Here is a 56,909-nt window from a genome sequence, read left to right as displayed (position 1 = left end):
CCGCGATGGCGCGCATGCCTATAATCAGGACGGCGGGCTGTGCGTGCTCTACGGCAATCTGGCCGAAGACGGCGCGATTGTTAAAACCGCAGGTGTTGCCGCAGGGCTGGAAACATTCTCCGGCCCGGCCCGGATTTTTGAAAGTCAGGATGACGCGGTTGCCGCCATTCTGGGCAACAAAATCAACCCCGGTGATGTGGTGCTGATCCGCTACGAAGGCCCCAAGGGCGGCCCCGGCATGCAGGAAATGCTGTACCCGACCAGCTACCTTAAATCCAAGGGGCTGGCCGAAAAATGCGCGCTCATTACCGATGGTCGCTTTTCGGGCGGGAGTTCGGGCCTGTCCATTGGCCATATCTCCCCCGAAGCGGGTGAAGGCGGCGTTATCGGGCTGGTGGAGGAAGGCGATACGATCGAGATCGACATTCCCAACCGCCGCCTGTCCGTAGCTGTGGCGGACAGCGTTCTGTCCGACCGCCGCGCACGCATGGACGATCTGGGCGATCAGGCCTGGCAGCCCAAGCGTGAGCGCGTGGTCTCCAACGCGCTCAAGGCTTATGCAGCCCTGACCACCAGTGCGGCCCGTGGCGCGGTGCGTGACGTAAGCCAGCTGACCCGCCGCACCCCGCGCTAACACGCGGCCCGGCAGCACTACGCAAAAACCCCCGCAGGGCAGCGCCTTGCGGGGGTTTTTTGTGCCCCCTCCCCCAAAAGCCACAAACGGCACAACCAAGCAGGGTAACCTCCGGTTTTGCTTGACGGCACGCGCCTGAGCCGCCAGCGATAAGGGCCATGCACACCCTTGATCTTCTTGCCCTGCTGCTGTGCCTTTCTGCCGGGTTCAGTATTCTCAACCACCACACGCTGCGCATGCCTGTCACCATTGGTGTTCTGGTGTTTTCGCTGCTGGCATCCCTGCTGGTCATGGTGCTTAACCCGCTGTTTCCCGCCTATGACCTTCAGGCATTTCCGCGCAGGGTGCTCGGTGCGGTCAACCTGCCTGATACCTTGCTCAATGGCGCGCTCTCGTTCCTCCTTTTTGCCGGAGCCATGCAGGTTGACCTTGGGCAACTGCAAAAGCACCTGCTCTCGGTCACGGCCCTGTCCGTTGCCGGGACTATTCTGGCGGTAGGGTTCATGGCGGGGGCAACATGGGGCGGGCTTAGTCTGGCAGGCCACCCCGTGCCCTTTATCTGGTGTGTTGTGCTGGGTGCCATTCTGGCCCCCACGGACCCGGTTTCCGTTGTGGGGATGCTGAAAAGGCTGGGTCTGCCTGCCCCCCTACAGGCCATTTTTGCGGGGGAAAGCCTGTTTAATGATGGCGTGGGTGTCGTGATTTCTGGCGTGGCCATCGGGCTGGCAACAGGGCAGAGCCCCACCATTACCCTGCCCGACCTGCTTGTGCGGTTCTGCCACGAGGCCATAGGGGGTGGGCTGCTGGGGCTGGCCACAGGCTGGGCCGCGCTGTTTGTGCTCCGGGGGCAAAGAGACCCGCATATTGACCTGCTGACATCTCTGGCGCTGGCCACAGGCACCTTTAGCCTTGCCAGCCAGTTTGGCATGTCTGGCGCCATTGCGGTTGTGGTGGCCGGACTATGCCTTGGCACACGCTACAGCCGCGCCATCCTCCACACGGAGGCCCGCACGAACCTTGATACAACATGGACAGTGATTGACGAGGTTCTGAACGTGTTCCTGTTCCTGCTGATCGGGCTTGAACTGCTGGACATAACCCCGCGCCTGTTCACGTTTGTGCTCACTCTGGCGGTTATCCCGCTCTCCATTGCCGTGCGCGCCGCGAGTGTGCTGGTCAGCACATTGCCAGTGCATCTGCGGCAATGGGACAGGGGGCGTGTTCCGGCCCTGCTCACATGGGGTGGGCTGCGGGGCGGTATTTCGGTCTCGCTGGCACTCGGCCTGCCTGCGGGGGACATGCGCGACCTGCTCTTGCCCGTCTGTTACGGCGTGGTGGTTTTTACCATTATCGTGCAGGGGCTGACCATGGAGCGGGTTGCCCGCGCACTCTACCCCAACGCTCCGGGCTAACGCGCAAAGCCTGTGCGGGAAGCCCCCGCACACTCTGCACCATACCGGCCATGCGTATGCCCGGCGGGGGAACAAAAAACCCCGTGCAGGGGTTAAAACCCGGCACGGGGGAAAGCACCTTTTAAAAAAACGTACCTGTCTGCTACGCAGCGTTTACTGCGCGGGAGCAGGTGCAACCACATCCCCCGCCGGAGCGGCAAGCTGGGGGGCTGCGGGCGCAGGCTGCGGCACGGTCTTGTTGGTCACGATATAGGTAATGGATTCGGCGCGGGTAATATCCACCACGTCACCAATCTTGAGTGTTTTCAGGAAGTCCTGCATCGCCTTGGTGCGCAGCACTGCCACGTGCAGGGAATCATCCCCCTCCGTGGTGAAGGAGATGGTGCTGGAGGGCAGATCGATGGTCTTGATCAGGGCGCGCTCGCGGTTAAAGGCCGCAATAATGCCACGCGGGTGACCATGCACAAAGCCCCGTGCCGTGGTGAGCGTGGATTCGGGCAGGGGGCTGCCCGGAGGGGCAAGCTGCGCGCCCAGTGTTTCCACGAACTGGATTTTCAGTTCATCACCTTCATGCAGGTGCGGCACGTCTTTTACGGCAGCGCCGTATTCAATGGTCAGCAGGTGGCCATTGCCTTCACGCAGCAGCAGTTCACGCGCTTCGCGGTCAACACTTTCCACAATAGCGGTCGCCTGCTGGCTCTTGAGCAGAACAGAGGCCTGCGCATGGGCCGCCGTTGGCAGGGCCATTGTGGCCAGCCCCGCAAAACCGAGTGCACAGGCCGCAACAGATGCCGCAGCCTTGGAGGAAAAGCGGGAAACAAGAGGATGCAACACTCTCAATCCTTTCCGTCAGAAGCCTGAAGCAAACAGCGCCAGGCCAGATATGTTACTGGCAGTGATACAACGCCTACACCATAACACAAGCCAAAGCGTTGCGTTGCGCGTTTGCACCTGTGGCAGAACCCGCCACCGCAAAAGAAAAAACCCGTCTGGGCGGACCAGACGGGTTTTTGCCGTGTGTCGGGCGTTCAGGAACAGGCCCGACGCGGGCTTAGCCGCAGCACTTCTTTTTACGGATGAAATAAACAACCGCTGCAATCAGGCCCAGAGCCAGAATACCACGTGCACAGGGGGATTTGGGGCATTTTGCCATGTCTTGAGCTTCCTCAATATGGGTTTCCACCCAACACGGGTCGGGCGTTCCGGTTCTGTTGTAGCGTAATTGGTGGGCCACGTCATGCCATCTGGCGTGCATAATCACCGCCAGACCTCATGCCTGCCGCGCAAAATACTTATGGAAGCAGAATAGTGCTGCCAAGGGTTGTTCCCGCCTCCAGCGCCTCATGCGCCTTGTGGGCCTCGGCCAGGGCAAAACGCTGGCCAATGGTGGGGCGGAGCGCACCCTGCTCAAGCATGGCAAACAGCTCCTGCGCTGCGGCCTCCAGTGCCGGGCGGGTAGCAATGTAGGTGGAAAGCGTAGGCCGGGTCAGGTACAGGCTGCCCCGTGCCGCAAGCACACCCACATCCACCCCCGTAACCGGGCCGGAGGCATTGCCGTAGCTGACCATAAGCCCACGGGGGGCAAGGCAGGCCAGACTGGTCTCAAACGTGGCGCGGCCTATGCTGTCATACACAACAGGCACCATAGCTCCGTTGGTTAATGCGCGCACACGGTCGGGCAGGTTGTCCATGCCCACCAGCACATCGGCCGCCCCGCAGGCACGGGCAATTTCCGCCTTCTGCTCCGATGAGGTTACGCCAATAACCCGTGCGCCAAGGTAGCTCCCCCACTGGCACAACAGCTGGCCCACCCCTCCGGCGGGAGCATAGACCAGAATATTTTCCCCCTGCCGCACCCTGTGGACCTGCCAGACCAGCATATGGGCAGACAACCCCCGCAGCATGACCGCAGCCGCCTGCTCGGTAGAAATCCCATCGGGCAGAACCACAAGCCGGTCTGCCGCAACCACACGGTACTGGGCATACCCCCCAAGCACCCCGGCATAGGCCACACGCGCGCCAACGCTCAGCCCCACAACATCGGCCCCCACGGCCTCCACCACCCCGGCCCCTTCCATGCCGGGAATGGCAGGCAGGTGGGGGAACTTGTACAGCCCGCTCCGAAAATACGTATCGATGAAGTTGACGCCAATTGCCTCCTGCCGCACCAGCACCTCCCCCCTGTGGGGCAGAGGTACGGATACGAACTCGGGCAGAAGAACGTCCGGCCCGCCGGTATGGTGGACCCGAACAACCTGATTATGCTGCGCCGTCATGCTGTTGGCCCCTCTGGTTCCTAAAGGTGGCGGCTACGGGCATGGGCGTGGCCAACGGGCCACGGTGGCGCGTACCGGCTGGCCGCCACAATGTGGTTTATGGGGCTGCACGGTCCTTGTCATCCTCACCCAGAAGCTGGATGAGCTGGCGCAGGTCCGTGAGCAGAATACCCACCACAAAACGTATGATCGGGTCTGCCGTTTCATTTTCCGTTGGCAGGGCGGCCATCACTTCTGCGGCAATGCGGTATTCATCCCCCGTGCGGGCCACGGCCTCGCTCTCGCAACGCTGGATGATCCACTGGAATCCACGCAGCATGCCAGCGCGTACGCTGGCCGCGCGCTCCAGCTCCTCCGCCGTGGCACTCTGGGGCAGCACCAGTATGGCGCGAGCCACCACCAGCGCATCCATTTGCAACTGCCGTATCCGTGCAGGCAGGCGGGCCAGCATGGGGTCGCGCTCATCCAGCGGGCGCCAGTGTTCGCGCCGGGCCTCTTCCAGCGCAGCCTGCACCTTGCGCAGGGAGGCCGCACATTCGTCATTCATGTCCTGAATGACCGACCATTCCACATGCCCCGTGCGGGCCTTTTGCAACATGGCCACAATCTGGCGCACCGTAAGGGCGGCGTTGCGGAACGCATCGCGCCGGGCCTGTTCGTGCAGCACCACATACGTGACCAGCGTGCCCGCCCCGACCCCGATCAGAATAGCCAGCACACGCTCGATCGGGCGCAGGTAGGGGTCGTTATCGGAGGGGAACAGTATGGCCACCATAAGCGTGACCACGCCCATGCGGGCCTCCGGCTTCCAGGATACCAGAACGGCCAGCGGCACAAACGCAATGGTAAACGCCCCCCACAGCGGCCAGTGCGCAAACATGAGCAGCGTAATGGGCACAATACTGACCGTAGCCCCGATAAGCGTGCCCACAAGCTGGTCACGCCCCTTGGAGATTGTATCCGTAATGCTGTTCTGGGTCACAATGACCGAGGTAATCAGTGCCCAGCCCGGTTCCTGCAGGTTGGTCAGCCAGGCCACAAACCCGGCCACACCAACAGCACTGAGCAGGCGCACGGTCTGGCAGACGGTGGCGTTGCTCAGCCACCGTGCCAGCCATGGGCAATACCGGCCTATATCCAGCACGGGCGCGCGCCTGCCCGTTAAAAGTGCAATCAGGGCGCGTCCTCCGCGCTCAGGGGGAAGGGAATCCAGCGCAGGCCATCCGCATCATGCACCAAAAGCAGGACCGAGCGCTTTTTGGCTTTGCGCGCGGCCTCGATCCGCTGTTTGAGGGCTGCTGGCGTTCCCACCTCGGCCTGCTGGACCTCGGTAATCACATCCCCTTCCTTCAGGCCCCGGTCCGCCGCCGTGCCATCGGGTTTGACACTGCTGACCAGCACACCTTTAAGGCTGGCAGGCAGGTTATACTTCTGCCGCCCGGCCGCATCCAGCGGGCCAACGGTAAAGCCAAAATCCGCAAAGCTGACAGAGGCCGCGGATTTGGGAGCGGCTACGGGCTTGGCCGGGGCTTCCTCCGGGGTTTCGGGCAGGGCGCCTATGGTTACGGGCACATCCATCACCTTGCCATGCCGCCACAGGCCCAGCTTGGCCTGCGTGCCCACCGGCAACTGGGCGGACAGGCGCGGCAGGGCCTTGCCCTCAATCGGCTGGCCGTTCAGGCTCTGGATCACATCGCCCGTTTTAAGCCCCGCCTTGTCGGCCGGGCCACCTTTTTCCACCCCGGCCACCAGCGCGCCAGTGGGTGTGCTCAGGCCCAGCCCGTCAGCTATGTCCTGCGTGACATTCTGGATACGCACACCAAGCCACCCGCGCGAGACCCTGCCGGTCTTGCGCAGCTGCTCCACCACGCCGCGTGCCTCGTTGGAGGGAATGGAAAAGCCAATCCCGACCGACCCGCCGGAGGGGGAATAAATGGCGGTGTTCACCCCAATGACGTTGCCATCCATATCAAACAGCGGGCCACCGGAATTGCCTTTGTTGATGGGCGCATCGGTCTGGATGAAGTCATCATACGGGCCTTGGTCAATATTACGCCCGCGTGAGGAGATAATGCCCGCCGTAACCGTGCCGGACAGGCCAAACGGGTTGCCAATGGCCAGAACCCAGTCCCCCACCCGGCGGTGTTCGCTATCCCCGAAGCTGACAAACGGCAGCGGCTTTTTGCTGTCCACCTTAAGCAGGGCAAGGTCCGTGCGGTCATCATGCCCAACGGCATGGGCGCTGAGCACCGTGTTGTCCTGCAAGGTTACCGTTATGCGGTCTGCTTTGCGGATCACGTGGTTATTGGTCACGATGTAGCCGGTCGGGTCGATGATAAAGCCCGAACCCAGCGCCTGCATCCGCCTTGGCGGGGCGTTGGGGTCTGTCTGGCGGTTCATGAAGTCATGGAAAAACTTCTCGAACGGGGAGCCCTGCGGGAAGTTGGGCATCTGGGGGAGCTGGTCGTCCTCATCATCCTCCTCCGCATCCGCTTCACGCACGGTCTGGGTGGTGGACACATTGACCACGGCAGGCAGCAGCCGGGCTGCAAGGTCGGCAAAACTGTCTGGCGCGCGGCCACCGGCGGCCACAACCGCAGGCACCGGAGCCTCCGCCGCATGCAGCGGGGCACACACCCCAAGGCCCGCCACCAGCAGGGTGGAGAGGGAAACAGAGCAGAACAGACGGACGGACACGCGCATGGACAACACAACTTTCTGCCGGGACAGGACAATTCTCGAAGACTGGGGGGTAAGGTTATTCATGGCGTGCCAAAACGGCAAGCATAGCCTACCCCTGTGTCGCGCCGGGGGCCGCAACGGGTGCCGCCGGAGCTACCGGCCGGCCGGCCCGCGCCCGTGTGCGCCGCCGGTCCAGCCATGAGGCAAGGCTGATCAGAATAGCCAGCCCCACAACGTTTACCGCAACCTGCAGGGCCCAGCCCTCCCCAAAGGTGCTGAAGATAAGCCGCGCATACAGGTCCAGTATGGTGCCGACCACAAATACCTCCAGCGAACTGCGGCCAACACGGGCCAGTTCCTGCCCTACCCACGATTCGGCCGCCCACCGGCGCGCAGGCTCGGAGGACTGGACAAGGTAGAAAATGGCCATCACATCCAGCAGCCGCAAAGGCGAGAGCCAGCTTTTGGCCGGGGCCAGCGTATCGCCAAACGGGCGCAGGTCCGGCAGACCCCACAGGGCCCACGGAAATGCCTGAATGGCCGAAAACAGCAGGTACACCCAGCATAGCGCCACAAGGGCTGGCACACGTTTGAAGTCTCGGCCGCGCTGCTGGGTCTGGGCGGAGGCCGTCAACCCGAGTGCAAACAGGAACTGCCACGCCAGCGGGTTGAAGTACCAGCCATCAGGGTCCAGCCAGTTGGGAAAGTTCAGCCCCGGGTCCATGTTCACCAGCATCCACAAGGCCCCCGAAAGCAGCAGGGCCAGCGAACGGTGGATCCGCATCAGCAGGTAAAAAATGGGGAACCCGCCCAGCAGCACAAGGTAGAGCGGCATGATGTTGAGGTTGCTGGGCAGGGCGTCAAACATCATCACCCGCCAGACCCAGCCCAGACCGTGGGCCAGCTCCGGCTCCAGATAATCGACCGAAACAGGGGTAAAGTGCCGCCAGCCCCGAACCGTAAACACATAGGCCATGACCATAATGGTCTGGCCGATGTAGAGCTGCACACAGCGTTTGAACAGGCGTTGCAGGGTGGGCAGCACACCGTATTTGGTAAAGCCCCGCCCATAGGCCAGCCACGACGCATAACCCGCCAGCAGCACAAACACCTCCGCCGCATCGGCAAAGCCTACGTTGCGCATGGTAAAGCGGTTAAGCAGGTTCTGGGGAATATGGTCTATAAACATCATCAGCAGGGCGGCACCCCGCAGGGCGTCAATCCTGTGGTCGCGGCGGCTGCGCGTGGGGGTTGCCACTGGTACCGTGGGGGCGGCTGCGCCACCCGGCTCCTGCGCAGGCGCACCCGTGGCGGGTGTTGCCTGTACCGTGCCTGCCTTGTCCGTGTGTGCCTGCATCTTACCCTTTCGGCACGGCCCTGCCTCGCCCGTTGGTTATTCCCCGGCTGTTCCTCTACCCATACCACCCTGTATGTGCCAGAAAAAAGGCGTTATAACCCATGGCCGCCCCCAATGGCGCGCCCCTCTTTGCCGTATCTTCCCCCAAGTACGGTGTTATAACCCCCACGGCACAGGACAAGACCCTTGGCGCAGACTGCTCCTTTTTCTTCTGACACACTGATGGACCTTCTCAGGACCATCAGAACGCCACAGACCGGGCTTTCCCTTGCCAGCGCCGGGCGACTGGAAAGCTGCATGGTGGATGATACCGGCCGCCTGACCCTGACGCTGGCCGTCCCGCGCGAGCAGGCCCCCGAGCTGTCCGGCCTGTGTGATGAAGCCGCCCAAAAGCTGCAAACCCTGCCCAACATCACCAGCGCCACCCTTATCCTGACCGCGCACCGCCCCGCAGGTGCGCCGGAGCCAAACACCCGCCCACAGCGCAGCGCACCCGCCGCGGCCCAACCGGCTGCCGGCGGGCACCGCCCGCTTGGGGGCACACCCGCAGCGCCCGATGCCCCCGTGCTGCCCGGTGTTAAAACCATTATTGCCGTGGCCTCGGGCAAGGGTGGGGTGGGCAAGTCCACCACCGCAGTCAACCTTGCCGTAGGGCTGGGCATGGAAGGGCTGAAAACCGGCCTGCTGGATGCCGATATTCATGGCCCCTCCCTGCACCGCATGCTGGGCACAACGGGCAAGCCAGAGGTTGTGGAAGGCCGCCTGCAACCCGTTCAGGCATGGGGTATCCGTGCCGTCTCCCTTGGCATGCTGGTGGACGAAAAAGCCGCCATGATCTGGCGTGGCCCCATGGTTATGGGCGCGATCAACCAGCTGCTGACCGATGTGGACTGGGGCAATCTGGATGTCATGGTGGTGGACCTGCCGCCGGGCACGGGGGACGCCCATCTCTCGCTCACCCAGAAGGTGCCGCTGAGCGGGGCTGTTATTGTCTCCACCCCGCAGGACATCGCCCTGATCGACGCCCGCCGGGGCGTGACCATGTTTGAAAAGGTCAAGGTGCCGGTGCTGGGGCTGGTGGAGAACATGTCCTACTTCTGCTGCCCCAACTGCGGGCATAATACAGAGCTGTTTGGCCATGGCGGCGCACGGCGCGAGGCCGAAGCCATGGGGGTTCCCTTTCTGGGGGAAGTGCCGCTGCTGGCAGACATCCGCTCCAGCGCGGATAGTGGCGTACCGCTGGTTATTGGCGCACCCCAGAGCGAAGGCGGCAAGGCATGGCGCGCCATTGCCCACACCGTGGCCACGGCCATACAGACCATGCAGGCCTAAAACCACCCCCTGCACCTTGCGGGCCGGACGCTCCCTGCCCGCAAGGCATCAGGCCCGCGCAGACCGCCGCAAAAGCCCCAGCACGGGCCATGGGCAGACCTTATGCCAAAGGGTCACCCGGCAGGCATCCTGCCCACTCAACAGCCCCTCACACGCAGCCGCTCCATAGCAGCCCAGATATGGGGCCAAATGTCAGGCCCAATACCGGAACCGGTATAGCCTAGCGCTTGGGCTGGGGCGTTTTAGCCTTGGCCTGCGGGGCTGGTGTGTCCTTGAAATACGCACGGCAGGCGGGGCTGAGCTTGTCTTTTTTGCGCTCCATGCAGGCTGTAATTCTTTTTTCATTGGGAATGGCAAAGGCGCACAGGCGCAGGGCATCGCCCTTGCAGGCTTTGGTCTGCTGTTCGCGCGCCGTATCGGCCCGGGCTGGCAGGCCCGCTGCCATCAATGTGAACGCACAGGCAAAGGCGGACAGGGCAAGGCGGGCAGAACGCCGGTTGGGACAAGACATGAATGCTCCTTATAATTCCCCAGAAATCCTACGGTCTTGCCGTCCCCCGGAACCGGGCTTGCGGGTAGGGCGAGCATGGCAGGCAAACATGGCGCACGGCAATACAAACCCGAGCGCTGCCCTGTTTATGGCCTGCTGCTGCGGCGTTTGACAGGACAGGCGTCAAGTCCGTCCAGATTTAATGCAGATGTCTTGATAAAAAATGAGCGCCGGAGGGGCAGGCCCCACGGCGCTCGCATAAAAACAGGTTGGGCTGCAATGCGCCCCGCGCCAGCTCAGGGGGTGGGGGTTTGCAGGGTGGCCATCATTTCATCCCACTCACGGCGGCTCAGGCCCGAGCCAGCCTGCTCCACAACCTCGCCCGCCAGCATGCGGCGGACAACCGCCATCATGGAGGCCGAGAATGTCACCGCCCCGCGCCGGTACTCCTCAAACGCGGCGGCGGTGGTGGGCACCCATGCATGCAGGATTTTCAGCATGGCTTCGGCATACACACGAATTTCGTACTGTGCGTGGGGGTCAATGCGCAGGGCGAGGAAGTGCATGAGGTTATGCAGGTCGATCTTCCAGTACCACTGCGTGTAGGTGTTCAGCGTCAGGTTGATGCGCCCCAGCTCACGCGCAAGGCCGTAGCCGTTTTCCCCGTCCAGCATGCGCTCGTAGTCGCGGTAAGTGCGCATGGCGTCTTCACGCAGGATGTCCAGCACCTCGGCGGCGGCTTCTGGGGCCAGAATCTCGCCCCGGCCCTGACGGTTGACCTCGCTCTGGGCAGCCATGTGGGCGGGGTCGGGCAGATAGAACTCGCTATCCAGAATGGAGTAGCGGGCCGAATACTCGTTCACGCTCGCCATACGGTGGCGAATCCACTGCCGCGCTACAAAAATGGGCAGTTTGACGTGGAACTTGATCTCGCACATTTCAAACGGGGAGGAATGGCGGTGCCGCATCAGGTAGCGGATCAGCCCGGCATCTTCCGATACCTTGCGCGTGCCCCGGCCGTAGGAAACACGGGCCGCCTGCACAATGGCCGCATCATCGCCCATATAGTCGATCACGCGCAAAAAGCCGTGGTCGAGCACTTCCTGCGGGGCGTACAGCATGGCTTCAAGTGCTGCCACGGTCGGGCGGCGGGTGGAGAATGTTTCCTGCCCGTGGGCCGCAATTTCGGCGCGTTGTGCTTCGGTCAGTGACATGCGCAGGATCTCCACCATGCTAGAAAAAAACAGACAGCGCACACGGTAGGCCCGCGTGTATGCGCGCGGTTGTAGCAGGCATACCCCCACACGGGGAAGGCAGAAAGACCTGCAGGCGCTTGCATTTTGGAAGCCAAGTTCCTATGTGTGGGGTGCCGGAAGATTTCTTGCGGCTATGGCAATAAACGGGATGTGGCATAGGCGTAGTGGACCCGGGGGCGGTACCCGGCGTCTCCACCATAAATCCGGATCGCAAGACCCGGACAGATGGGGACGAAACAGGCTCGACACGCGCAGTAAAGACATCTTTTTTGCCCGGTATTGTACCACCGTTATCGGGCTAATTTTACAAGTGCCAATGATAACACTGAGGTGCTCGCTGTTGCTGCATAAGCAATAAGCGCGGTTCGGGAGGGCACCGGGCAACAGAAGCCCTCCCACTTCATGCCATTTTTCCCCTATTATATTCCGCCACGCCCTGAGGCATGGCCCGTATGTGCTGTGGCGGCCCACCCGGCCCCTGCCCTGCGGCATGGCCGCAGGCAGGCCTTGGCGCTTGCACTGGCCGAACCTTTCGCGCATGGCTGACGCTAGAGTGATACGTATGGCCAGCCGCCCCCAGACGGCTGAAGCAAGGAGACCAAGCATGGCTGATGACCACAACAATACCCCGGGAAATGACGGTACCCTCCCCCCCAGCCTGCTGCCCTACGACCAGTGGTTGGAGGAAGCCTACAGGGACGTCATGCTCAAAGCACTCGAACATGTGAGCCGCGAAGGGCTTGCAGGCGAGCACCATTTCTATCTGAGTTTCCGCACGGACCTGTCTGGCGTGCAAATTCCCGACCGGCTCCGTGCCCAGTACCCGCACGAGATGACCATTGTGCTCCAACACCAGTTCTGGGACCTCAACGTGGACCGCGATGCCGGTATTGTGTCCGTTGGTCTGTCCTTTGGGGGTGTTGGGTCCATTCTGGTCATTCCCGTCCGGGCGATTACCGGGTTTGCAGACCCCTCCATCCACTTCAACCTGCATTTTGAGCCGGTGGAGGATGAGGAGCCCGCACCCACAGACCACACGCCGGCCGATGCCGGAGAGAGTGCGGAAGCACAGGGCGACTCCTCTTCCCAGGTTGTCAGCCTTGACGCCTTCCGCCGCAAGGGACCATCACCAGCCTGAGCCCCCGGTGCGCGGGGGTCAGGCCGACGGAGAGAGTAGAGACACGACCATGACCAGCCAGCCCCCCCGCCCCCCACTGCCAGAGTTTGCCTATTCCCCCCTGTTCCCTCTGGGGGAGGACACAACAGAATACCGCAAGGTGGATATTGCAGGTGGTGTCAGCACATCGCATTGCGGTGGCAAAACCGTTCTGCACGTTACCCCCGAGGCGCTGACCGAACTGACAGCCCGCGCCTTCCATGAGGTTGCGCATTTCCTGCGCCCTTCGCACCTGCAGAAACTGGCCAATATCCTCAAAGACCCCGAAGCCTCGGACAATGACCGCTTTGTAGCGCTTGACCTGCTCAAGAACGCCTGCATTGCCGCAGGGGGCATCCTGCCCATGTGCCAGGACACCGGGACCGCCATTGTATTTGGTAAAAAAGGCCAGCGCGTCTGGGTGGAAGGGAACGAGGAAATCGCCTTTTCCCGCGGTGTGTACGAAACCTATACCCGCACCAACCTGCGCTATTCGCAGATGGCCCCGCTCACCATGTTCGAGGAAAAGAACACCGGCACCAACCTGCCCGTGCAATGCGACATCTTCGCCAGCCCCGCTGGTGTGCATGACGAGCAGATGGACCTGATGTTTGTGGCCAAGGGTGGCGGCTCGGCCAACAAGACCTTCCTGTTCCAGGAAACACGCGCCCTGCTGGGGTCCGAGCAGCAGTTGCTGGACTGGCTGGACACAAAGGTGCGCACGCTGGGCACCTCCGCCTGCCCGCCTTACCACCTTGCCATTGTTATTGGCGGCATGTCCGCCGAGCAGACGCTCAAGACCGTAAAACTGGCCTCCACCCACTGGTATGACGCCCTGCCCACCAAAGGCGACATGACCGGCCACGCCTTCCGTGATCTGGAGATGGAGCAGAAGGTGCTTGAGCTTACCCGCAAGCTGGGCATTGGCGCGCAATTTGGCGGCAAGTATTTCTGCCACGACGTGCGCGTGGTGCGCCTGCCCCGGCATGGGGCTTCCCTCCCCGTGGGGATTGGTGTTTCCTGCTCCGCCGACCGGCAGATCAAGGCGCGGGTCACGGCGGAAGGGTTCTTTCTGGAACATCTTGAACACGACCCCGCGCGCTTCCTGCCCGAAACCACGGACGAACACCTTGAGGGCGAAGCCGTGCGCATTGACCTCAACCGCCCGATGGATGAAATCCGCAAGACCCTCTCGCAATACCCGGTCAAGACCCGGCTGGCCCTGACCGGCACCGTGGTTGTTGCGCGTGATATTGCGCATGCCAAGTTCCGTGAGCGGCTCCAGCGCGGCGAGGGCCTGCCCCAGTACCTGAAAGACCACCCCGTTTACTACGCAGGCCCGGCCAAAACGCCCGCTGGCATGCCCACAGGCTCCTTTGGCCCCACAACGGCCGGGCGCATGGATTCGTACGTGGCCGAATTGCAGGCCAATGGCGGTTCCTACGTTATGCTTGCCAAGGGCAACCGCTCCAAGGCCGTGCGGGATGCATGCCAGCAATACGGCGGCTTCTACCTCGGCTCCGTTGGTGGCCCCGCCGCCCGGCTGGCCAAGGACTGCATCCGCAAGGTGGAGGTGCTGGAATACCCCGAACTGGGCATGGAAGCAGTGTGGAAGATCGAGGTAGAGGATTTTCCCGCCTTTATTGTTATTGATGATAAAGGCAACGACTTCTACGCTGAACTGTAACCCCCACCGGGGCTGCCCCGCCGCCACACCATGGCGGGGCAGACAGAAGAGGAGCTGTGTGGTTTTCATGCGCTTTACAGTCGATCGTCTGGATCATGTTGTCCTGACCGTGCGCGATGTCGAAATTTCCGCATCATGGTACCAGCGTGTACTTGGCATGGAGCGGGAAGAATACGGGCGCAACAACCGCACCGCCCTGCGCTTTGGCGGGCAGAAACTTAACCTCCGCCCGCACGATGCCACCGGCTGGGACACGGCAACCCATGCCCTGCCCGGTGGTAATGACCTGTGCTTTATTACCGCCATTACCAGTGATGACGTGGTAGAGCACCTGAAGAACTGCGGCATTACCATTGTGGATGGCCCCGTCGCCCGCCTTGGCGCCATTGGCCCCATTACCTCGGTTTACTGCCACGATCCGGATGAAAACCTGATCGAAATTGCATCTTACCAAGGATAAAACACAACAGATTCCCCCAAAGCAGAGAATGAACAGCAGGACTCAGGACAGAGTATGCTGTTCATCTATGCTGGGGCGCGCTATAGTCCGGTAACAAATTATTTTGTATTGATTTTGAAAATAATTTCTAGGTTCCGGAATATGCAAAAATCTCAGCAGAAACTCTTTTTACTGGGTCTGATGGCATTATCAGGCTGTGCAACAATTCTGGAACCTCCCAAGCAGACCATCTCCATCAACTCTGACCCTCCGGGGGCTGTCTGCGACGTAACCAGAGCGGGCAAACCGATCAGCACATTCCATACGCCGGGCGAATTTACGGTTGCCAAGAGCCACAACAACCTGATCATTCGGTGCCAGAAGCCCGGTTATGCCCCCGTTACCGGTGTGGATGAAAGCCACAACGCAGGCTGGATTTTCGGCAATATGGTGGCCGGTGGTCTGGTCGGCACGATTGTGGATCTCTCCACCTCCGCAGATGATGTGTACGGCGAGAGCATCCGGATCAAAATGCACAAACTCGATAAGGATGACCCCGACGTGTACAGGCTATACCGCCTGAGCCATGACACGGATGACGAAAAAAATCATCGCGAGCCCCTTAGCGCGCCCATACAGGCCGAAAAATACTAACCGATAGGCCGGGAAAGAAGTCTGTTTTTACTTTCCCGGCCGCGGGCCTTGCCCTGACCTAACCTGCCTTGGTCTGTGTCTGCTGCTGCTTGAGCCGCACGGCATCATCATGGTCCACAATCCCGTGGCGGGTGGTCAGCCAGCCCCCTCTAAAGCCCGCGCGCAGCAGGCCACGGCAGATAATGGGGTTATCCTTCATGGTGTTCCACACCATGCCATCCCGCCAGTTTTCCACCATGAGCAGAATGGGCCCCTGGTCGATGCCAATATAGGTATCATCCGCCCAGTAGGCCTGTTTGCCATCATGGTAGCTGGGGTTGAAGGCATCTACAAAGCCGTAAGTGCTGTAGATGCGGTCCCCGTATTTGTCGCGCATGGTGCGCAGGGCGGGAATGGCCAGTTCTGGCGCAAACGCTACGGAGCCACCCGCCGCTGTTGGGGCCAGTGTGCCATCATCAAGCGTGTAGTCACGCCCGACGCCACGGGCGGTATAGGCCATGAACTTGCGCTGCTGGCCGTTTTCCACCTTTGTGGTTTCTGCCGGGCCGTCACTTGCTGTCAGGCCCCAGATATTTGGCCCGTAATCCTGCCATTTGCCGGGGTTTTGGGTCGCGTAGCCCTGCTGGGCGTACACGGCGCGGCGGCTGTTTTCAAAATAATCAATCCCGGCCGAACGGCTCCAATCATCCTTGATACCCCGGAAGTCGATCCATGCATGGGTGTACTGGTGGCCGAACAGGGGGGCGAAGTTGAGGAAGGTCTGGCCATAGGATTCGCCCCAACGGCTCTTGTTGGTGGAAATCCATGCCTGCCATGATGTCGGGTCGAGCGGATGCGTGGTGGAGCCAAGGCCCATCACATACAGCATCATGCCCTCATTATACCCTTCCCAGTAATTGGATAAAAAGCCACGCTCGGGCGACCAGCCCATGCTCAGCCGGTTATCCGGGCGCAGCATCCAGCGCCAGTCCACGCGGTTGAACAGCTTGGCGGCCAGGTCGCGTATTTCGGCCTCGGCGGCGGAATCATGCGTGTAGTAACTGGTCGTAAACAGCACCCCCTGCATGAGCAGGGCCGTGTCTATGCTCGACAGTTCAATATCCGGGTTAAGGCGCAGCCCGTTCTCACGCTTGAGGAAGTGGTAGAAAAAGCCATGGAAGCCCGCAGCTTTGTCCGCGCTGTCGTTCTGGGGGAGCTTCCACAGGTAGCGCAGGGTTGTCAGGGTCCGGTCCACGGCCTGCTGGCGGTTAATGTAGCCCCGGTCCGCACCAATGCCGTAGGCGGTCAGCGCAAAGCCAATGGACGCAACGCTGGACTGGGTCTGGTCCGATGGGTAGCGGTCGGGCACCAGCCCGGTTGCGGGGTCTGCCGAATCCCAGAACCACAGGAAGGTCCGGTGCTCCAGATCCGCCAGAAAAGCCCTGTCTGTCTGGTCAGGATGGAAGGGGCTGGGGACTCGCGCCACAACAGAGGATGTTGCCGCCGCCTGTGCGCCCCCCCCTGCTGCAAGGCCGGTCAATGCGCTACCGAGCATGAGCAAGGACAGACAAACCCGACCGTTCCTCTGGCGTTGCCCCTGTGCGGGCAGGCTGGTTTTTGTCTTGCCATGTGCAAAAAAGCGCCTCAGTACCATAAGCCTTGCATTCCTCATCTGTTCACACCAGCGCCACTGCCGCAGCGGGCTGTTTTCTGTCCGGCCCGGTTGCCGCGCTGCACCGGAACGGGCGTTGAATATAGGGGCCATGTCCCGCACCCCGCCAGAGCGGAGCGGGGGCCTGCGCCACGGAATCTGCCGAATTTCAGAAAATATTCACGTTTTATGTGTGCCTCAAAGGCTATGTGGGCGGCCACCACCCATACAACATGCCTGCCCAGCCCTGACCGCCCCACAAGCATGCAAAACAACACCGTGCGCAGCTCCTCCTGTTAGGGATATAAGGAGTGCCTGATCATTCCAGCCCCGAATATGATTCCGCCATGACATACCGCTACAACATTTTCCGATTTGTTTATGAGCTTGTGGATATTCTGGTATCCCGGCTGGAATATGGCCTGCGTGGCCTTGCCACCAGCCATGTGCTGGTTCCCCCACCAGCAAAAAGCCACTCATTTCTGGTCATGACCGCGGAAGAAAAAGGGGGCAGAACCTTTTACAAGCCCGCCTATTACCTGTTTTCCAAAACCCGCGAACGCCTGAGCGGATATTTTGCGCAAGGGAAAGACCACCTGTTCTTGCAAAACACCCAGCACTGCCTGCTGATTGCCTTTGCGGATTCCACTCTGGTTGTCGGGCGTGAAGACACAATAGCCGAGTACCACCCCCACTCGTTTGAAACCCTGCTGGCCCTTAAGGCCCATATGCGCGCCATCAAACTGGGCCGTTACCCGCATGAGTATCTGGTTATTTCCAAAAAAACCGCCATACCCCCGCGCCCGCCAACATTCCGCCTGCGCGCACAGGCCCATTAGGCCGGGCCTTTTAAGCCCCCGGCCGCGGCATAACGCCCTGCAAAACAGCGTGACGGATTCTGGCGGCTCATGTATTGCAACGCCTTGACGCACCGGGACAATACGCCCCGATCACGCAGGGTGTGGGGGAAAGAACACCATGAAAATTGCAGTTGTCGGTCTTGGGTATGTTGGCCTGTCCAACGCCATTCTGCTGGCCCAGCACCATGACGTAATGGCCGTGGATGTGGATGCCGGGCGGGTCCACAAGGTGAATAACCGGGTCTCCCCCATTATTGATACCGAGATCGAGGACTACCTGCACAACAGGCCACTCAGCCTGAATGCCACAACAGACCTGACCGCAGCCAGCCAAGATGCCAGCTTTGTCATCATTGCCACCCCGACCAATTATGATGCGCAGGAAAACTACTTTGACACATCCTCCGTAACGGATGTGATTGCCCGTGTCAGCGCGCTCAACCCCGAGGCGACCATTGTTATCAAATCCACCATTCCGGTCGGGTTTGTGGACCAGATCCGCGCGGAGCTGAACACCGAGCAGGTCATTTTTTCCCCCGAGTTCCTGCGCGAAGGCCGCGCACTGTATGACAACCTCCACCCGTCGCGCATTATTGTGGGGGAACGCAGCGCCCGGGCCGAACGCTTTGCCGCCCTTATGCTTGAAGGGGCGATCAAAAAAGACGTGCCCCTGCTGTTTACCGAAGCCACAGAGGCCGAGGCCATAAAGCTGTTTGCCAACACCTACCTTGCCATGCGCGTGGCCTTTTTTAACGAACTGGACAGCTACGCACTGGCCCGTGGGCTGGACACCCGCCAGATTATAGAGGGTGTCTGCCTCGACCCGCGCATAGGCCAGCATTACAACAACCCCTCCTTTGGCTATGGCGGCTACTGCCTGCCCAAAGACACCAAACAGCTTCTGGCCAACTACATGCAGGTCCCCCAGAACCTGATCCGCGCCATTGTGGACGCCAACCGCACCCGCAAGGATTTTCTGGCCGACCAGATTCTGGCCATGCAGCCCAAGGTGGTCGGCATTTACCGGCTGGCCATGAAAACGGCATCCGATAACTTCCGGCAAAGCTCCATTCAGGGGATCATGAAGCGGCTCAAGGCCAAGGGGATCGAGATTGTGGTCTATGAGCCTGCCATGGCGGAAGAACAGTTCTTTGGCTCGCGCGTGCTGCGCAATCTGGATGAGTTCAAGGCTGTGTCGTCCATTATTGTCAGCAACCGCCACCACCCCGAACTGGCTGATGTAAAGGACCGCGTGTTCACCCGCGACCTGTTCGGCAGCGACTGAGCACACCCAAGCACACTCCGGCGCACCCGCCGCGGGTGGGGGCGGGGTTGTATTTGCCTGTTCATGCCTGTGCAATTAGTATCGGTTCAGGCTGGAAGCACCATGGGCGCGTCCGCTGTTTTGAACCACCGTGCAAAGACACAGAACACAGAGCTGGCGCCTATGACCGTAACCGTTCCTCCCCCCGAGCACATGGTGCCGTGCTGATATGGCCAGACGTCTTATTGTCACCGGGGGTGCCGGGTTTATTGGCAGCAACATCATCCATGCCCTTAACCAGCGCGGGCTGACCGACATTATTGCCGTGGACAACCTGACCAACGGCGACAAGGCGCTTAATCTGGCCGACCTTGCGATCAGCGACTACGTGGACAAGGACACGTTCTACGATGCCCTGAGTGCTGGCCATTACGGGCCAATAGATACGATTTTTCATGAAGGGGCCTGCTCCTCCACCACCGAGCGCAATGGCCGCTACGTGATGGCCAGCAATTATGAGCCCAGCAAAAAACTGCTGGCCTACTGCCAGAACACGGGCACCCGCCTGCTCTACGCCTCCAGTGCGGCCACCTATGGCGCGTCCACCACCTTTACCGAAGCCCCCGCCAACGAAAAGCCGCTCAACGTCTATGGCTATTCCAAACTGCTGTTTGATCAGGTGGTCAGGCGCGCCCTGCCCGGGCTGAGCACGCAGGTTGCGGGTTTCCGTTACTTTAACGTGTATGGCCCGCGCGAGCAGCACAAGGGCGGCATGGCCTCCGTGGCGTTCCACAACTTCAACCAGTTCATGGCCGAAGGGCGCGTCCGCCTGTTTGGGGAATACGGGCCGTACCAGCCGGGCGAGCAGATGCGCGATTTTATTGCGGTCAAGGATCTGGTGGCCACCAAGCTCTGGTTCTTTGACAACCCCGGGCATAGCGGCGTGTTCAACCTGGGCACAGGCAAGGCACAGCCGTTTAATGATGTTGCCACAACAGTCGTGAACACCGTGCGCGCCGCGCGCAGCCTGCCGCCGCTGGACCGGGCCGAAATGGTGCGCACCGGCCTACTGGAGTATGTTCCCTTCCCCGACACGCTGCGTGGCCGCTACCAGTGCTACACACAGGCGGACATGCGCGCCCTGCGCGCCACCGGGTGCACCGTAGCACTGGACAATGTGGCCGATGGTGTGGCCGACTATGTGCACCACCTGCTGCGCACCCAGCCAGACCACACACCATGACCGCCATACCCCCCGCCCCCCCGCGAGCATGAGCATCCATGATTGAAAATTTTGAATTCGGACGGCTTGTTGTTATCGGCGACCTGCTGCTGGACCAGTATGTTTTTGGCGCGGTGGAGCGGATCTCGCCCGAGGCCCCCGTGCCGGTGCTGCGCAAGGCCCGCCAGAGTGCCGTACCCGGCGGGGCCGCCAATGTGGCCGTCAATGCCGCGGCACTGGGCTGTACAGTCAGCCTGATTGGCGTTGTCGGGCAGGATGAAAACGCCCAGACCCTGCGCAACGCCCTTGCCGCATGGCCCGGCATAGACGTGCACGGCCTTGTGGCTGAACCGGGCTGGGCGACCATTTCCAAAATGCGGGTTGTCAGCGGGCACCAGCAGATCGTGCGCATTGATGATGAAACCATTATCGACTTTTCCCCCGCCACCCGGAACAGCCTGATCGCGCACTGCATTGCCGCACTGGATACGGCAGACGTGCTGATCTGCTCCGATTACGCCAAGGGAGTTCTGTCCGAGCCGGTGCTACAGGCCGTTATCGGGCATGCACGGGCCAAAAATATTCCCGTTATTGTGGACCCCAAGCGCAAGACCTTTGCCGCATACCGTGGCGCCAGCCTGATAACCCCCAACCGGGCGGAAATGGCCGTGGCCACCGGCCTGCCCCTGCACACGAACGCAGAGGTGGAACACGCGGCTCAGGCGGCCTCCGCCCAGTTCGGGGGCGATGTGCTGATCACCCGCTCCGAAGAGGGCATGACCCTGTGGCAGCGCAACGGGCATATCCGCCATCAGGTCGCCCGCAAATCCGAGGTGTATGATGTCTCGGGGGCCGGGGATGCGGTGGTCGCCACCATTGGCAGCGTGCTCTCCGCCGGGCAGGACCTGGATACCGCCATTGTCATTGCCACGGTGGCGGCCTCCATTGCCGTCAGCAAGCTGGGCACCGCCGCCGTTACCCGCGCCGAGCTGGCCGAGGAGCTCAAGGAAGACAACCCCGATACGGGGCTGATCGCCACATGGCCACAGGCCTGCGCGGTCATGCGCCGGTGGCACCAGCACGGGGCCAGCGTTGTGTTCACCAATGGCTGTTTTGACCTGCTGCATCCGGGGCATGTCTCCCTCCTTCATGCTGCGGCACAACTGGGGGACAAGCTGGTGGTGGCCATTAACAGCGATGCCTCCGTCCGCAGGCTCAAGGGCCCAACCCGCCCCGTGCAGGACGAAATGGCGCGCGCCACGGTCATCCGCGCCCTGCGCGACGTGGATATGGTGGTCATTTTTGAAGAAGATACCCCACTGGAGCTGATTACCGCCCTCCAGCCCGATGTGCTGGTTAAAGGGGCGGATTACACAGAGGATACCGTGGTCGGGGCCGATGTGGTCAAGGCCGCCGGGGGGCGGGTGGAACTGGTCTCGCTGGTCGCGGGCTGTTCAACCAGCAATCTGGTCCGGAAAATGAACGCGCCGCACGCCAAGCCTTCCAATGTCTGAGCATACGGCGCAGCCCGGCACACCGCCATGGGCCGCGTGGCTGGCCCATCAGGCGCTCCCCTTATGGAGCAGCGCGGGCTACGACCCCACCCGCCACCTGTACCACGAGCGGCTGGCGTTTGATGCCACCCCACTGCCCCTGCCGCATCTGCGCCTTATGGTGCAGGCCCGCCAGATTGCCACCTTCTGCCAGGCCCGGCTGGATGGTGTTTTTAACGCGGCAGACAACGCCCTGCACGCTCTGGCCACAGTGCAGGCCCGCTACTGGCAGGCCGATGACCAGCCGGGCTGGGTTTTTGCCATCGGGCCAGATGGCCGCCCTTCCAGCACCGTGCGCGACCTGTATGCCCACGCCTTCATCCTGTTTGCCTACGCATGGGCCTACCGCCTGAGCGGGGAGCCCGCACTGCTTGCGGTTGCGCAAAAAACCGTGCTGGAGGTGGAAAGCATTTTCCATGCCCCCCACGGCGGTTTTGCCGATGCCGTGCCCGCACCAGATGCCACCCGCCGCCAGAACCCGCACATGCACCTGCTGGAAGCGTATCTTGCGCTTTTTGAGGCCACGGCGGACCAGTTTTACCTTGACCGCGCGCAATCTCTGGTTGCTCTGGCGCACGAGCGCTTTATCAGCCCGCGTTCGGGCCTGCTGCTGGAGTTTTTTGGCTCCGACTGGACACCCTGCCACGCATATGGCCAGAACCCGGTGGAACCGGGGCACCTGTTTGAGTGGGCATGGCTGCTTGGCACCTATACGCGCCTCAACCCCACCGATAAGGCCAGAACAGCACTGCGCCATGTAGCCGAACATCTTTACCAGTCCGGCAGGCGGCATGGCGTGACCCACCAGCTTGTGCGGGACGGCATGATGGATGATGGCACACTCACCCAGACCGGTACCCGCATCTGGCCCCAGACGGAGCTGCTTCGCCTGCTGGCATGCAGACAGGCAGAAGGAGGCAGCGCTGCGGAAGACAGCCGGCTGCAAACCGACCTGACCCGCTTATTTTTTGCAGATTTTGCCCCCGCACACCTGCACGGCGGCTGGATCGACCGCAGGGGGCCAGACGGCACACCAGCGGTGGACCACATGCCAGCAAGTTCGCTCTACCATATTTATGGTGCGGCAAAAGTTCACCTGCCCCCACCAGAACACGCCTGAACACGCAAGCGGGGCATGGGAAAGGGGCAAAAACACCCGGCCCTTAAGCCTGTGCCGCAAGGGCCACTACAGGCTCAGGCTCAGGCTCAGGCTCAGGCTCAGGGCCGGTAGCGGAACAGGTTCAGGTCCTCATAGGCAATATCTGGCTGGCGGTTGGACATAATATCCGCCAGCACGCGGGCAGACCCGCAGGCCATGGTCCAGCCCAGCGTGCCATGGCCTGTATTGGTGTACAGGTTATCCAGCCCCGTGCGGCCGATAATGGGGGTGCCATCCGGTGTCATGGGGCGCAGGCCGGTCCAGAACTGGGCTGCGGGCACGTTGCAGCAGTTGGGGAACAGGTCTGTTACCGAATGTTCCAGCGTGGCCCGCCGTGGCGCACGCAGGCGGGTGCTAAAGCCAGCCAGTTCCGCGGTGCCGCCAATGCGCACACGGTCGCCCAGACGGGTAATGCCGATCTTGAAGGTTTCATCCATAATGGTGGAAACCGGGGCACGCGCCGCATCGGTAATATCCGCCGTAAGGGAATAGCCCTTGACCGGGTAAATCGGCAGGTCCAGCCCCAGAGGCCGCACAAGAGCAGGGGAAAAACTGCCAAGTGCCAGCACATAGCTCTCAGCATTCAGCACCCCGCGTGATGTTTCCACCCCGCTAACCCGCCCGCTCTCGCTCCGGATTGCGCGAATATCGGTGTTGTACAGGAAGGTCACACCTGCGGCTGCAGCCATTTCCGCCAGACGCTGGGAGAACTTGAAGGCATCGCCCGTCTCATCCCCCGGCAGGCGCAGGCCACCCACAATTTTGCCAGCCGAAGGCGCAAGACCCGGCTCGGCCTGTACGCACTGGGCGGTATTCAGTTCCTCAAACGGTACGTTGTACTGCCGGAGCACGGCAATATCCTGCGCCACGCCGTCCATCTGCTTTTGGGTGCGGAAGACCTGCAAGGTGCCCTGCTGGCGGTCATCATAGGTAATGCCGGTTTCACGCCGCAGGTCACACATGACATCGCGGCTGTATTCAGCCAGACGCACCATGCGGCCCTTGTTGCGGTCATAGGCGGGGGTGTTGCAGTTTTCGAGCATCTGCACCAGCCACTTCCACAGATGCGGGTCGGGCATGGGCCAGAACACAAAGGGGCTGTACTTCATGAACAGCCATTTGGCCGCCTTGAGCGGAATACCCGGCCCCGCCCAGGGGGAAGAATAACCGGGGGACACCTGCCCCGCATTGGCAAAGCTGGTTTCCAGCCCGGCACCGGGCTGGCGGTCCACAACCGTGACCTCATGCCCTGCCTGCGCCAGATACCAGGCGGTTGTTACACCCACAACACCACTACCCAGAACAAGAACCTTCATGATCTCACTCTTTCCCTGCTGCTCTGCCCTCAGGCAGTTCGTGTATAATTGCGATGATAGCGATGCCCGAGCGATGTCAGGACTTCGTAGCCGATCGTTCCTTCAGCGCGGGCCACGTCGTCCACGCCGTATGTTTCGTTCAGCAGTTCCACCATGCCATCGGCCTCAAGCTGGCCCGGCGGAATGGCGGAAATATCCACAGTCATGGAATCCATGGAAATACGGCCCAATATGGGCAGGGGCTGCCCCCCGAACCACACAAGGCCGTTGGCACGGGCGCGCACAAAACCATCCGCATAGCCTACGGCAATGGTCGCCACACGGCATGGCCCTTCGGCCCGCCATGTCAGCCCGTAACCGACCCGGTCCCCTTTGCTGAGGGTACGGGTCTGCAATACATGGGCCTTCAGCCCCACAACCGGGCGTAGGGGGTTTGGCTCGCCCGGCTGGGGCGCCACGCCATAGAGTGCGGCACCGGGGCGCACGAGGCCAAAATGATAATCCGGTCCCAGAAACACCCCGGAGGATGCGGCAAGGCTGAGCGGGGCAGAAACCGGCAGTTGAGCAGCATAAGCCACCAGACGGGCCGCCTGCTCCGCGTTGGCAGGGTTTGCCCGCTCATCCGCACAGGCCAGATGGCTCATGACCAGTTGCACGTCCAGCCCATCCAGCACGGCGGGGTTGGCGGCAATATCCGCCACATCCTGCGCGGACAGGCCAAAGCGGGACATGCCCGTATCCAGTTGCAGCACAACCCCCACGCGCCGCTGCTGCGCCTGCGCCACCGCACGGACCCAGCCAATCTGCTCCACACTGTTCAGCACCGGGCGCAACCCATGAGCCAGACAGGCCTCCACCGCATCGGGCCGGGGGCCGTGCAGCACGGTAATGCCCACCTGCTCCCCAACATGCGGGCGCAGGGCCAGCCCCTCGTCCACATGGGCAACAAAAAACTGTGCGGCCCCGGCCTGCACCAGCGCGGGGGCAACCTGTGCCGCTCCCAGCCCATAGGCATCGGCCTTGACCACAGCCGCACACACCGCGTTGGGCACACGGGCCCGAAGCAGGCGGTAATTATGGGCTACCGCATCCAGATTAACGCTCAGCACCGCTCCGGCGCGTTGTGCGGGCCAGCCAGCGTGCATGGGGGTGGGAGCTTGGGTCACGACATCTATCCGTTCTGTTACGGTATCAGAATTTTACCCCACTCTTTATGGCATATCCTGCCATTGTGGTGCATGATTGGGGCGTTTGCTTTTTATTTTTGCATAATATTGCGCCAAAAGGCCACAAAAGACAGATCATGCCAGACCGCATTAACGAGGCCATTCTCCGCCACCTACGCCATGATGGCCGCCTGAGCAACGCCGAACTGGCCGAGCGTATAGGGCTTTCCCCCTCGGCCTGCCTGCGGCGTGTAAAAATTCTGGAAAAAGAAGGGGTTATACGCGGTTATCAGGCCATTATCGCCCGCCGCAACGCACCCCCTGTAGCTACGGTCATTGTGCAGATCACACTCGAACGCCAGACAGAGGAATGCCTCCGCCGCTTTGAAAGCCGTATCCGCGAATGCCCCGATGTAAAGGAGTGCTACCTGATGACGGGAGACGCCGACTACCTGCTCCGGGTGGAAGCGCGCGACATGCAGGATTACGAACGCATCCATAAGGAGGAATTATCCCGCATGCCCGGTGTTGTGCGCATTCAGAGCAATTTTGCCATCCGCCCTGTTGTTCAGCAGGAAAAAGCACAGACGGGCGGGTAAGGTTACAGGGTCAGGGTCAGGGTCAGGGTCAGGGTCAAAAAAAACCTGCCAGGGTGCTCCCCGGCAGGTTTTTAAAAAGCTGTTTGCCATGACTGGCTACCGGCCAGACCTTAGTCTTCATCCGGCTGGTCGTTGCCTGCTTTGCCAAGGTCACGCTGGACTTCTGGCAGGCGCAGGAGCGAATCCACATGCATGGCTGTATCCAGCGCCGTATCGGGCTGGAAGTGTAGTTCGGGCACTGTGCGTATGCTCAGCTTGTGGGCAAGCTGGGTACGCAGCCACGGGGCCACCCGCTTAAGTCCGGGCAGAAGGGCCGCAACGTCGCTACGCCCCAGCCGTGTGACAAAAACAGTGGCGTGTTTGAAGTCTGGCGCAAGCCGGACTTCGGTCACGGTAATGGCAACATCGGACAGGTCCGGGTCACGGAAGGTGGTGCGCGCAAACAGCTCAGCCAGAACGCGCCGCACTTCTTCGCCTACCCGCAACTGCCGCTGCGATGGGCCAGATGAGGAAAGACCGGCAAGATAGTCTGCCGGTCCCCCTGTTTTACTGCCTGATCCGTGGCGACGACTCATGCTGGAATTAACTCGCTTTCAAAGCATTCCACCACATCGCCTTCGCGCAGATCGTTGTAGCCTGCAAAGGAAAGACCACATTCGTAACCCTTGGTCACTTCCTTCTGGTCGTCCTTGAAGCGCTTGAGCTGGCTCAGATCACCTTCATGGATCACCACACCATCACGCAGCAGACGCACGCCACAGCCACGTTTGACAACGCCATCGGTCACGAAGCAACCGGCCACCTTGCCAACCTTGCTGATTTCGAAAACCTTGCGGATTTCGGCGTAGCCAAGGAACTTTTCACGATGCTTGGGCGCCATCTTGCCACGTACGAGCAGTTCCACGTCGTCCGCCACCTGATAGATGATGGAGTAGTAGTGGATGTCCACCCCTTCACGCTGGGCCAGCAGCCGCGCCTGAGAGGTTGCACGCACGTTAAAGGCAACAATGACCGCATCCGATGCCTTGGCAAGCTGCACATCACTTTCCGTGATCTGGCCAACCGAGGCATTGAGAACGCGCACGCCCACTTCTTCGTTAGCCAGCTTGAGCACCGTGGTTTGCAGTGCTTCGGCCGAACCCTGCACGTCCGCCTTGATCAGGACGGAGACTTCCTTCTGCACACCGGCCTGAATACGGGCCAGCATCTGGTCAAGCGTGCCGCGGGCCGCAGCCTGCCCGGCAACCTGATGTTCCTTCAGCTTACGCTGGCGGAACTCGGAAATCTCACGGGCACGGTTTTCGTTTTCCACGACCACAAACGGTGCACCAGCAGCGGGAACCCCGGACAGTCCGAGAATTTCCACCGGCATGGACGGGCCAGCCACTTCCACCTGACGACCACGGTCATCAACCAGAGCGCGCACACGGCCCCATTCTGCACCGGCAACCACAATGTCACCCTTGCGCAGCGTACCCTTCTGCACCAGCACGGACGCCACGGAACCGCGACCACGGTCCAGACGGCTTTCGATCACGGCACCTTCGGCTGCACGGTCGGGGTTGGCCTGGAGTTCCAGAATTTCTGCCTGAAGCAGAATGCCTTCTTCCAGCTTGTCCAGCCCCATGCGCTGGCGTGCGGACACTTCAATGTCCATCACGTCACCACCCATGGATTCGACCACGATCTCGTGCTGCAGCAGGTCCTGACGTACGCGGTCAGGCTTGGCGCCGGGCTTGTCCATCTTGTTGATGGCAATGATCATGGGCACATTGGCAGCCTTGGCGTGCTTGATGGCCTCGATCGTCTGCGGCATGACGCCGTCATCCGCCGCAACCACCAGCACCACCACGTCCGTAATGGACGCGCCACGGGCACGCATGGCCGTAAAGGCCTCATGTCCGGGTGTGTCAAGGAAGGTGATCTTGGCACCGGATTCCAGTGTAACCTGATAAGCACCGATATGCTGGGTAATGCCACCGGCTTCACCCGCTGCCACGTCCGTTGTGCGCAGGGCGTCCAGCAGGGAGGTCTTGCCGTGATCGACATGCCCCATGATGGTCACCACAGGCGGACGGGGCAGCATATCTTCGGTCGTGTCTTCCACGCCCTCAATACCCAGTTCCACATCCGCTTCGGAAACGCGACGTACACGGTGGCCGAATTCTTCCACCACCAGTTCCGCCGTATCGGCATCAATGCTCTGGGTTACAGTGGCCATGACACCCATTTTCATGAGCGCCTTGATCACTTCACCCTGACGGGCTGCCATACGGTTGGCCAGTTCCTGCACCGTAATGGTTTCGGGCAGGATAACGTCACGCACAACCTTGACCTGATCGGAACGCAGGCGTTCCAGCTCGGCCTGACGGCGTTCACGCTCACGCTGGCGGCGTACGGATGCGAGCGAGCGGGTTTTGTCGTCATCCCCCTCAATCGCGGCCTGCACGTCAATCCGGCCTGCACGGCGGCCACCGCCGGTATCACCCTTGCGGCCACTGCTGTTCTTGCGCGGCGGCACGGCCTTGTTACGGGCTGGGCCACGGCGCTGTTCTTCCTCGCCTTCCGTGCCACGGCCGCTGCGCAGGCGCAGGGTCTGGGCGGCACTGACGTCCTTTTCCGCTGCGGGAGCAGCAGCAGGCGTGCGAGCAGGCGCGGCAGGCTTGAGCGGCTTGGCCGGCATGATCGCACGTTCAGCCAGCGGGCGCAGGCGCCCGGCAGGCGGTGCGAGTGTTACTTCACCGGGAATTGGCACGGCAGACACAACAGGTGCCTTGACCTCGATCGGCTTGATCGCATCAATGCGGGCCTTGCGTTCGGCATCGCTTGCGGCGGCCTCTTCGGCGGCGCGCTCTTCGGCCAGACGCTTGTCTTCCTCTTCCTTCCGGCGTGCCTCTTCAGCCGCGGAAAGAATACGAATCTTCTCGGCTTCGCGCCGCTCGGCATCACGCCGTTCGGCGTCTTCTGCCTCTTTCTTCTGTTCCTGAAGCACGCGCTGGCGCATGGCCAGTTCGGCTGCGGTCAGGGTACGGCCGCCACCTGCGCGGGAACCACCGGAGCGCCCACCAGCGCCAGCCGGGGAAGGACCACGTTTTTTACGCACTTCCACCTGCACGACCTTTGAACGCCCATGACTGAAACTTTGCCGCACGGACCCGGCATCAACCGTCCGTCCGACCTCCGGACGCCCTGCCGGCCGAAGGGACAAACGCCCCTTACCCTGATCCTGATCCTTGCCTTCGCTCATTGACCCGCCTGTTCACACCCATCCGCCGGAAAGGTCCGGCAGACCCGGGGATCGCCAACGGCCACCCCCGCAAAACGTCTGTTTTCACAACAAAGACGCGTAGCCAGCCCGCCGGCCGCCAGCGCCACATTCACAACACGTTCACGCCCGAAAACCTTAGCCAGTTCTTCCGACGACAACGCATCAACGACAGGAATATCCCGCCCGCCCGAAATCAGGCGGTCCAGTTCTTCCCTGCTTCCGTCCGATGCGTGAACGATAACAGCAGCACGACGCTGCATAACCCATTCGCGCACCTTAACGAAGCCACTAATGGCCTGACCAGCGCGGCGCGCAAGCCCAACCACTTCTATCATCCGCCGGTGCAGACCTACTTCCACCTGAGAGAGAAGATCTTCCGGCACCTTGACCTGCATCCGCGCAGAGCGTGCGAACACGCCGCGTTTGCTGGCCTGTTCTATCACATCCCGGCGGGCACTCAACCATATTCCCCGTCCCGGCAGACGCGCGTCCAGATCAGGGACGACTATGGATGAGGGTGAGATAACAAACCGCACCATCTGAGCCGGAATACCTTCCTCCCGCGTGACTGCGCACCTGCGGAGGCTGCCCTTCTCTTCTGCTGCTGGCAAGAAATCACCACCCACCCTGTATCAAGGCCTCAGACGCCTGCCCCGCCTTCTGGCGTGGAGGAAGGGGTTGCACCCTCTTCACCCTCAAACCAGTGCGCACGCGCTGCCATGATGATCTCATTGGCGGCGTCTTCTTCTATGGCATCCGACCCCAGAATTTCGACCAGCTCATCGCCAGCCAGGTCACCAAGGTCGTCCAGAGTTTTTACACCCTTTTCGCCCAGAGTCACAAGCATCTGGTTGGTGAACACACCCATATTTGCAATATCGTCGGTAACACCAAGCTCCTGACGGCGCTCATCCAGCTTTTCTTCCTGCCGGACAAGGTGACCTTCGGCGCGCTGGACCAGTTCCTGCACCACCGATTCGTCAAAGCCTTCAATGCCCACCAGTTCATCGGGGTCGGCAAAAGCCAGTTCCTCGATGCTGTGGTAGCCTTCGGTCACCAGCAGGCCAGCAATCACGTCATCCACGTCAAGCGCTTCAACAAACTGGCCGCTACGACGGCGGAATTCTTCCTGACGGCGTTCGGATTCTTCCGCTTCGGTCAGGATGTCAATGTCCCAGCGCGTCAGCTGGCTGGCCAGACGCACGTTCTGCCCGCGCCGACCAATGGCGAGGGAGAGCTGGTCATCCGGCACCACAACTTCAACACGCCCGGCTTCCTCGTCCATCACCACCTTGCTGACTTCAGCCGGAGCCAGAGCGTTGACCACAAAGGTCGCGGCCTGCGGGCTCCAGGGGATAATGTCGATTTTTTCGCCCTGCAATTCGGCCACAACAGCCTGCACGCGCGAGCCGCGCATACCAACGCAGGCCCCGACCGGGTCAATGGAGGCATCGCGCGAGATCACGGCCATTTTGGCGCGGGAGCCGGGGTCACGGGCCACGGCCTTGATTTCGATGATCCCGTCATAAATTTCGGGTACTTCCTGCGCAAACAGCTTGGCCAAAAAGGCCGGATGTGTGCGGGACAGGAAAACCTGCGGGCCGCGCGGTTCATCACGCACATCATAGATGTAGGCGCGCACGCGGTCGGAGTTACGGAATGTCTCACGCGGGATCAGCTCATCGCGGCGCAGCAGCGCTTCGGCAGAGCCAATTTCAACCAGCAGGTTGCCGTATTCGGTCCGTTTGACGGTGCCGTTGACGATTTCGCCTACGCGGTCCTTGAACTCGTTGTACTGGCGTTTGCGTTCGTATTCACGCACGCGCTGCACAATAACCTGCTTGGCGGTCTGGGCCGCAATACGCCCGAAGTCGATCGGGGGCAGCGGGTCGATCAGATATTCACCAACCTGAATTTCGGGGCGGAACTTGCGGGCAATGGAGAGGGCGATCTGTGCGTCCTCGTTCTCCACCTGATCCACAACTTCCGTCCAGCGGGAAAGGCGAACCTCGCCCGAGCGGCGGTCGATTGTGGCGCGAATGTCCTTTTCGTGCCCGTATTTGGCGCGGCCAGCCTTCTGGATGGCCTGCTCCATGGCCTCCAGAACCTCTTCACGGTCAATGCCCTTTTCGCGTGAAACAGCGTCTGCCACCAGCAGCAGTTCAGGACGGGAAACGGAGGTATCCATGCTCTCAGCTCTCCAAAACAGGCAGCTTTATCAATGCACCTTGGAAGCAGGCGGCTCTTTTTTGCCATCCTGCTCCACACCTGCATCCGATGCAGGCTGTACCATACGGGCGCTGTCTTCAATCAGCGCATCGGTCAGCACCAGTCGCGCCTTGCGGATTTCGGCCAGTGGCAGAGCCACTTCCGTGCCGTCATCCAGGCGCATACGGGCCACTGTTCCATCAGACCCCAGAGAAATACCGGCAAAGCGACGCCGCCCTTCAATGGGGACCAGAACTTCTGCCTTGGCCTGATGCCCTGCAAAGCGGGTCCAGTCCTTGGCGCGTGTGAGCGGGCGGTCGATTCCGGCGGAGGACACTTCCAGCGTCCATGCCCCCGGAATGGGGTCTTCCACGTCCAGCACAGCGCCTACAGCGTGGCTGATTCGCTCACAATCTTCAACATTGATCAACATTCCGTCTGCGCGGTCAGCCATGATCTGCACCGTAGGGCGCTCACGCCCAAGCACTGCCACGCGCACGATTTCGTACCCCATTTCCTCTACGGCAGGGGCAATCAGTGCGAGCAGGCGGCCTTCAAGGCCGGAATGGGCAGAAATATCTTTGTCCAAAGCAAAAAAGGCGGCCCTTCTAAGGCCACCCCCCGAAACGTCATTCAAATTGAGAAGGATGATGCTTTATCTAGTGCACAAAGGCACAGACTGCAAGGGCAGAAACCACAGCCCCCCTGTTTGTGCGCGATGGACCATAAAAAATAAATTATGGCTGGACCAGTTTTGCGCATTGCGCCAACCCACAGACATGCTTTTATTGCTTTGGCTGCGACATATCTGCAACGCTCCACTACCCAAGGCAAGGAGACTGACCGTTATCATGCAGAACAAGCCGGACCCGGCATGGCAGCCGCAGCCCCAGACGGCTGAAAAACCCTCCAATCTGCGGCTCGGGCTTATTGGTATGGCGGCCTGCGTGCTTATGGCAGGGGCCGGGCTGCACTTTTATGGTGCGGGCAAAAACACCTCCGGCCCGGCTGTGGGCGCCGAGTCCGTTACTGGTGACGACTCCCAGCGCATGGGGCTGCCCCTGAATGTGATTGCCCCGCAGAATGCGGCGCAGGCACTGGCGGGCTCCAGCTTTTCCGCCCAGCAGCAGGCGGATATTCTGGCCGCGGTCAAACGGCGGGATGTGCGGCTGGTGGCCATGCCGGTCTATGATGCCACCGGGGCTGGCGGCATGATTACCCTTGTCTGTGGCCCATGGCAGCAAAGTGTCGGGCTTACGGCCAAGCCCACAACGGTTATCCTGCCCATAAGTGTGAGCGGGCATGTTGAAGTTATTCCTGCAGCGCCACCCGGCCCGGCGGGAATTGGCAGTGGTGCCATAACGGCCTTTGGCCCCATGCCCCTGCCCGTTCTTTATAAACAGGGGGATACCCTTGCACTTACGGTGATCGCGCAATGAAGGGTCTGCTCCCCGCATTAAACCGGCTGATGCCGCTGATGATGGTGATTTTTCTGGTGCTCGCCAGCATCCAGATCGCGCTCAGCCTGCATCTTTCCCTGCATTCCGTGGCCCATGTGCTGCAATGGTGTGCATCTGCCTGGCCTGTTCTGGCGGCATCCGGCCTTGTGCTGAGTGTTGCGGGACTGCTGTTTGAAACTCGGGCCGAACATCTGGCCCGCAAAGGGCTACTACGCCGACGGGGATTCATCATGGACGTTCTTGCCAGACTGACCAATCGCGCCGAACTGGAAGAAATGCTTGCGCGTGAACAGCGCGAAACCACCATAGACGCCGAGGAACTGGCCGCAAACCTGCGTGCCCGCGTGATCGGGCAGGACCAGGTGTGCGAGGATATTGCCGTCCAGCTCCGCCGCCGCCTGGCGCTACAGGTGCGTGGCAAGCCGGTTGGCATCTTTTTGCTCGCCGGGCCTCCGGGCACGGGCAAAACCTATCTGGCCAAGCAGATGGCCCGCCAGCTCGAACGCCCCCTGCTGCATTTTGACATGACGCAGATGAGCAGCCCCCACGCCGCCACCCAGCTTTTTGGCTCGCCCAAAGGCTATGTCGGCTCGGACACCTACGGCAAGCTGACCGGCGGGCTGAAGGAAAAGCCCGATGCCGTGGTGCTGCTGGACGAAATTGAAAAAGCCCACCCCGATGTGTTCAAGAAGTTCCTGACCGCATGGAACGACGGCCACATTACCGAGGCCTCCACCGGGCAGCAGATTTCCACCGTGCGGGCCATTTTTGTGCTGACCTCCAACATTGCCACCGACGCCCTGACCGAAATTGCCGACCGTCTGCATGATGACCCCGACCGCATGCGTGCCGAATCGGTCGAGGCCCTGCGTCAGGCTGGCTTTGCCCCCGAAGTGCTGAACCGTCTGGACCGTATTTTTGTCTTCCGCACCCTGCGTGGGCTGGATATTGCCCGTGTTGGCGCGCTGGAAATTGAAGCCATGATCGAAGGCTACGGCCTGAAGGTGGAAACCAGCGGGATTGACGCCTCCCTGCTGCTGGATGTGATGCGCCGCCAGAGCCGTATGGGGGATGCCGCCTCCGCGCGTGATCTGGTCCGCTCTATTGAGGACATGATCAGCGAGTCCCTTATTATTGCCCGCCAGCAGGGGGCTACCATGGTCCGGCTGGTCAAGGAGGACGACGGCACGGTTGTCGCCAAAGTGGCCGACAACCGTGATGACGGGCTGCATGCCCGCCTGACCCCCTGACCCGGCAAACCACCCTCCAACGCCGCCCACATAACCAAGGCTACCGCATGACCGCTTTTACCCGCCTGTGGCACCGTGCCCCGTTATGGCGCACCGCACTGATAACCGCAGGCGTGTGCGGCACACTGTCCGTTCTGTTCCCCGCACCTTGGCTAGCCTCCAGCGTGCCGGGCTATGGCGCACTCAGCAGCAGGATTCGGCACATGCTCCCCTCCTCCCTCGGCGGCACCGAGGCGAGCGATGCCCTGCACCCCGATGAGGACCAGCGCACGGTTTCCATCCCCCCCATGGACGCACAGTTTGAAGGCTCGGTTGTTTTTGCCGGGCGGCAGCTTCCCCTGCCTGCGGGCAAATGGCACCCGGTTGTGAACTTTCAGGATGATGTGGCGCACGGGGAAGTGCTGACAACCCTGTATGTCCGCTCCGCTCAGGGCATTGTAACCGGGCTGATTATTGCGCAGGCCACCACGCAGTCCCTGCCCATTGCCGCCATGAGCATGATTGAGGCGCAATGCCACAGCTCCTTCAACTTCATGAACGAAGCCGCTCCGCAGGATGGCAACCGCAGCGAATGCTGGATGACCACCCCCATACGGGTGGTGAACAACCTGTTCCTGACGTCCAACGAACCGCTGCAGACACTCCTGAGTGACCAGATGTACATCCCACCCGCCGTGCAGCGCCTGACCATCATGGGTTTTGACCTGCCCCCCATTCTGGTCGATGCAGGCTGGAATCTGGTGGAAAAAAGCAAATCCGGTACGGGTGTGGATTTTATGAGCGTGCATACGCTGCTCAGCCCGGCAGAAGCAGGAGCCCGCCGCGTTCCGGGCGCGCCGGAGAACTGGTCCCGCGCGGGGATGTCCGACTCGGCTGCGGTTACGGATTTTGTCCAGCGCACCAACACCTGGCTACGCGGCTGGGTGCCAACGCTCTTACGTGGGTTTGAGAACAAGCTACCCCAGAACGCCCCGCCCTCGACAGAGGCCATTGACCCGGCTTTTCACGGCTAGGTCGGGCAGGCCCGGAGCAACCGTCTGGGCCGCCCCTTTTATTCCCCCTTACAGAACGGGGGATAAAAGCCCGCCATCACGCAGCAGGTCGGCTGAAACCTCGACCAGAAAATCCATGACCGTGCGGGTCCGCAACGGCAGGGTGCGTGGGCCGGTATGCACGGCATAAAAAGGCAGGCCGGGAATGTTCCAGTCCGCAAACAGGCGGACCAGACGGCCACTGGCCACTGCATCCCGCACCTGAAAAGCCGGAAGCAGGCCAACACCAATACCGGCTTCCACCGCGTACATTACGGCTTCGCTGCTATTGGCACGGAACACGGCGGCAGGGGCAATAACGCTTTCTTCCCCATCCCGCTCAAAGTTCCAGTCCAGACGGCTGGAACCGTAATTATACACAACGCCGGGGTATTCCGTGAGCGCGCGGGGGTGCTCTGGCATGTTATGGCGTTGCAGGCAGGCGGGGGACGCCACCAGCCACTTATGCACCAGCCCAAGCTTGCGGGCGATGAGCGTGCCCTCAGCAATTTCGCCCACGCGCACGGCCAGATCCAGCCCTTCTTCCACCAGATCCCCAAACGAGTCGCGCATGACCACTTCCACCGACAGGTCGGGGTGGCGGTCCAGCAGCTCGCCCATTCTGCGGGTCAGACACAGGCCAAAGGCCGTGGTCACCCCCAGACGCACAAGACCGGAGACCGAAGCACGCCGGCGGCCCAGAACGGTTTCTGCCGTTTCCAGTATTTCCAGCACTTCATAGGCATGAGGGAGCAGGCTGCGACCGTCCTCGGTCATGGTCAGGCTGCGGGTTGTACGCGCAAACAGCGTGGTGCCGTAATGCGCCTCCAGCAAGGCAATATGGCGCGAAATTGTAGGCTGGCTGACCCCTGTCTCGCGCGAGACAGCGGAAAATGAGCCTGTAGCGGCAACACGCACAAAACTGTGAAGTGCGGAAAGAAGATCCATGGAGGTCGGCACCGTTTCCTGTGTAGGCGGCTAGCCTTCTCCAGTGCTGCCGACAACAACAGGTGAGACAGTTCAGAGTGTGCCGAAAATCTGGGCTCCAACCATCCCGCCCTGTAACCAGCATGCTGTGTCAGGCTACGAGCTTATCACCTTCCCTATTGCAGCAAGGTTAGGTTGGATACAACATAGACAGAACAAGAAGCGGCCATGCCTATAGCGCATTAAAGCTATAGGCATGGCCGCAGCCCCGCAGCCTTAACGGCGGCGGGTATGGGGCATGGCCAGGCGCTTTTCCGCCAGACGAGCCAGACGCACAAAGGGCAGACCCAGCAGCAGGTAGGCCGCACCCACCATGAGCCCCGTGCCAAAATAGTCAAAATAGGCAGAGGACAGGCGGATATAGGTCTGTGTCAGTTCTGTCAGGGTGATCACGCTGACCAGAGACGAATCCTTGAGCAGGGAGATAAAGTCGTTGGTCATGACCGGCATAACCAGCCTGAACGCCTGCGGCACCAGCACATAACGCAGGGCCTGCGGGTGGGTCATGTTCAGGGCAAGGGCTGCTTCCATCTGCCCATGGGCCACCGATTGCAGACCGGCGCGGTAGTTTTCTGCCTCGTATGCCGCATAGTTCAGCCCAAGGCTGACCACACCGGCCACAAAGGGGGACATGCTGATACCAAATTCAGGCAGGCCATAAAAAATGAACAGCACCTGAATAAGCAGTGGCGTGCCACGCACAATCTCCACATAGGTTGCAGCCAGCCATGCCAGCGGGCGCGGGCCATACAGGCGCAGCAGCGCAAGCCCAAGCCCCAGTGCAACCGCAACAACCATGGCGCACAGCGAGACCAGCAGGGTCAGCCCCGCCGCCCGGACCAGCTGGGGCACAAACCCGGCATAGCGTTCAAGCTTGACGCGCAACCCGCCCTTGCCCTGCAACTCGGCCACATAGTTGTTCCATGCTGCAGGGGTTACGTTGGGCTGGGTGTGGTCGTTGGTGAGCTGCGCCATTTCTGGCGTCCACAAGTCCCAGCGTGTCAGGATATGGTGCAGGCTGCCGTCCTGCTGCATGACCTGCAGTGCAGCGTTCACCCGCTCGCGCAGTTCCGTGTTCTGGCCCTTGGCAAAGGCAATGCCGTACTGCACCCGGCCAATGGGTTCGCCTACAATATGCAGGTCTGGGTTGGTATCCCCATAATATTTGGCAATGGGGCCGTCGATCAGGATGGCATCCGTGCGCCCATTGACCAGATCCATAAAAGCATCTGTTTCTTCGTCATAGGTGCTCAGGGATATTTTGGTGTTGTTGGTCAGCATACGCTCGGCCTGCGTATCCTTGATTGTACCAACCTTGTGCCCTTCAAGGTCTGCCAGTGTGGTAAACTGCTTGCCCTTGCGGCGCACCACCAGCCGTTCGGAGGTCACGTAATAGGGGATGCTGAAGTCAATGCCTTCAGCATGTTCATCGGTCATCTCGATCCCGCAGATGACCATGTCGTACAGGCCACGTTGCAGGCCGGGAATAAGCCCGTCCCAGTCGTTGTTGATGAAGTCCAGCGGCGCGCCCATATGGCGGCTGAGTTCCTGCATCAGGTCATATTCAAAGCCCGTCAGCTTGTTCTGGTCTTTGAGGTCATGGAACGTGTAGGGCACATCGGCCGAGGAATCGGCGGCCCAGTGGAACGGCTTGCTCTGCGCGTGGGCAGCCGGGGCGGCGCCAGGGGCGGCTGCCAGCACCAGCAGCGCTGCAAACAGGCCAGACAGGACGCCCAGCAGGCGGCGAGGGCGGGGCTGTGCGGTGTTCATCACAGGACGGTCCTCATAAAGCGGCGGGTCTGTTCATGTTCGGGGTTCACGCACAGGACTTCTGGCGGGCCGGCCTCGATCACATGCCCGCCATCCATGTACACCACCGTATCGGACGCGACTTCGGCAAAGCGCATGTCATGGGTCACGATAATCTGGGTCATGCCCTCATCATCAAGTGTGCGCATGACGTTAAGCACCTCCTCGGCCACAATGGGGTCCAGGGCTGAGGTGGGTTCGTCGTACAGCATGATCTCGGGCCGCATGGCCAGAGCGCGGGCAATGGCCGCACGCTGCTGCTGACCGCCAGAGAGCGAGACAGGGTAACGCTGCGCCACCTTGGCCAGCCCCACTTTTTCCAGCAGGGCCATGGCCTCTTCCCGGTCGGCTTCGGCGTTACCGCCTTTGACCACGCGGGGGGCCAGCATCACGTTATCCAGCACGCTCAGGTGCGGAAACAGATTAAAACTCTGGAACACCATGCCCACATGGGTCCGCAGCCGATGGGCCATATGCTCATCCGCGCTCCGCCACGGGCCACCATTGCGCGCAATGGTCACCCCCATGGCCGTTACCGTGCCACGGTCGGGTATTTCCAGAAAATTGAGACACCGCAGGAAGGTGGATTTACCGCAACCCGAAGGACCGATGATAGACACCAGCTCCCCCTTGCGGACCTGCATGGACACGCCACACAGGACTTCCCCCTCGCCAAAGTCCTTGTGCAACTGTTCCGCACTCAGAACTACGGGGTCATTCATAGAAAAAGCCGACCCGGTTTGCACCGGGCCGGCATTAAGACGTTCACCTTGAACGGATGGGTTCTCAGGCAGCTTTCGTCATCCCTCGCAAGACGTACTGAAGGATGCCACCATGCCTATAATACTCTACCTCGTCCAGAGTATCGACCCGGCAAAGCAGCGGTACTTCCTGCTTGGAACCGTCATTTCTTGTAATTGTCATAATCACGTCCATACGGGGCGTGAGTTTGTCAATTCCGGAAATGCTGATCACTTCATCCCCCTTCAGACCCAGGGTCTGGCGGGTTGTGCCTTCCTTGAACAGCAGAGGCAGAACGCCCATGCCCACAAGGTTGGAACGGTGGATACGTTCAAAGCTTTCCGCGATCACGGCCTTGACGCCCAGCAGCAGGGTGCCTTTGGCAGCCCAGTCGCGCGAGGAGCCCATGCCGTATTCCTTGCCACCGAACACAACCAGCGGCACGCCCGCTTCCTTGTATTCCATGGCCACGTCGTAAATCGCGCCTTCCTTGCCGTCGGGGTAGTGCTTGGAATAGCCCCCTTCGGTGCCCGGCACCATTTCGTTCTTGATACGGATGTTGGCGAACGTGCCGCGCACCATCACCCGGTCATTCCCGCGACGGGACCCGTAGGAGTTGAAGTCCTTGGGTTCCACACCGTGTTCGATCAGGTAGCGGCCAGCAGGGCTGTCCTTTTTGATGGAACCAGCGGGGGAGATATGGTCGGTGGTGATGTTGTCACCCAGCAGGGCGAGAATACGCGCACCGCTGATGTTGCCCGGAGCCGTGGGCTCAACCGCCATGTTCTTGAAGTACGGGGGGTCCTGCACGTAGGTGGACTTGGGGTCCCACTTGTAGGTTTCGGACCCGGTGGCAACCTTGAGGCCCTGCCATTCCTTGGTGCCCTTGCCCACGTTGGCGTAGCGTTTGATGAACTCTTCGCGCGTGATGGACGAGGCGATCAGGTCGGCAATTTCCTTGTTGGAAGGCCAGATGTCCTTCAGGTACACCGGCTTGCCATCCTTGGAAGTACCAAGCTGGGCTGTGGTAATGTCCTGCCGCATGGTGCCCAGCAGCGAGTAGGCAACCACCAGCGGCGGGCTGGCAAGGTAGTTGGCGCGCACGTTGGGGGAAATACGCCCCTCAAAGTTACGGTTGCCGGACAGGACGGAAACAGCAACCAGGTTGTTGTTTTCAATCGCGTCCACAATGTTGCCGGGCAGCGGGCCGGAGTTGCCGATGCAGGTGGTGCAGCCGTAACCAACCGTGTTGAAGCCCATGGCGTCCAGGTCTGCGGTCAGGTTGGAGCGGTTGAGGTAGTCGGTCACAACCTGCGAGCCGGGTGCGAGCGAGGTCTTGACCCACGGCTTGGGGGTCAGGCCCAGAGCGCGTGCCTTGCGGGCCACCAGACCAGCAGCAATCAGCACCGCCGGGTTGGAGGTGTTGGTGCACGAGGTAATGGCCGCAATGACCACATCGCCACTGCCCAGCTCGTAATTGGTGCCAGCGACCGGAACCTTCTTGTTGGCTTCGGCTGCGGGAACACCAAGGGAGGAGGTCAGTTCTTTTTCAAACGCGGTGGTGGCGCTCTTCAGTTCCACGCGGTCCTGCGGACGCTTGGGGCCAGCCAGAGACGGCACAACCGTGCTCAGGTCCAGTTCCAGCACATCCGTAAACACGGGTTCGGGCGTTTTTTCGGTGCGGAACATATCCTGCGCCTGCAGGTATTCCTTGACCAGTTTAATGCGGTGTTCGTCGCGGCCGGTCTGGCGCAGGAAGTCCAGCGTCAGTTCGTCCACGGGGAAGAAGCCGCAGGTTGCGCCGTATTCGGGGGCCATGTTGGCAATGGTGGCACGGTCGGCAACGGGCAGGTGGTCCAGAGCCGGGCCAAAGAATTCCACAAACTTGCCAACAACGCCCTTTTTACGGAGCATCTGGGTTACGGTCAGCACCAGATCGGTAGCCGTAGCCCCTTCGGGCAGCTTGCCAATCAGCTTGAAGCCGATCACATCGGGGATAAGCATGGCAATGGGCTGGCCCAGCATGGCTGCTTCGGCCTCGATCCCGCCAACACCCCAGCCCAGAACGCCCAGACCGTTGATCATGGTCGTGTGGCTGTCCGTGCCGTAAAGCGAATCGGGGTACACGTAGTCCTTGCCACCCACGTTGGCGGTCCATGCCACCTGCGCGATGTATTCAAGGTTCACCTGATGACAGATACCCGTATCAGGCGGCACCACGGAGAAGTTCTCGAACGCTTCCTGGCCCCAGCGCAGGAAGGCATAGCGTTCCGCGTTGCGCTCGAACTCAAGGGTGATGTTTTCCTGCAGGGCTTCATCGGTCCCGGCAAAGTCCACCATCACGGAGTGGTCAATCACAAGGTTGACCGGCACCAGCGGGTTGACCTTCTGCGGGTCGCCCTTGAGGTTAACAATACCGTCGCGCATGGCTGCAAGGTCCACAACGCCGGGAACACCCGTGAAGTCCTGCATGAGAATGCGGGAGGGCTTGAAGGGCACTTCCTTGGTGCTGCTGCCTTTGGGCAACCAGCCAGCAATGGATTTTGCATCTTCCACGCTGTAGGAGCGCGCATCTTCAAACCGAAGGATGTTCTCCAGCAGAACCTTGAGCGAAACCGGCAGGCGGCTTACGTCGCCAATGGTTTTTGCCGCTTCGGGAATGGAAAAATAGTGGTAGGTCTTGCCGTCAACCTCAAGGGTGCGGCCTGTTTTGAGTGAGTCGTGGCCAACCGATTTCATCGTCGCTTTCTCCCCGATCACAGCCGATGGCTGGTGATGCGTTCAGGACACCGTTGTGTTCCGTATTGTTCCGCACGGCGTTGCGTGCGTGTCCGCTCTTCGGACAACCGGCTTGATATCCCGTTGGGGCTAGAACATACCGGCACTAATAAAAGGCACAAGCGGGGGAGTGACCACAACCGTGCGAGCAATCCCGCTTTTTGTGTGATTACGGTAACAAAAAGGAGAAGTCCCATCTCCGTGAGCCAGTCTGAACCCCGTGCCAGCGCCCCATCTGGCACCCCTGCCCCCACCGGTACGGTGCTGGAGGCGGACTCCCTTTGCGTGTTCCGCGGGGACCGTCTGGTGCTCGACGGCGTAAGCCTGACCCTGCATGCGGGGGACGCCATGCTGCTTACCGGCCCCAACGGCGCGGGCAAATCCACCCTGCTGCGTGTGCTGGCCGGGCTGCGCAAACCGGATTCGGGGCAACTGACATGGAATGGCCAGTCCATTTTTGATGACCGCGCCGCCCATGCGGAGCGCGTGGCCTATATTGGCCACCAGGACGCACTAAAACCCGGCCTGAGCGTGAGCGAAAACCTGCACCTGTTCACCCGCCCCGGCGCCAGCATGGCCGATGCACTGGAGGCCATGGACCTGTGCGCGCTGGCCGACCTGCCCGCACGCCTGCTTTCTGCCGGGCAGAAGCGCCGCACCGCCCTTGCCCGCGTGCTGCTGGCCCAAGCACCGCTCTGGCTGCTGGACGAGCCGAGTCTGGGGCTGGATTCGGCCGCCATAACCCTGCTGGGCCGTGCCATGGCGGCCCACCGTGCGTGCGGCGGAATCCTGATCGCGACAACCCATGTTCCCCTGCCGCTGGACAACACCTGCGCACTGGACCTGCCCGGTGCCGCCGACCCCCGCCCTTTTGGCGCGTTTGAGGGAGACTACGCATGAACCGGCTGTTCTGGGGCATTGTCATGCGGGACCTGCGGCTGGCCCTGCGCCACGGGGCGGACACGCTGGGAGCGGTGCTGTTTTTTGTAGTAACGGCAACACTGTTCCCGCTGGCTCTTGGCCCCTCGCCCGAGCTGTTGCGCCATATGGCACCGGGCATTATCTGGGTCTGTGCCCTGCTGGCCGCCCTTTTGCCGCTGGACCGCCTGTTTGGCGCAGAGCTGGAAGATGGCTCTCTGGACCAGTTGCTCCTGCTTGGCCTGCCGCCCGCACTGGTGGCACTGGCCAAAATAACCGCCCATTGGCTGACAACCGGCGTGCCGCTGCTGCTGGCTGCGGTTCCGCTTGCGGTCATGCTGGGGCTGCCCTCCTCCGCCCTGCCGGTGCTGCTGGGAGGGCTGTTTTTGGGGTCGGTCGTGCTCTCACTTATCGGGGGGATGGGCGCATCCATTGTGCTGGGCGCGCGGCGGGGTGGCGTGCTGCTCCCACTGCTGACCCTGCCCCTGGCCACACCCGCTCTTATTTTTGGCGCAGCCGCCATAGATGCGGCCTCCAACGGCCTGCCCTGGCAGCCAGACCTTGAACTGCTGGGGGCATTTGTTGCAGGCACGCTCCCGCTCTGCCCCCTTGCCGCAGGGGCGGGATTACGCGCAGCAGCGGAGTAAGCCACACCACAAAAAAGGGGGGCGGCCATTGTGTGGCCGCCCCCCTTTTTTTGAACCCGCCCGCCAATGCGGACTGGCCTGTATGCTTATTTTGCCGGAGCAGCCGCCGGGGCTGCCGGGGCCGGTGCGGCCTTGGCATTGGTGGCCGGATTGGACACGGCCTGAATATCCACCGAGGCATAACGCACGGCTTCCTGCGCATCACGCAGGGCTTCGCTGGCCTTGTAGGGGTCTTTGCCAATCAGCTTGGCTGCGCGGGCCACGTCCTGCGTCACCTGATCCAGCGGCACGGCGGCAATAACGTAATCCGCATCCACGCTGGTCACGCGCAGCACTTCAGCCGCACGGGCCGGATTGCCGGATTTGAGGTGCCGGTTGGCAGCCGCCACAACAGCGGTTTTTTCCGATGTTTCCTCGGCATTGGCGTTCAGTACCAGCTCGCCATCAATTGGCAGCCATGCCACCTGCTGCGTTGTGGGCGCATTGGGGCGGGGGCGGAACTGGCCGGTTTTGCTCGGCATCAGTTCGGCAGCGGCTTTCTGGAAGGCGGTGTTATCCGAGCGGGCCGTGGCCAGTGCCTGCTGGGCGTTGGCAATAAGGGCCTTGGCCCCGGCCAGATCGCCATCAAAAATGGCGTTCCGTGCGAGGGTCAGATATTCGAACGCCATGCTGCCATCATCGGAAAGACGGCTGAAATCCTGCGTAGCTGCGGACTGTGCAACCGTGCCGGACGCGGCGGCACCAGACTGCGCCTGCTGTGCATACAAAGGTGTTGCAACAGCCGTTGCCACCAGAACCGTACCCAGCAGCATACCCATTCGTGTCATGATAACTCCCTTTATCCAGACCCCTGATCATGGGCCTGTATCTGGGGCAATGTTTAAGCGCATCGGGGCGTCTGCAAAGGGCTGCACGCACAATACAGGGCTGTCTTTACGGCAGGGGGTCGGCATAAAAGAAAAACCCCTCCTCCCACCGGGCCTGCACAGCCCGGCGGAGGAAGGGGAAAACCGCTTGCAAACACCCCGTAAGGCGTGCGCTCAGATGTAGTACTCGCTCAGGGGAGCAAAGCCATTAAAGCGGGTGGAGCAATAGGTGGAAACATAAGCCCCCGTCCCCAGCAGGTCGATCAGTTCGCCCGAGCACAGGTCCAGCGGCAGGTCGTAGTGGCTTTTTTCGTACAGAATATCCGCCCCGTCGCAGGTTGGCCCCGCCAGCGCCACCGGCCCCGTGGGGGAACCATCGCGCGCGGTGCGAATAGCGTAGCGAATGGATTCGCCTTCCGTTTCCGCCAGACCACCAAAGCGCCCGATGTCCAGGTACACCCAGCGTGGCCCGTCCTGCCGACCGCGTGCGCTCACCAGCACCACCTCGGTATGCACAACGCCTGCTTCGCCCACAATAAAGCGGCCCGGCTCAACCAGCATTTCGGGCAACGCATTGCCAAAATGCTCGGTCATGGCGCGGCAGATCGCCCCGGCAAAATGGTCGATCTCGGGCACATCCTCACGGTAACGGATGGGGAAGCCCCCGCCGAGGTTGATCATGCGCAGGTCCAGCCCGGCATCGCTCAGGTCCGTAAACAGGCTGGCCACGCGGGCAATGGCGGCTTCGTAAGCCTCGGCCGAAAGCTGCTGCGACCCGACATGGAAGGACAGACCATACGGGTCCAGCCCCAGCTTGCGGGCTTCAAGCATCAGGTCCCGGGCGGATTCGACCGTGGTGCCAAACTTGCGTGAGAGCGGCCATTCCGCATCGTAATTATCCACCAGCAGGCGGCAGTACACGCGGCTGCCCGGTGCGTGCTGGGCAATTTTTTCCAGCTCTTCGCGGCAGTCGAACACGAACATACGCACGCCAGCCTTGTAGGCTGCCTGAATGGCCGACACTTTTTTAACCGTGTTGCCAAAGGAAATGGCTTCGGGGTCCGCCCCTGCCTCCAGGCAGAGGGAGACTTCCTCCCAGGATGCGGCATCAAAGCAGGAGCCAAGCCCGACCAGACGGGTCAGGATAGGCATGGCCGGGTTGGCCTTGACGGCATAGTAAATGCGCGCGAGCGGCAGGGCCTTGCCCAGTGCGCGATAACGGGCTTCCACCTGGTCAACATCGACGACAAGGCAGGGCGTTGCCGGTTTTTGCTCGGCAAGAAAACGGGTGATTTTGGGATTCATGTCCCCACTCCCCCAGTATCAGGCTCCCCCGCCTGTACAGCGGGGAAGGACGTTGCGAAACGGTCTAACGGACCAGCGAAAGGCAGACCTGCAAAGAGGTCCCGATTAGCCAGAACGCTTGACGTCGTTGCGTAACCTCAGAGGGCCAGTGGCACGTGCGTTGCTGCGTAGGGGCGTGCATATGCGGCCAAACCGACACAAGCGCAAGTAAAAAATCCAGATAAAACAAAAAAACTTGGCATCTCCCCCCAACCCCCGATAAGACTTGGAAACATTACGGTTGCTTCACGCTTTTCCGCTGCTTTTTTCATGCAAAGTCTTTGTGCGCCCCATTGTGAAGTAAACCTTACCAGGCTCCACAACCGGCCCCCCGCTGGCCGAATCCATGGTGCGCACGTGGAGCGCCCGATACCGCAATCGGGCCGGACCACAGATCAAGGATTTTTCTGGATTCATGCAGGCTCTCTGGCAGTCGGACCGTTCCCCGCTCCCCCACCGTACCGGGAGTGCTCCCGTGCAGGTCGCCAAGCTGCGTTTTGCCAGCCCGTGGGCCATGTGCCGCAAAGACTGGCGGACCATTGTCTCCAACACGTTCAAGAACCTTGTGTTCGGGCCGACCACGCTGGTGGCTGCGGGGTGTGCATTCTATACCACCCTCTCGCTGTTCCCCGCCATTAGCGCCATGATCTCCATTTACGGGCTGGTGTTTGACGTGCAGACCGTGGCCCCGCAGATGGATATTCTGCGCAACCTGCTGCCCCCCAGCGCCTTCAACCTGCTCTATGACCGGGTGCAGACACTGGTGGCCGAGCCCCCGTCCTCCCTGACCGTAAACCTGATCATCTCGCTCTCGGTTGCGTTGTGGTCTGCCTCGGCTGCCACGCGCTCCATTCTGTCGGCCTTAAACATTGCCTACAACACGCGTGAGAACCGGAATTTTCTGGTTTTTCAGGCCACCGCCTTTGCCATGACCCTGTCTGGTATTCTGGGGGCTGTGCTCACACTGGCCCTGCTGGTGGCCATGCCGCTGTTTTTAACGCTGCCCGCCATCCTGCATATTCCCACCCCGCCCGGTTCCATTGAGTTTCTGGCACGGTGGAGCGGGCCGGTGGTCATGTTTACGTTTGAAACACTGGCCCTGTCGGCCCTGTACCGCTTTGGGCCGGACCGCAAGCGGCATACGCAATGGCGCTGGGTGCTGCCCGGTGCGCTGGCCTCCACCATTACGTGGATCATGGCTTCGCTCGGGTTCTCATACTACGTGGCGCATCTGGCCAGCTACAACGCGACTTACGGGCCACTGGGCGCGTTTATTGCCATCATGATGTGGTTTTTTGTCACCGCATGGGTGGTGCTGATGGGGGCGGAACTGAACGCCCAGATGGAAGGCTATGCCCTAGGGCTTATTCACCCGCCTGAAACCGATTCCATGCTGGCCAGCAAACCCGCAACCCCCACGGACTGCCCGCAGGCACCACGCGCAGACCTGTAAACAGGCTGCGCGCCCGGCCCGAGCGAGACAATAAAGTGCTTGTTATTTACGGGTGACCAAAGCGCTTGCGCTGGAGGTGCAGCGGACGCCCACGTTTGCCAGACTGCGGCTTGGGTGGTGCGCTCAGGGCAGGGGCTGTGCCCACTTCGGGGGCGGCGGCCACTTCTTCAGGCGTTGCGGCCTGCACACTCACATGCGCCACGCCAGAGTTCAGCATGCCAATCTGCGCGGCAGCGGCCTGCGAAAGATCAATAATCCGCCCGTGGCTGTAAGGCCCGCGGTCATTGACCGTGACCACAACAGAGCGGCCGGTCTCTTCCGATGTCACAAGCAGCTTGCTGCCAAGGGGGGCTGTGGGGTGGGCGGCGGTCAGGCGGTTCTTGTCAAACCTTGTGCCAGAGGACGTGCGCCGCAGGTGCTGGCGTGCGCCATACCAGCTTGCCATCCCTTTTTGGGAAACCTTGTGGCCCGAGGCAGAGTCAGTATCGGTCACGTCCTGCGCATCGCGCGCGGCAAGGGCCTTATGCACGGACTCGGCCCATGCAGTGCCGCTTGGTGCTTCCGCCGTGGCCGCGTGGGCTGCGGGGAGCGCGAACAGAGAGGTTGTGACAAACACACTTCCAAGAAGTGCCCGGCGCAGGGCTGACATCCGCCTGTTAACTCCGTTTCCGTGATAGACCATTCCCTAATGGGCGCTTTAGCAGCCCAAAGGCAACCTTTTTCAACCACCACTATGGGTAGCCCACCCTGTATTGCCCGCCCGCGTGGCAAAAATATGACGCACCCTGCCCCCCTGCAGCCAAGGCAAAATGTAGGGTCGGGGGGTATGGGACCACTTTTCGTGCCGCTTTCTCTTGGATACGCGGGCGCATCGTGCTACGGCCCCGTCTGTCATGGAAAGACCTCTCATTGCTGTGCTGAACGGCCCCAACCTGAACATGCTTGGCCAGCGCCAGCCCGAAGTGTACGGGCGGGCAACGCTGGACGACGTGGAACAGCTGTGCCTACAGACCGCCGAAAAGCTGGGACTGGCCATAGACTTCCGCCAGACCAACATTGAAGGCGAGCTGATCTCCTGGGTGCAGGAGTGCCGCAGGCGGGCCAAAGGCATTATTATCAATCCCGCAGGTTATACCCATACTTCCATCGCCCTGCTGGATGCACTGCTGGCTACGGACCTGCCGGTAATTGAGGTCCATATCTCCAACATTCACCGCCGCGAGCCATTCCGCCACCACTCCTACGTTTCGCGCGCCGCCAGCGGCGTTATCTGCGGGCTGGGTGTTGGCGGGTATTCTCTGGCCTTGCAGGCAATGACTGATCTTATTCTGGATGAGGATGACCAATGAGCGGACTGCTCGTGGACGCGGATGCCATTCGGGCTCTGGCCGAAATTCTGACTGAAACCGGACTGACCGAAATTGAGGTGTCTGAAAAAGACCGCCGCATTCGCGTGGCCCGTGCCCCCGCAACCGTGCAGGCAGCAGCCCCCGCGCCGGTGGCCCCTGTAGCCCCCGTGGCCGCAGCCCCCGCAGTGGTTGAAAGTGCCGCCCCGGCTGACCTTTCCCGCCATCCCGGTGCGGTGCCCAGCCCCATGGTGGGCGTGGCCTACCTGACGCCCGACCCCTCCTCCCCCCCGTTTGCAAGCGAAGGGCAGATCGTGACCGCAGGGCAGACCCTGATGCTGATTGAAGCGATGAAGACCTTCAACCAGATCAAGGCTCCCAAGGGCGGCACGCTCAAGGCCATTCTGGTTGCTTCGGGCGACCCGGTCGAATTTGGCCAGCCACTCGCCATTATCGAGTAATGTTCTCCAAGATCCTTATCGCCAACCGTGGCGAGATCGCCCTGCGTATCCTGCGCGCCTGCCGGGAACTCGGGATCAAAACCGTGGCGGTCCACTCCACCGCTGATGCCGATGCCATGCATGTGCGTCTGGCGGATGAGGCTGTGTGCATTGGCCCCGCCTCCTCGCGCGATTCGTACCTGAATGTGGCGGCCATCCTGTCCGCTGCGACCATAACCGGGGCGGAAGCCATTCACCCCGGCTACGGCTTCCTGTCCGAAAACGCGGATTTTGCCGAAACGGTGGAAGCCCACGGTCTGGTCTTTATTGGCCCCACGGCGGAACATATCCGCATGATGGGTGACAAGATTACCGCCAAGACCACCATGCTCGCTCTTGGCGTGCCACTGGTCCCCGGCTCGGACGGGGAACTGGCCAACCTTGATGAAGCGCACGAAGTGGCCAGCCGCGTTGGCTACCCCGTGCTGATCAAGGCCGCCGCCGGTGGTGGTGGACGCGGCATGAAGGTTGCCCACTCCGCCGATGAACTGTCCGATGCATGGAGCATGGCCCGCACCGAAGCCCGCGCGGCTTTCGGGAATGACGCGGTGTACATGGAAAAATACATGGATCGCCCGCGCCATATCGAGCTCCAGATTCTGGGCGATAACTATGGCAACGTGGTCCATTTTGGTGAGCGTGACTGCTCGCTCCAGCGCCGCCACCAGAAGGTGCTGGAAGAGGCAGGCTCCCCCGCCATTTCCGCCGAACAGCGTGATGCCATTGGCCGCACGGCAACCGAAGCGCTCTCGCGCATGGGCTACCGTAACGCGGGCACGCTGGAGTTCCTGTACCAGGATGGGCAGTTCTGCTTTATTGAAATGAACACCCGCCTCCAGGTCGAACACCCCATTACCGAAATGGTGTGCGATGTGGACCTGGTGCGCGAGCAGATCCGCCTGGCAGCGGGCGAAAAGCTTGGTTACACGCAGGCAGATGTCACATTCTCCGGCCATGCCATTGAATGCCGCATTAACGCCGAAGACCCGACCACCTTTGCCCCCTGCCCCGGCACTGTGGCTGTGTACCACCCCCCCGGTGGTCTGGGTGTGCGGGTGGATAGCGCGCTCTATACCGGCTACCGCGTACCCCCGTACTATGACAGCATGATTGCCAAGCTGATCGTCCATGCCCCCACGCGTGCGCAGGCCATTGCCCGCATGCAGCGCGCACTGGACGAGTTTGTGGTGGAAGGGATTAAAACCGTTATTCCGCTCCACCGCGCCATTCTGGAAGACCCCGGTTTCCAGAGCGGGGATTACACCATTCACTGGCTGGAACAGTTTATGGCGCGCACGCACTAAGCCGCCATAACCTGAACAGCTTATGCAAAAAGGCCGGTCCAGAGTATGGACCGGCCTTTTTTGTTAGGCCCCCACCGGCTTATGGCGGGGGCAAGGTTAAAGCACTTTTCAGGCCGGGCTGCTGGCCTGCTGGATGGGGGCGGGAGTAGCGTCCTCCTCCTCCACCTCATACTGGGGGATGGCGTAGTTGTTCTCGGCCCGTGGCACAAACTCACCATCACGCAGGGCCATCTCAATATCCTCCAGCGTGGCCCCACTGGTTTCGGGCACGCAGAAGTAAACAAAAACAACCGATGCCAGATTAACCGCGGCGTAAATCCACATGGTTCCACCAAGGGAAACCAGCTGGACCAGCGAGAGCGCTGTTGCCGTCACCAGCAGATCGGCCCCCCACAGCACGGCGGCGTGCAGGCTGGTGGCAACCGCGCGCATGGGCAGGGGGAACAGTTCCGCCCCAAGCAGCCAGCCCACGACCTGAATACCGCCAGAGTTGAACACCATGAACAGCAGCAGGAATACAACGATCATCCAGCTCCCGACACTGCCCTTATCGGGGTGCAGGGCAAACATGATGCCAAGCCCGATAAGGCTGAGCACGGACCCCGGCCCCATGATCAGCACCAGACGGCGGCGGCCAATACGGTCCACAAACAGACAGCCCAGCAGGGTCATGACCAGATAGACCATGGCAACGCCAAGGCTGGTCAGCAGAGCTGATGAGCTATTAAACCCGGCATCCGAAAGGAAGGTAGGGGTATAGTAGATCATCATCTCCAGCCCACCGGCCTGCGTAAAGAACGCAATACCCAGTGCCGCCACCAGTGCCGGACGCACCCAAGGCAGGCGCAGGCCTTTCCAGCCCCGTTCATCCTCATCCATGCCCAGCACGTTCTTGCGGATTTCGCTGATCTCACGCTGGATAACCTTGCGCGATGTACGCACACGCCCAAGCTGCTTGACAGCAGAAACCATGCCCTCGTTCTCGGCCACCCAGCGGGGGCTTTTGGGCAGGAAGAACATGCTCACGAACACCACAGCCGCAGGAATGGCGGCAATAGCGATCATCGGCCGCCAGCCCCATGCGTCCCGCATGGTAAAGCCCACAAGGTTGGCCATGAAAATGCCAATACCGATGGCCACGTTGAACAGGGTTACCAGATTACCGCGCTTGGCCGCGGGGGCGAGTTCCGAAATATAGGTCGGCACCACCTGCGTGGACCCACCGACCGCAAAGCCAAGGAACACGCGGTCGATCACCAGCATGGTCACGCTTGAGGCATAGGAACAGGCAATGGCCCCCAGCACGAACACCGCCGTAACCAGCATGACCGAAATCCGGCGTCCGTACCGCTCGGAAAACCAGGAAACCCCAACAGCCCCAATGACCGCCCCGACCAGAATGGCCGAAGTTACCATTTCTTCCTGTACGGAGGTTAAGTGGAAGTCCTTGGTAATAAGGAGAAGTGCGCCGGAAATAATTCCCGTGTCGTATCCGTAAAGACCGCCGCATATGGCAGACACAAATGCCGCTATCCACAAGACGTAATGAGCACGTGGGGATATTTCGAGATTTTTTACCGCATCAAGCGTTTTATTTCTTTCTGTCTGCATGACACAATCATGACATACTCGAAAAAACTTGCATATCTTACTAATTTCTATTTATTATAGTAATTGGGATGTTGCATGCCATCTGCCAAACGTGTGGCAAAAGCAGCGCTTTACAGCCGCCCCAGCCCCCATTCCTTTTATGCATTCCCCGTGTTTGTCCCCCGCATTGGGTCACATATTGGTGTAAATGCTTGACACAGGCACACCTCTGGCTATCTGCTTGCACATAACCAAGGGGGGTTCCGGGCCAAGGAACTGAGAGGCCACTTTTTGCACTGCGTCCATCGCAGGGCACCGTGGCGACCCTGCCGCCAGCAACATAGGGTTCTGGCGGGGAACCTGATCCGGCTCATACCGGCGGAGGGACTGGTGCCTGTTAAGGAACAAACGCCCCGCCAACCTGTGCGTGGCGTTGCCAGCAGTGGTCGCGCTCCTTATTGACGGGCCTGTCCTCCTCGCGCCTGAGGAGACTTTGAAGCATGTCTGCCACCACCACACAGCCCACACAGGGCGGCAACCCCAAACCGGCCAACACGGCTGCTCCGGCCCCCGGGCAGGTCACCACTGGCCCTATCCGCGGGTCACGCAAGGTGTATTCCAGCCCCGACGGGCACCCCGACATCCGCGTGCCGTTCCGTGAAATCGCACTCGACCCGGCTGCCAACGAGCCGCCCCTGCGGGTGTACGATACGTCCGGCCCCTACACGGACCACACCGCCAAAATTGATGTGCGCACGGGCCTGCCCAAGCTGCGCAGCGCATGGCTTGCCAAACGTAGCCTGACCGCCACAACCCCGCGCAGCATCCGCCCGGAAGACAACGGCGGGGCCGAGGGCAGCTATCTGGTCCAGCCCTGCCCGGCCCCGCACACAGTGCTCAAGGGTGCTGAAGGCAAACCCGTTACCCAGTATGAATTCGCCAAAGCCGGGATCATTACCGAGGAAATGATCTACGTGGCACACCGCGAAAATCTGGGCCGCCAGAAGGCGCTGGACGAAGCGGCTGCACAACTCAAGGACGGCAACTCCTTTAACGCCGCCCTGCCCGAGTTTGTGACCCCTGAATTCGTGCGGGAAGAAATTGCACGTGGCCGCGCCATTATTCCGGCCAACATCAACCACCCCGAGCTTGAGCCGGTCGTGATCGGGCGCAACTTTCTGGTCAAGGTCAACGCCAATATCGGCAATTCGGCCATTACCTCCTCCGCGGCAGATGAAGTGGAAAAACTGGTCTGGTCCATCCGCTGGGGTGCCGATACGGTCATGGACCTGTCCACGGGCCGCAATATTCACAACATCCGCGACTGGATCCTGCGTAACGCCCCCACCCCCATTGGCACGGTGCCGCTGTATCAGGCGCTGGAAAAAGTGGGCGGGGATGTCAGCAAACTGAACTGGGAGGTCTTCCGCGATACGCTGATCGAGCAGGCCGAACAGGGCGTGGACTACTTTACCATTCATGCCGGTGTGCGCCTGCAACATGTGCCGCTGACCGCCAACCGCGTAACGGGCATTGTCTCACGCGGCGGGTCCATCATGGCGAGCTGGTGCCTGAACGGCCACCGCGAGAGCTTTCTGTACGAACATTTTGAAGACATCTGCGACATCATGCGTGCGTATGACGTGTCCTTCTCGCTCGGTGATGGCCTGCGTCCGGGCAGCATTGCCGATGCCAACGACGCCGCACAGTTTGCCGAGCTGGAAACACTGGGCGAACTGACCAAGATTGCATGGGCCAAAGGCTGCCAGGTCATGATCGAAGGGCCGGGCCATGTGCCCATGCACAAGATCAAGGAGAACATGGACAAGCAGCTGCGCGAATGTGACGAGGCCCCGTTCTACACGCTTGGCCCGTTAACAACGGACATTGCCCCCGGTTACGACCACATTACCTCGGCCATTGGGGCTGCCATGATCGGCTGGTTTGGCACCTCCATGCTCTGTTACGTCACCCCCAAGGAGCATCTGGGCCTGCCTGACCGGAATGATGTTAAAACCGGGGTGATCACCTACCGCATTGCCGCCCATGCGGCTGATCTGGCCAAAGGGCACCCGGGAGCCAAGCTGCGGGATGATGCCCTGAGCCGCGCACGCTTTTCCTTCCGCTGGGAGGACCAGTTCAACCTCTCGCTCGACCCCGATACGGCCTGCGCGTACCATGATGAAACCATGCCGCGCGATGCGCACAAGACGGCGCATTTCTGCTCCATGTGCGGCCCCAAGTTCTGCTCCATGCGGATCAGCCAGGACCTGAAGGAAGATGCCGCGCGCCTTGCGGGCATTGAACAGAAGAATGAGGAGTTCCGGCAGGCGGGCGGCAAGGTGTATGTTGCCGCCGAATAATGAATACCGGCGTATAACTGCCTGAATATTTATAAATATGGAGAATAGGCTTGCCTGTTCTCCATATTTTTTAACCGCACCCGTTAAAAATAATGCCGCAGGAATACCTTGGGTGCGCTCTCTGTATTGAGGCACGAGAACACGATCACCACCACCCAGACCAGACAGGCGGAAAAGCAAAACACCTTGCACCACAAGGAAACTTTTTCGTCCCGCCCCTTCATGATCGGCCAGTACAGGGCCTTATGGCCGTACCACTCCAGCAGCCCAGACACAACCAGCGCCAAAAGCTTGGGCGTAATATAGGCGCGTGCGCCAATATGCACCGGATCGTAAAAAAACAGGGCAAAGCCCGTGAGCATGGCTATGGCATAGCTAATATGCAAAGGACGCAGCATAAAGCGCGAAAGCCTGACCAGTGCATCCCTGTCCATCTGCTGGACAACAGCAAGCGCGAACAGCAACTCCATGCCAAAAAACCCGGCCATGCTCAGAATATGCAGCATTCTGACCAGATAATGCACCGGCTGGAACCAGAAATGGAACGTCCGGCTATCGAGCGCCATAAGCAGGTCGGTTGGCAGACGCATAAAAGCCAGAGGATGATTCGACATGAGCTTACAATTCACCGATCGGTATAAACATTGACTTTAATAATGATTCTCACTAACCCAAACAGTCAAGACAAGTGGAGAATCAGAAAATGAAACGGCTTTTTGCGGCCCTCCCCCTTTTAACCGGGATGTATCTTTTTCCTCCCGTACAGGCTCAGGCGCAAACCGTTTTCCACCTTACACTCAAAGATCATCATTTTGAACCTGATCATCTGAGCGTGCCTGCTGGTGAACGGTTTATCATTGAACTGGAAAACCAGGACAGCACGACAGACGAGCTTGAGAGCTATGACATGAAGTTTGAAAAAATTATTGTCCCCGGCTCAAAAATTCGTGTCCATGCAGGCCCCCTGCACCCCGGACAATATACCTTTTTTGATGACTATCACCCCGATCAGGCCAAGGGAACAGTCACAGCAGAAGCAAAGCCGTAAACCATGCTTGGCAGTCTGATCATTGTTTTCCGTGAAGTTATAGAAGCCGGTCTGGTTGTTGGCATTGTTCTTGCGGCAACGCGGGGCATTGCCGGGCGCGGCTGGTGGGTGGCTGGCGGTGTGGCCGCAGGTGTAGCCGGCGCCGCCATTGCCGCAGCCTTTGCCGGTGCGCTCTCCACCGCATTTTCAGGCAACGGGCAGGACATTTTTTCCGCCGCCATTCTGTGCCTGGCCGTGCTCATGCTCTCCTGGCATGTCATCTGGATGGCCAAGCACGGGCGCGAGCTCGCACAGCAAATGCAGCAGATGGGTGCTGCCGTCTCCTCCGGCAGCCGTTCCCTTGGGGCCATGGCAACCGTGGTCGCCGTAGCCGTGCTGCGCGAGGGGATGGAAGTTGTCCTGTTCCTGTACGGTATTGCCGTATCCACCCATGTTGGCGCGTTTTCCCTGCTCAGCGGTGGCCTGCTGGGCGTTCTGGGTGGTGCTGCCCTGTCTTACGCCCTGTATCGCGGGCTGATCATTATTCCCTTGCGGCATCTTTTTGCCGTTACCAATATTCTGGTCTCCCTGCTGGCGGCTGGCATGGCCTCTCAGGCCGCGGCCCTGCTCGCATCGGATGACCTGATTCCGGCACTGGGTTACGACATCTGGGATACATCCTGGCTGTTGTCCGATGGCAGCCTTGCTGGCCGCACGGCCAAAGCCCTTGCCGGTTACACCGACAGGCCAACAGGGATCCAGATTCTGGTCTGGGGTCTGACCCTTGTATGCCTGCTGGTAACAGAACGCTTTGTGCGCACCCGCCCACACCCCTCCCCCTCACCATAAAACCCCACTTTTTCAACCCTGTGCCTTGAGGCACTTCTGATCATAGAGACCTGAAATGAAGCGTTGTATCAAAGCTTTTTCCGTTCTGACCGCCATTTCCGCCGCCTATGCCGCACCGGCCATGGCACGTGAATACCCCGTTGGTGGCCCCGTGCAGGCCCATGATATGGAAATTGCCGCCAACTACCTGATTGGTGTGGAAATGGCTCCCATGCCCAAAGACATGGCCATGGGTGCAGACACCATCCATCTGGAAACCGATGTGCATGCAACTGCTGATAACCCCTGGGGTTTTGCCGATGGTGCATGGATCCCCTACATTGGCGTGGACTACACGCTGACCAAAAAAGGGTCCAACTGGAAAAATGAAGGCATTCTGCACGCCATGACTGCAAAAGATGGTGCGCACTACGCCAACAATGTCAAAATGGATGGCCCGGGCACCTATACGGTTGTGTTCCGCTACAGCTCGCCCGAAACCAACGGCTTCCTGCACCATACAGACAAGGAAACCGGTACACCGGGCTTTTGGGCACCGTTTACCGAAACCTTTACGTTTAACTACCCCCAGAAGTAATCTTTTCTGATTTCTGGTGAAAAGGGCAGGGATTGTGCCAAATCCCTGCCCTTTTTTGTATTGCAGGGTTGCAATTAAAACATATTTAACTTATCCCCCATTCCCATATTAGTGTTTTTGATAATTATTCGCATATAGGATGCAACCCAATGTCAACCTCCTGTCTGGCGCCGCGCCGTACCCCACCGGGTAGCGGGCACAAAAGCAGAGCATTTTCAAAAACTGTTTTTGTATCACTCGCTTTATCCCTACTCTCCAGCACGGCCGCGTTTGCGCAGAATGCGGAGACGCAGCTGGAGCAGGACCGCCGGCGTCTGGGCAATTCCGGCCCTCTGGTGTCCGAGGTTGACCCTGCCACGGTGCGTGACAGCATGCGCGCGGCAGAAGCGGCTGCCTCCAAGAATGATGAAGACCACCCCGACCTGAGCGACCACCTGCTGGGCAATATG

The 56,909-nt window shown here is 60.8% G+C and carries 52 protein-coding genes, 1 other RNA gene and 1 pseudogene (1 of these 54 running past the window's edge); 29 read left to right on the top strand and 25 right to left on the bottom strand.

Annotated elements, in window-relative coordinates; all coding sequences use genetic code 11:
* Positions 1-634: the final stretch of a dihydroxy-acid dehydratase gene (ilvD, locus tag GOB83_RS07180; RefSeq protein ID WP_086646128.1), read on the top strand. It extends 1,235 nt beyond the left edge of the window; only the last 634 of its 1,869 coding nucleotides appear in the window; its start codon lies beyond the left edge, outside the window; its stop codon occupies positions 632-634.
* Between the two features lie 158 nt (positions 635-792).
* Positions 793-2,046, top strand: a complete 1,254-nt coding sequence (locus GOB83_RS07175; protein ID WP_165925655.1) for a cation:proton antiporter — start codon at positions 793-795, stop codon at positions 2,044-2,046.
* A gap of 153 nt (positions 2,047-2,199) precedes the next feature.
* Here GOB83_RS07175 and GOB83_RS07170 read toward each other — a convergent pair whose 3' ends face one another.
* The 6 genes from GOB83_RS07170 to GOB83_RS07145 form a co-directional block, all read right to left on the bottom strand.
* Complete coding sequence (locus GOB83_RS07170) at positions 2,200-2,793, bottom strand: hypothetical protein (protein ID WP_242005781.1); 594 nt, start codon at positions 2,791-2,793, stop codon at positions 2,200-2,202.
* A 304-nt stretch (positions 2,794-3,097) separates the two neighbouring features.
* Positions 3,098-3,301: a hypothetical protein gene (locus GOB83_RS07165; RefSeq protein ID WP_086646130.1), complete on the bottom strand. Its 204-nt coding sequence runs from the start codon at positions 3,299-3,301 to the stop codon at positions 3,098-3,100.
* A 37-nt stretch (positions 3,302-3,338) separates the two neighbouring features.
* Complete coding sequence (locus GOB83_RS07160) at positions 3,339-4,322, bottom strand: quinone oxidoreductase family protein (RefSeq protein WP_095349693.1); 984 nt, start codon at positions 4,320-4,322, stop codon at positions 3,339-3,341.
* Positions 4,323-4,419: 97 nt separating this feature from the next.
* Positions 4,420-5,466: an FUSC family protein gene (locus tag GOB83_RS07155; RefSeq protein WP_233129096.1), complete on the bottom strand. Its 1,047-nt coding sequence runs from the start codon at positions 5,464-5,466 to the stop codon at positions 4,420-4,422.
* Positions 5,467-5,495: 29 nt separating this feature from the next.
* On the bottom strand, positions 5,496-7,025 hold the full coding sequence (locus GOB83_RS07150) for a DegQ family serine endoprotease (protein WP_095349717.1): 1,530 nt from the start codon (positions 7,023-7,025) through the stop codon (positions 5,496-5,498).
* Between the two features lie 88 nt (positions 7,026-7,113).
* Positions 7,114-8,361, bottom strand: coding sequence for an OpgC family protein (locus GOB83_RS07145; protein WP_095349692.1), 1,248 nt, complete (start codon positions 8,359-8,361; stop codon positions 7,114-7,116).
* 186 nt (positions 8,362-8,547) lie between these two features.
* On the opposite strand from GOB83_RS07145, the gene GOB83_RS07140 reads away from it, so the two are divergent.
* On the top strand, positions 8,548-9,693 hold the full coding sequence (locus tag GOB83_RS07140) for an Mrp/NBP35 family ATP-binding protein (RefSeq protein WP_408737427.1): 1,146 nt from the start codon (positions 8,548-8,550) through the stop codon (positions 9,691-9,693).
* Positions 9,694-9,913: 220 nt separating this feature from the next.
* Here the strand turns inward: GOB83_RS07140 and GOB83_RS07135 are convergent, their stop codons facing one another.
* Together GOB83_RS07135 and thyX are read right to left on the bottom strand one after the other, a co-directional pair.
* Entirely contained in the window at positions 9,914-10,138 is a 225-nt protein-coding gene (locus GOB83_RS07135) for a hypothetical protein (RefSeq protein ID WP_143296460.1), read from the bottom strand.
* Positions 10,139-10,479: 341 nt separating this feature from the next.
* Complete coding sequence (gene thyX / locus GOB83_RS07130) at positions 10,480-11,397, bottom strand: FAD-dependent thymidylate synthase (protein WP_086646184.1); 918 nt, start codon at positions 11,395-11,397, stop codon at positions 10,480-10,482.
* Positions 11,398-11,512: 115 nt separating this feature from the next.
* Between thyX and ssrA the strand changes: the two genes are divergently transcribed.
* The 6 genes from ssrA to GOB83_RS07100 all read left to right on the top strand — a co-directional run bounded on the left by ssrA (position 11,513) and on the right by GOB83_RS07100 (position 15,375).
* Positions 11,513-11,839: a transfer-messenger RNA gene (gene ssrA, locus GOB83_RS07125) on the top strand.
* 2 nt (positions 11,840-11,841) lie between these two features.
* Positions 11,842-11,985 carry a hypothetical protein gene (locus tag GOB83_RS07120; RefSeq protein ID WP_165925654.1) on the top strand — a complete coding sequence of 48 codons (144 nt, stop codon included), beginning with the start codon at positions 11,842-11,844 and terminating at the stop codon, positions 11,983-11,985.
* Between the two features lie 58 nt (positions 11,986-12,043).
* Complete coding sequence (locus GOB83_RS07115; RefSeq protein ID WP_086646185.1) at positions 12,044-12,577, top strand: SspB family protein; 534 nt, start codon at positions 12,044-12,046, stop codon at positions 12,575-12,577.
* Between the two features lie 49 nt (positions 12,578-12,626).
* Positions 12,627-14,282: a fumarate hydratase gene (locus GOB83_RS07110; protein WP_165925653.1), complete on the top strand. Its 1,656-nt coding sequence runs from the start codon at positions 12,627-12,629 to the stop codon at positions 14,280-14,282.
* Between the two features lie 67 nt (positions 14,283-14,349).
* Positions 14,350-14,742, top strand: a complete 393-nt coding sequence (locus GOB83_RS07105; protein WP_086646135.1) for a VOC family protein — start codon at positions 14,350-14,352, stop codon at positions 14,740-14,742.
* A 141-nt stretch (positions 14,743-14,883) separates the two neighbouring features.
* On the top strand, positions 14,884-15,375 hold the full coding sequence (locus GOB83_RS07100; protein ID WP_143221898.1) for a hypothetical protein: 492 nt from the start codon (positions 14,884-14,886) through the stop codon (positions 15,373-15,375).
* Positions 15,376-15,433: 58 nt separating this feature from the next.
* Here GOB83_RS07100 and GOB83_RS07095 read toward each other — a convergent pair whose 3' ends face one another.
* A complete protein-coding gene (locus GOB83_RS07095) occupies positions 15,434-17,008 on the bottom strand; it encodes a glucoamylase family protein (RefSeq protein ID WP_242005774.1) in 1,575 nt (524 codons plus the stop codon).
* A gap of 308 nt (positions 17,009-17,316) precedes the next feature.
* Here GOB83_RS07095 and GOB83_RS07090 point away from each other — a divergent pair, with 308 nt between their 5' ends.
* The 5 genes from GOB83_RS07090 (at position 17,317) to GOB83_RS07070 (ending at position 23,024) form a co-directional block, all read left to right on the top strand.
* Complete coding sequence (locus GOB83_RS07090) at positions 17,317-17,844, top strand: hypothetical protein (RefSeq protein WP_086646138.1); 528 nt, start codon at positions 17,317-17,319, stop codon at positions 17,842-17,844.
* Positions 17,845-17,983: 139 nt separating this feature from the next.
* Positions 17,984-19,150: a nucleotide sugar dehydrogenase gene (locus GOB83_RS07085; protein ID WP_165925652.1), complete on the top strand. Its 1,167-nt coding sequence runs from the start codon at positions 17,984-17,986 to the stop codon at positions 19,148-19,150.
* 208 nt (positions 19,151-19,358) lie between these two features.
* Positions 19,359-20,372 (top strand): ADP-glyceromanno-heptose 6-epimerase, encoded by a 1,014-nt coding sequence (rfaD, locus tag GOB83_RS07080; protein WP_165925651.1) that lies wholly within the window; start codon positions 19,359-19,361, stop codon positions 20,370-20,372.
* Positions 20,373-20,410: 38 nt separating this feature from the next.
* The gene (gene rfaE1 / locus GOB83_RS07075; protein ID WP_165925650.1) at positions 20,411-21,865 is read left to right on the top strand and encodes a D-glycero-beta-D-manno-heptose-7-phosphate kinase; all 1,455 of its coding nucleotides are present in this window, start codon (positions 20,411-20,413) and stop codon (positions 21,863-21,865) included.
* Complete coding sequence (locus GOB83_RS07070) at positions 21,858-23,024, top strand: AGE family epimerase/isomerase (RefSeq protein ID WP_165925649.1); 1,167 nt, start codon at positions 21,858-21,860, stop codon at positions 23,022-23,024. The genes rfaE1 and GOB83_RS07070 overlap by 8 nt, the downstream gene beginning before the upstream one ends.
* Positions 23,025-23,122: 98 nt before the next feature.
* Here the strand turns inward: GOB83_RS07070 and GOB83_RS07065 are convergent, their stop codons facing one another.
* Both GOB83_RS07065 and alr read right to left on the bottom strand, forming a co-directional pair.
* Positions 23,123-24,379: a D-amino acid dehydrogenase gene (locus tag GOB83_RS07065; RefSeq protein ID WP_086646143.1), complete on the bottom strand. Its 1,257-nt coding sequence runs from the start codon at positions 24,377-24,379 to the stop codon at positions 23,123-23,125.
* 29 nt (positions 24,380-24,408) lie between these two features.
* Positions 24,409-25,554, bottom strand: coding sequence for an alanine racemase (gene alr, locus GOB83_RS07060; RefSeq protein WP_373321602.1), 1,146 nt, complete (start codon positions 25,552-25,554; stop codon positions 24,409-24,411).
* Between the two features lie 128 nt (positions 25,555-25,682).
* Between alr and GOB83_RS07055 the strand changes: the two genes are divergently transcribed.
* Entirely contained in the window at positions 25,683-26,144 is a 462-nt protein-coding gene (locus tag GOB83_RS07055; RefSeq protein ID WP_165925648.1) for an Lrp/AsnC family transcriptional regulator, read from the top strand.
* Between the two features lie 110 nt (positions 26,145-26,254).
* Here the strand turns inward: GOB83_RS07055 and rbfA are convergent, their stop codons facing one another.
* The 5 genes from rbfA to rimP are packed head-to-tail and all read right to left on the bottom strand — an operon-like array spanning position 26,255 to position 32,209.
* The gene (gene rbfA / locus GOB83_RS07050; RefSeq protein WP_086646145.1) at positions 26,255-26,719 is read right to left on the bottom strand and encodes a 30S ribosome-binding factor RbfA; all 465 of its coding nucleotides are present in this window, start codon (positions 26,717-26,719) and stop codon (positions 26,255-26,257) included.
* Positions 26,716-29,391, bottom strand: a complete 2,676-nt coding sequence (gene infB / locus GOB83_RS07045; protein ID WP_086646146.1) for a translation initiation factor IF-2 — start codon at positions 29,389-29,391, stop codon at positions 26,716-26,718. Before infB ends, rbfA begins: the two co-directional genes overlap by 4 nt.
* A complete protein-coding gene (locus GOB83_RS07040) occupies positions 29,388-30,038 on the bottom strand; it encodes an RNA-binding protein (RefSeq protein WP_086646147.1) in 651 nt (216 codons plus the stop codon). The genes infB and GOB83_RS07040 overlap by 4 nt, the downstream gene beginning before the upstream one ends.
* Before the next feature lie 14 nt (positions 30,039-30,052).
* A complete protein-coding gene (gene nusA, locus GOB83_RS07035) occupies positions 30,053-31,600 on the bottom strand; it encodes a transcription termination factor NusA (RefSeq protein ID WP_086646148.1) in 1,548 nt (515 codons plus the stop codon).
* A gap of 30 nt (positions 31,601-31,630) precedes the next feature.
* On the bottom strand, positions 31,631-32,209 hold the full coding sequence (gene rimP, locus GOB83_RS07030) for a ribosome maturation factor RimP (RefSeq protein WP_086646149.1): 579 nt from the start codon (positions 32,207-32,209) through the stop codon (positions 31,631-31,633).
* Between the two features lie 262 nt (positions 32,210-32,471).
* On the opposite strand from rimP, the gene GOB83_RS07025 reads away from it, so the two are divergent.
* From GOB83_RS07025 to GOB83_RS07015, 3 genes are read left to right on the top strand one after another with little or no spacing between them, the layout of a single operon-like run.
* A complete protein-coding gene (locus GOB83_RS07025; RefSeq protein ID WP_086646150.1) occupies positions 32,472-33,059 on the top strand; it encodes a hypothetical protein in 588 nt (195 codons plus the stop codon).
* Complete coding sequence (locus GOB83_RS07020) at positions 33,056-34,330, top strand: AAA family ATPase (protein WP_086646151.1); 1,275 nt, start codon at positions 33,056-33,058, stop codon at positions 34,328-34,330. The genes GOB83_RS07025 and GOB83_RS07020 overlap by 4 nt, the downstream gene beginning before the upstream one ends.
* A gap of 47 nt (positions 34,331-34,377) precedes the next feature.
* Positions 34,378-35,343, top strand: coding sequence for a hypothetical protein (locus tag GOB83_RS07015; RefSeq protein ID WP_086646152.1), 966 nt, complete (start codon positions 34,378-34,380; stop codon positions 35,341-35,343).
* Positions 35,344-35,391: 48 nt separating this feature from the next.
* Here GOB83_RS07015 and GOB83_RS07010 read toward each other — a convergent pair whose 3' ends face one another.
* The 4 genes from GOB83_RS07010 to acnA all read right to left on the bottom strand — a co-directional run bounded on the left by GOB83_RS07010 (position 35,392) and on the right by acnA (position 41,637).
* Positions 35,392-36,309, bottom strand: a complete 918-nt coding sequence (locus GOB83_RS07010) for a LysR family transcriptional regulator (RefSeq protein ID WP_086646153.1) — start codon at positions 36,307-36,309, stop codon at positions 35,392-35,394.
* Positions 36,310-36,564: 255 nt separating this feature from the next.
* A complete protein-coding gene (locus GOB83_RS07005) occupies positions 36,565-38,118 on the bottom strand; it encodes an ABC transporter substrate-binding protein/permease (RefSeq protein WP_165925695.1) in 1,554 nt (517 codons plus the stop codon).
* Positions 38,118-38,879, bottom strand: a complete 762-nt coding sequence (locus tag GOB83_RS07000) for an amino acid ABC transporter ATP-binding protein (protein ID WP_086646155.1) — start codon at positions 38,877-38,879, stop codon at positions 38,118-38,120. Before GOB83_RS07000 ends, GOB83_RS07005 begins: the two co-directional genes overlap by 1 nt.
* Positions 38,880-38,943: 64 nt before the next feature.
* On the bottom strand, positions 38,944-41,637 hold the full coding sequence (gene acnA, locus GOB83_RS06995) for an aconitate hydratase AcnA (protein ID WP_086646156.1): 2,694 nt from the start codon (positions 41,635-41,637) through the stop codon (positions 38,944-38,946).
* Between the two features lie 300 nt (positions 41,638-41,937).
* Between acnA and ccmA the strand changes: the two genes are divergently transcribed.
* A complete protein-coding gene (ccmA, locus tag GOB83_RS06990; RefSeq protein WP_264802653.1) occupies positions 41,938-42,576 on the top strand; it encodes a heme ABC exporter ATP-binding protein CcmA in 639 nt (212 codons plus the stop codon).
* A complete protein-coding gene (gene ccmB / locus GOB83_RS06985; protein WP_048854764.1) occupies positions 42,573-43,241 on the top strand; it encodes a heme exporter protein CcmB in 669 nt (222 codons plus the stop codon). The genes ccmA and ccmB overlap by 4 nt, the downstream gene beginning before the upstream one ends.
* Positions 43,242-43,327: 86 nt before the next feature.
* Here ccmB and GOB83_RS06980 read toward each other — a convergent pair whose 3' ends face one another.
* Both GOB83_RS06980 and GOB83_RS06975 read right to left on the bottom strand, forming a co-directional pair.
* Positions 43,328-44,068 (bottom strand): YfdX family protein, encoded by a 741-nt coding sequence (locus GOB83_RS06980; protein ID WP_165925647.1) that lies wholly within the window; start codon positions 44,066-44,068, stop codon positions 43,328-43,330.
* A gap of 213 nt (positions 44,069-44,281) precedes the next feature.
* On the bottom strand, positions 44,282-45,412 hold the full coding sequence (locus tag GOB83_RS06975) for a type III PLP-dependent enzyme (protein ID WP_086646159.1): 1,131 nt from the start codon (positions 45,410-45,412) through the stop codon (positions 44,282-44,284).
* Between the two features lie 454 nt (positions 45,413-45,866).
* On the opposite strand from GOB83_RS06975, the gene GOB83_RS06970 reads away from it, so the two are divergent.
* The gene (locus tag GOB83_RS06970; protein WP_086646160.1) at positions 45,867-46,904 is read left to right on the top strand and encodes a YihY/virulence factor BrkB family protein; all 1,038 of its coding nucleotides are present in this window, start codon (positions 45,867-45,869) and stop codon (positions 46,902-46,904) included.
* A gap of 46 nt (positions 46,905-46,950) precedes the next feature.
* Here the strand turns inward: GOB83_RS06970 and GOB83_RS06965 are convergent, their stop codons facing one another.
* Complete coding sequence (locus GOB83_RS06965; RefSeq protein WP_165925646.1) at positions 46,951-47,553, bottom strand: septal ring lytic transglycosylase RlpA family protein; 603 nt, start codon at positions 47,551-47,553, stop codon at positions 46,951-46,953.
* Between the two features lie 244 nt (positions 47,554-47,797).
* Between GOB83_RS06965 and aroQ the strand changes: the two genes are divergently transcribed.
* The 3 genes from aroQ to accC are packed head-to-tail and all read left to right on the top strand — an operon-like array spanning position 47,798 to position 50,054.
* The gene (gene aroQ / locus GOB83_RS06960) at positions 47,798-48,253 is read left to right on the top strand and encodes a type II 3-dehydroquinate dehydratase (protein ID WP_086646162.1); all 456 of its coding nucleotides are present in this window, start codon (positions 47,798-47,800) and stop codon (positions 48,251-48,253) included.
* The gene (locus GOB83_RS06955) at positions 48,250-48,711 is read left to right on the top strand and encodes an acetyl-CoA carboxylase biotin carboxyl carrier protein (RefSeq protein ID WP_086646163.1); all 462 of its coding nucleotides are present in this window, start codon (positions 48,250-48,252) and stop codon (positions 48,709-48,711) included. The genes aroQ and GOB83_RS06955 overlap by 4 nt, the downstream gene beginning before the upstream one ends.
* Positions 48,711-50,054, top strand: a complete 1,344-nt coding sequence (gene accC / locus GOB83_RS06950) for an acetyl-CoA carboxylase biotin carboxylase subunit (protein WP_165925645.1) — start codon at positions 48,711-48,713, stop codon at positions 50,052-50,054. Before GOB83_RS06955 ends, accC begins: the two co-directional genes overlap by 1 nt.
* A gap of 108 nt (positions 50,055-50,162) precedes the next feature.
* Here the strand turns inward: accC and GOB83_RS06945 are convergent, their stop codons facing one another.
* Entirely contained in the window at positions 50,163-51,665 is a 1,503-nt protein-coding gene (locus tag GOB83_RS06945; RefSeq protein WP_165925644.1) for a sugar porter family MFS transporter, read from the bottom strand.
* Positions 51,666-52,144: 479 nt separating this feature from the next.
* Here GOB83_RS06945 and thiC point away from each other — a divergent pair, with 479 nt between their 5' ends.
* Positions 52,145-54,007 (top strand): phosphomethylpyrimidine synthase ThiC, encoded by a 1,863-nt coding sequence (gene thiC, locus GOB83_RS06940; RefSeq protein WP_086646166.1) that lies wholly within the window; start codon positions 52,145-52,147, stop codon positions 54,005-54,007.
* Positions 54,008-54,090: 83 nt separating this feature from the next.
* Here thiC and GOB83_RS06935 read toward each other — a convergent pair whose 3' ends face one another.
* Positions 54,091-54,621 carry a hypothetical protein gene (locus GOB83_RS06935; protein ID WP_086646167.1) on the bottom strand — a complete coding sequence of 177 codons (531 nt, stop codon included), beginning with the start codon at positions 54,619-54,621 and terminating at the stop codon, positions 54,091-54,093.
* Positions 54,622-54,695: 74 nt separating this feature from the next.
* Here GOB83_RS06935 and GOB83_RS06930 point away from each other — a divergent pair, with 74 nt between their 5' ends.
* From GOB83_RS06930 to GOB83_RS14940, 4 genes and pseudogenes are all read left to right on the top strand, one after another.
* A complete protein-coding gene (locus GOB83_RS06930; RefSeq protein ID WP_233129098.1) occupies positions 54,696-55,055 on the top strand; it encodes a cupredoxin domain-containing protein in 360 nt (119 codons plus the stop codon).
* Between the two features lie 3 nt (positions 55,056-55,058).
* Complete coding sequence (locus tag GOB83_RS06925) at positions 55,059-55,883, top strand: FTR1 family iron permease (protein WP_086646169.1); 825 nt, start codon at positions 55,059-55,061, stop codon at positions 55,881-55,883.
* Between the two features lie 55 nt (positions 55,884-55,938).
* A complete protein-coding gene (locus GOB83_RS06920; RefSeq protein WP_086646170.1) occupies positions 55,939-56,460 on the top strand; it encodes an iron transporter in 522 nt (173 codons plus the stop codon).
* 149 nt (positions 56,461-56,609) lie between these two features.
* Positions 56,610-56,909, top strand: a pseudogene (locus GOB83_RS14940) (carbohydrate porin); the annotation flags it as partial.

Source organism: Acetobacter fabarum, assembly GCF_011516925.1.
Lineage (GTDB): Bacteria > Pseudomonadota > Alphaproteobacteria > Acetobacterales > Acetobacteraceae > Acetobacter > Acetobacter fabarum.
This window is presented reverse-complemented; position numbering and strand designations above follow the sequence as displayed.

What these genes read in the sequence shown, in the direction of transcription:
- GOB83_RS07095 (WP_242005774.1), bottom strand. Translation starts at nt 17,008, where the DNA reads ATGGTACTGAGGCGCTTTTTTGCACATGGCAAGACAAAAACCAGCCTG.
- GOB83_RS06955 (WP_086646163.1), top strand. Translation starts at nt 48,250, where the DNA reads ATGAGCGGACTGCTCGTGGACGCGGATGCCATTCGGGCTCTGGCCGAA.
- GOB83_RS07005 (WP_165925695.1), bottom strand. Translation starts at nt 38,118, where the DNA reads ATGAACACCGCACAGCCCCGCCCTCGCCGCCTGCTGGGCGTCCTGTCT.
- GOB83_RS07170 (WP_242005781.1), bottom strand. Translation starts at nt 2,793, where the DNA reads ATGGCCCTGCCAACGGCGGCCCATGCGCAGGCCTCTGTTCTGCTCAAG.
- GOB83_RS07175 (WP_165925655.1), top strand. Translation starts at nt 793, where the DNA reads ATGCACACCCTTGATCTTCTTGCCCTGCTGCTGTGCCTTTCTGCCGGG.
- GOB83_RS07100 (WP_143221898.1), top strand. Translation starts at nt 14,884, where the DNA reads ATGCAAAAATCTCAGCAGAAACTCTTTTTACTGGGTCTGATGGCATTA.
- GOB83_RS07110 (WP_165925653.1), top strand. Translation starts at nt 12,627, where the DNA reads ATGACCAGCCAGCCCCCCCGCCCCCCACTGCCAGAGTTTGCCTATTCC.
- GOB83_RS06945 (WP_165925644.1), bottom strand. Translation starts at nt 51,665, where the DNA reads ATGCAGACAGAAAGAAATAAAACGCTTGATGCGGTAAAAAATCTCGAA.
- GOB83_RS07120 (WP_165925654.1), top strand. Translation starts at nt 11,842, where the DNA reads ATGCCATTTTTCCCCTATTATATTCCGCCACGCCCTGAGGCATGGCCC.
- GOB83_RS07000 (WP_086646155.1), bottom strand. Translation starts at nt 38,879, where the DNA reads ATGAATGACCCCGTAGTTCTGAGTGCGGAACAGTTGCACAAGGACTTT.
- thiC (WP_086646166.1), top strand. Translation starts at nt 52,145, where the DNA reads ATGTCTGCCACCACCACACAGCCCACACAGGGCGGCAACCCCAAACCG.
- rbfA (WP_086646145.1), bottom strand. Translation starts at nt 26,719, where the DNA reads ATGAGTCGTCGCCACGGATCAGGCAGTAAAACAGGGGGACCGGCAGAC.
- GOB83_RS07150 (WP_095349717.1), bottom strand. Translation starts at nt 7,025, where the DNA reads ATGCGCGTGTCCGTCCGTCTGTTCTGCTCTGTTTCCCTCTCCACCCTG.
- aroQ (WP_086646162.1), top strand. Translation starts at nt 47,798, where the DNA reads ATGGAAAGACCTCTCATTGCTGTGCTGAACGGCCCCAACCTGAACATG.
- GOB83_RS07010 (WP_086646153.1), bottom strand. Translation starts at nt 36,309, where the DNA reads ATGGATCTTCTTTCCGCACTTCACAGTTTTGTGCGTGTTGCCGCTACA.
- GOB83_RS06925 (WP_086646169.1), top strand. Translation starts at nt 55,059, where the DNA reads ATGCTTGGCAGTCTGATCATTGTTTTCCGTGAAGTTATAGAAGCCGGT.
- GOB83_RS06920 (WP_086646170.1), top strand. Translation starts at nt 55,939, where the DNA reads ATGAAGCGTTGTATCAAAGCTTTTTCCGTTCTGACCGCCATTTCCGCC.
- GOB83_RS07135 (WP_143296460.1), bottom strand. Translation starts at nt 10,138, where the DNA reads ATGGCAGCGGGCCTGCCAGCCCGGGCCGATACGGCGCGCGAACAGCAG.
- GOB83_RS06935 (WP_086646167.1), bottom strand. Translation starts at nt 54,621, where the DNA reads ATGTCGAATCATCCTCTGGCTTTTATGCGTCTGCCAACCGACCTGCTT.
- GOB83_RS06970 (WP_086646160.1), top strand. Translation starts at nt 45,867, where the DNA reads ATGCAGGCTCTCTGGCAGTCGGACCGTTCCCCGCTCCCCCACCGTACC.
- rfaD (WP_165925651.1), top strand. Translation starts at nt 19,359, where the DNA reads ATGGCCAGACGTCTTATTGTCACCGGGGGTGCCGGGTTTATTGGCAGC.
- GOB83_RS06975 (WP_086646159.1), bottom strand. Translation starts at nt 45,412, where the DNA reads ATGAATCCCAAAATCACCCGTTTTCTTGCCGAGCAAAAACCGGCAACG.
- GOB83_RS07085 (WP_165925652.1), top strand. Translation starts at nt 17,984, where the DNA reads ATGAAAATTGCAGTTGTCGGTCTTGGGTATGTTGGCCTGTCCAACGCC.
- rfaE1 (WP_165925650.1), top strand. Translation starts at nt 20,411, where the DNA reads ATGATTGAAAATTTTGAATTCGGACGGCTTGTTGTTATCGGCGACCTG.
- acnA (WP_086646156.1), bottom strand. Translation starts at nt 41,637, where the DNA reads ATGAAATCGGTTGGCCACGACTCACTCAAAACAGGCCGCACCCTTGAG.
- ccmB (WP_048854764.1), top strand. Translation starts at nt 42,573, where the DNA reads ATGAACCGGCTGTTCTGGGGCATTGTCATGCGGGACCTGCGGCTGGCC.
- GOB83_RS07055 (WP_165925648.1), top strand. Translation starts at nt 25,683, where the DNA reads ATGCCAGACCGCATTAACGAGGCCATTCTCCGCCACCTACGCCATGAT.
- GOB83_RS07145 (WP_095349692.1), bottom strand. Translation starts at nt 8,361, where the DNA reads ATGCAGGCACACACGGACAAGGCAGGCACGGTACAGGCAACACCCGCC.
- GOB83_RS07025 (WP_086646150.1), top strand. Translation starts at nt 32,472, where the DNA reads ATGCAGAACAAGCCGGACCCGGCATGGCAGCCGCAGCCCCAGACGGCT.
- GOB83_RS07070 (WP_165925649.1), top strand. Translation starts at nt 21,858, where the DNA reads ATGTCTGAGCATACGGCGCAGCCCGGCACACCGCCATGGGCCGCGTGG.
- GOB83_RS07020 (WP_086646151.1), top strand. Translation starts at nt 33,056, where the DNA reads ATGAAGGGTCTGCTCCCCGCATTAAACCGGCTGATGCCGCTGATGATG.
- GOB83_RS06965 (WP_165925646.1), bottom strand. Translation starts at nt 47,553, where the DNA reads ATGTCAGCCCTGCGCCGGGCACTTCTTGGAAGTGTGTTTGTCACAACC.
- GOB83_RS07160 (WP_095349693.1), bottom strand. Translation starts at nt 4,322, where the DNA reads ATGACGGCGCAGCATAATCAGGTTGTTCGGGTCCACCATACCGGCGGG.
- GOB83_RS07105 (WP_086646135.1), top strand. Translation starts at nt 14,350, where the DNA reads ATGCGCTTTACAGTCGATCGTCTGGATCATGTTGTCCTGACCGTGCGC.
- GOB83_RS07065 (WP_086646143.1), bottom strand. Translation starts at nt 24,379, where the DNA reads ATGAAGGTTCTTGTTCTGGGTAGTGGTGTTGTGGGTGTAACAACCGCC.
- GOB83_RS06980 (WP_165925647.1), bottom strand. Translation starts at nt 44,068, where the DNA reads ATGACACGAATGGGTATGCTGCTGGGTACGGTTCTGGTGGCAACGGCT.
- thyX (WP_086646184.1), bottom strand. Translation starts at nt 11,397, where the DNA reads ATGTCACTGACCGAAGCACAACGCGCCGAAATTGCGGCCCACGGGCAG.
- GOB83_RS07015 (WP_086646152.1), top strand. Translation starts at nt 34,378, where the DNA reads ATGACCGCTTTTACCCGCCTGTGGCACCGTGCCCCGTTATGGCGCACC.
- accC (WP_165925645.1), top strand. Translation starts at nt 48,711, where the DNA reads ATGTTCTCCAAGATCCTTATCGCCAACCGTGGCGAGATCGCCCTGCGT.
- GOB83_RS07165 (WP_086646130.1), bottom strand. Translation starts at nt 3,301, where the DNA reads ATGCACGCCAGATGGCATGACGTGGCCCACCAATTACGCTACAACAGA.
- nusA (WP_086646148.1), bottom strand. Translation starts at nt 31,600, where the DNA reads ATGGATACCTCCGTTTCCCGTCCTGAACTGCTGCTGGTGGCAGACGCT.
- GOB83_RS07115 (WP_086646185.1), top strand. Translation starts at nt 12,044, where the DNA reads ATGGCTGATGACCACAACAATACCCCGGGAAATGACGGTACCCTCCCC.
- infB (WP_086646146.1), bottom strand. Translation starts at nt 29,391, where the DNA reads ATGAGCGAAGGCAAGGATCAGGATCAGGGTAAGGGGCGTTTGTCCCTT.